Source organism: Nisaea sp. (genome assembly GCF_040217065.1).
GTDB lineage: Bacteria > Pseudomonadota > Alphaproteobacteria > Thalassobaculales > Thalassobaculaceae > Nisaea.
On the sequence record NZ_JAVJNX010000004.1, the window covers coordinates 284,336 to 341,048 of the forward strand.

The 56,713-nt window shown below is 63.4% G+C and carries 57 protein-coding genes (2 of these 57 cut by a window edge); 21 read left to right on the forward strand and 36 right to left on the reverse strand.

What is annotated here, in order from left to right; translation table 11 throughout:
* Together RH950_RS02820 and RH950_RS02825 are read left to right on the forward strand one after the other, a co-directional pair.
* Positions 1-327: the final stretch of a sensor histidine kinase gene (locus tag RH950_RS02820; RefSeq protein WP_350053490.1), read on the forward strand. Its footprint begins 684 nt before the window's first position; only the last 327 of its 1,011 coding nucleotides appear in the window; its start codon lies beyond the left edge, outside the window; it ends in the stop codon at positions 325-327.
* A 485-nt stretch (positions 328-812) separates the two neighbouring features.
* Positions 813-2,510 (forward strand): CHASE domain-containing protein, encoded by a 1,698-nt coding sequence (locus tag RH950_RS02825; RefSeq protein ID WP_350053492.1) that lies wholly within the window; start codon positions 813-815, stop codon positions 2,508-2,510.
* Here RH950_RS02825 and RH950_RS02830 read toward each other — a convergent pair.
* The 7 genes from RH950_RS02830 to RH950_RS02860 all read right to left on the reverse strand — a co-directional run bounded on the left by RH950_RS02830 (position 2,507) and on the right by RH950_RS02860 (position 8,864).
* A complete protein-coding gene (locus RH950_RS02830) occupies positions 2,507-2,875 on the reverse strand; it encodes a cupin domain-containing protein (RefSeq protein ID WP_350053494.1) in 369 nt (122 codons plus the stop codon). The genes RH950_RS02825 and RH950_RS02830 overlap by 4 nt on opposite strands.
* Before the next feature lie 95 nt (positions 2,876-2,970).
* Positions 2,971-3,558 carry a histidine phosphatase family protein gene (locus tag RH950_RS02835; RefSeq protein ID WP_350053496.1) on the reverse strand — a complete coding sequence of 196 codons (588 nt, stop codon included), beginning with the start codon at positions 3,556-3,558 and terminating at the stop codon, positions 2,971-2,973.
* Positions 3,559-3,703: 145 nt separating this feature from the next.
* Positions 3,704-4,492: an ABC transporter ATP-binding protein gene (locus tag RH950_RS02840; RefSeq protein WP_350053498.1), complete on the reverse strand. Its 789-nt coding sequence runs from the start codon at positions 4,490-4,492 to the stop codon at positions 3,704-3,706.
* Entirely contained in the window at positions 4,489-5,247 is a 759-nt protein-coding gene (locus RH950_RS02845) for an ABC transporter ATP-binding protein (protein WP_350053500.1), read from the reverse strand. The genes RH950_RS02840 and RH950_RS02845 overlap by 4 nt, the downstream gene beginning before the upstream one ends.
* 10 nt (positions 5,248-5,257) lie before the next feature.
* Positions 5,258-6,400 carry a branched-chain amino acid ABC transporter permease gene (locus RH950_RS02850; protein WP_350053502.1) on the reverse strand — a complete coding sequence of 381 codons (1,143 nt, stop codon included), beginning with the start codon at positions 6,398-6,400 and terminating at the stop codon, positions 5,258-5,260.
* Between the two features lies 1 nt (position 6,401).
* On the reverse strand, positions 6,402-7,418 hold the full coding sequence (locus RH950_RS02855) for a branched-chain amino acid ABC transporter permease (protein ID WP_350053503.1): 1,017 nt from the start codon (positions 7,416-7,418) through the stop codon (positions 6,402-6,404).
* Positions 7,419-7,508: 90 nt separating this feature from the next.
* A complete protein-coding gene (locus tag RH950_RS02860) occupies positions 7,509-8,864 on the reverse strand; it encodes a substrate-binding protein (RefSeq protein ID WP_350053505.1) in 1,356 nt (451 codons plus the stop codon).
* 240 nt (positions 8,865-9,104) lie between these two features.
* On the opposite strand from RH950_RS02860, the gene RH950_RS02865 reads away from it, so the two are divergent.
* The 4 genes from RH950_RS02865 to RH950_RS02880 all read left to right on the forward strand — a co-directional run bounded on the left by RH950_RS02865 (position 9,105) and on the right by RH950_RS02880 (position 14,085).
* Positions 9,105-10,610 carry a helix-turn-helix domain-containing protein gene (locus RH950_RS02865; RefSeq protein WP_350054240.1) on the forward strand — a complete coding sequence of 502 codons (1,506 nt, stop codon included), beginning with the start codon at positions 9,105-9,107 and terminating at the stop codon, positions 10,608-10,610.
* Between the two features lie 110 nt (positions 10,611-10,720).
* The gene (locus RH950_RS02870; RefSeq protein WP_350053507.1) at positions 10,721-11,092 is read left to right on the forward strand and encodes a response regulator transcription factor; all 372 of its coding nucleotides are present in this window, start codon (positions 10,721-10,723) and stop codon (positions 11,090-11,092) included.
* Positions 11,093-11,095: 3 nt separating this feature from the next.
* Positions 11,096-11,359, forward strand: coding sequence for a hypothetical protein (locus tag RH950_RS02875; protein ID WP_350053509.1), 264 nt, complete (start codon positions 11,096-11,098; stop codon positions 11,357-11,359).
* Positions 11,359-14,085, forward strand: coding sequence for an ATP-binding protein (locus tag RH950_RS02880; RefSeq protein ID WP_350053511.1), 2,727 nt, complete (start codon positions 11,359-11,361; stop codon positions 14,083-14,085). Before RH950_RS02875 ends, RH950_RS02880 begins: the two co-directional genes overlap by 1 nt.
* On the opposite strand, the gene RH950_RS02885 is transcribed toward RH950_RS02880, so the two are convergent.
* Positions 14,082-14,546, reverse strand: coding sequence for a MarR family winged helix-turn-helix transcriptional regulator (locus RH950_RS02885; RefSeq protein ID WP_350053513.1), 465 nt, complete (start codon positions 14,544-14,546; stop codon positions 14,082-14,084). The two genes, RH950_RS02880 and RH950_RS02885, sit on opposite strands and share 4 nt — an antisense overlap.
* A gap of 65 nt (positions 14,547-14,611) precedes the next feature.
* Here RH950_RS02885 and RH950_RS02890 point away from each other — a divergent pair, with 65 nt between their 5' ends.
* Positions 14,612-15,289 carry a glutathione S-transferase family protein gene (locus RH950_RS02890; protein WP_350053515.1) on the forward strand — a complete coding sequence of 226 codons (678 nt, stop codon included), beginning with the start codon at positions 14,612-14,614 and terminating at the stop codon, positions 15,287-15,289.
* Here the strand turns inward: RH950_RS02890 and RH950_RS02895 are convergent.
* From RH950_RS02895 to RH950_RS02935, 9 genes are all read right to left on the reverse strand, one after another.
* Positions 15,286-16,404, reverse strand: a complete 1,119-nt coding sequence (locus RH950_RS02895; protein ID WP_350053517.1) for a GGDEF domain-containing protein — start codon at positions 16,402-16,404, stop codon at positions 15,286-15,288. The genes RH950_RS02890 and RH950_RS02895 overlap by 4 nt on opposite strands.
* Before the next feature lie 147 nt (positions 16,405-16,551).
* A complete protein-coding gene (locus RH950_RS02900; protein ID WP_502889699.1) occupies positions 16,552-17,079 on the reverse strand; it encodes a DUF2238 domain-containing protein in 528 nt (175 codons plus the stop codon).
* The gene (locus tag RH950_RS02905; protein WP_350053519.1) at positions 16,989-17,186 is read right to left on the reverse strand and encodes a DUF2238 domain-containing protein; all 198 of its coding nucleotides are present in this window, start codon (positions 17,184-17,186) and stop codon (positions 16,989-16,991) included. The genes RH950_RS02900 and RH950_RS02905 overlap by 91 nt, the downstream gene beginning before the upstream one ends.
* 20 nt (positions 17,187-17,206) lie before the next feature.
* The gene (glpK, locus tag RH950_RS02910; RefSeq protein WP_350053521.1) at positions 17,207-18,718 is read right to left on the reverse strand and encodes a glycerol kinase GlpK; all 1,512 of its coding nucleotides are present in this window, start codon (positions 18,716-18,718) and stop codon (positions 17,207-17,209) included.
* A gap of 154 nt (positions 18,719-18,872) precedes the next feature.
* A complete protein-coding gene (ppa, locus tag RH950_RS02915; protein WP_350053523.1) occupies positions 18,873-19,406 on the reverse strand; it encodes an inorganic diphosphatase in 534 nt (177 codons plus the stop codon).
* Positions 19,407-19,585: 179 nt separating this feature from the next.
* On the reverse strand, positions 19,586-19,813 hold the full coding sequence (locus RH950_RS02920) for a hypothetical protein (RefSeq protein ID WP_350053525.1): 228 nt from the start codon (positions 19,811-19,813) through the stop codon (positions 19,586-19,588).
* A 58-nt stretch (positions 19,814-19,871) separates the two neighbouring features.
* Positions 19,872-20,729: a metallophosphoesterase family protein gene (locus RH950_RS02925; RefSeq protein WP_350053527.1), complete on the reverse strand. Its 858-nt coding sequence runs from the start codon at positions 20,727-20,729 to the stop codon at positions 19,872-19,874.
* Complete coding sequence (locus tag RH950_RS02930) at positions 20,719-21,981, reverse strand: MFS transporter (RefSeq protein WP_350053529.1); 1,263 nt, start codon at positions 21,979-21,981, stop codon at positions 20,719-20,721. Before RH950_RS02930 ends, RH950_RS02925 begins: the two co-directional genes overlap by 11 nt.
* Positions 21,982-22,045: 64 nt before the next feature.
* Positions 22,046-22,528 carry a hypothetical protein gene (locus RH950_RS02935; RefSeq protein ID WP_350053531.1) on the reverse strand — a complete coding sequence of 161 codons (483 nt, stop codon included), beginning with the start codon at positions 22,526-22,528 and terminating at the stop codon, positions 22,046-22,048.
* Between the two features lie 213 nt (positions 22,529-22,741).
* Between RH950_RS02935 and RH950_RS02940 the strand changes: the two genes are divergently transcribed.
* A complete protein-coding gene (locus tag RH950_RS02940; RefSeq protein ID WP_350053533.1) occupies positions 22,742-23,944 on the forward strand; it encodes a pyridoxal phosphate-dependent aminotransferase in 1,203 nt (400 codons plus the stop codon).
* 67 nt (positions 23,945-24,011) lie between these two features.
* Here the strand turns inward: RH950_RS02940 and RH950_RS02945 are convergent, their stop codons facing one another.
* Both RH950_RS02945 and pcaD read right to left on the reverse strand, forming a co-directional pair.
* Positions 24,012-24,647 carry a LysE family translocator gene (locus RH950_RS02945; protein ID WP_350053535.1) on the reverse strand — a complete coding sequence of 212 codons (636 nt, stop codon included), beginning with the start codon at positions 24,645-24,647 and terminating at the stop codon, positions 24,012-24,014.
* A gap of 74 nt (positions 24,648-24,721) precedes the next feature.
* Entirely contained in the window at positions 24,722-25,507 is a 786-nt protein-coding gene (pcaD, locus tag RH950_RS02950; protein WP_350053537.1) for a 3-oxoadipate enol-lactonase, read from the reverse strand.
* A 163-nt stretch (positions 25,508-25,670) separates the two neighbouring features.
* Here pcaD and RH950_RS02955 point away from each other — a divergent pair, with 163 nt between their 5' ends.
* Positions 25,671-26,660 carry a lipid A deacylase LpxR family protein gene (locus RH950_RS02955; RefSeq protein ID WP_350053539.1) on the forward strand — a complete coding sequence of 330 codons (990 nt, stop codon included), beginning with the start codon at positions 25,671-25,673 and terminating at the stop codon, positions 26,658-26,660.
* An 89-nt stretch (positions 26,661-26,749) separates the two neighbouring features.
* The gene (gene lepA, locus RH950_RS02960) at positions 26,750-28,552 is read left to right on the forward strand and encodes a translation elongation factor 4 (protein WP_350053541.1); all 1,803 of its coding nucleotides are present in this window, start codon (positions 26,750-26,752) and stop codon (positions 28,550-28,552) included.
* 135 nt (positions 28,553-28,687) lie between these two features.
* On the opposite strand, the gene RH950_RS02965 is transcribed toward lepA, so the two are convergent.
* Positions 28,688-29,563, reverse strand: coding sequence for a beta-keto acid cleavage family enzyme (locus tag RH950_RS02965; RefSeq protein ID WP_350053543.1), 876 nt, complete (start codon positions 29,561-29,563; stop codon positions 28,688-28,690).
* Positions 29,560-30,045, reverse strand: coding sequence for a Crp/Fnr family transcriptional regulator (locus RH950_RS02970; RefSeq protein WP_350053545.1), 486 nt, complete (start codon positions 30,043-30,045; stop codon positions 29,560-29,562). Before RH950_RS02970 ends, RH950_RS02965 begins: the two co-directional genes overlap by 4 nt.
* Positions 30,046-30,140: 95 nt before the next feature.
* Between RH950_RS02970 and RH950_RS02975 the strand changes: the two genes are divergently transcribed.
* A complete protein-coding gene (locus RH950_RS02975; protein WP_350053547.1) occupies positions 30,141-32,438 on the forward strand; it encodes a heavy metal translocating P-type ATPase in 2,298 nt (765 codons plus the stop codon).
* A gap of 6 nt (positions 32,439-32,444) precedes the next feature.
* Here the strand turns inward: RH950_RS02975 and RH950_RS02980 are convergent, their stop codons facing one another.
* The gene (locus tag RH950_RS02980) at positions 32,445-33,521 is read right to left on the reverse strand and encodes an EAL domain-containing protein (RefSeq protein WP_350053549.1); all 1,077 of its coding nucleotides are present in this window, start codon (positions 33,519-33,521) and stop codon (positions 32,445-32,447) included.
* 343 nt (positions 33,522-33,864) lie between these two features.
* Between RH950_RS02980 and RH950_RS02985 the strand changes: the two genes are divergently transcribed.
* Positions 33,865-35,442 (forward strand): SulP family inorganic anion transporter, encoded by a 1,578-nt coding sequence (locus RH950_RS02985; RefSeq protein ID WP_350053551.1) that lies wholly within the window; start codon positions 33,865-33,867, stop codon positions 35,440-35,442.
* 25 nt (positions 35,443-35,467) lie between these two features.
* Here the strand turns inward: RH950_RS02985 and RH950_RS02990 are convergent, their stop codons facing one another.
* Entirely contained in the window at positions 35,468-36,862 is a 1,395-nt protein-coding gene (locus tag RH950_RS02990) for an amidase (protein WP_350053553.1), read from the reverse strand.
* A gap of 210 nt (positions 36,863-37,072) precedes the next feature.
* Here RH950_RS02990 and RH950_RS02995 point away from each other — a divergent pair, with 210 nt between their 5' ends.
* From RH950_RS02995 to RH950_RS03010, 4 genes are read left to right on the forward strand one after another with little or no spacing between them, the layout of a single operon-like run.
* Positions 37,073-37,477, forward strand: coding sequence for a tellurite resistance TerB family protein (locus RH950_RS02995; protein WP_350053555.1), 405 nt, complete (start codon positions 37,073-37,075; stop codon positions 37,475-37,477).
* A 16-nt stretch (positions 37,478-37,493) separates the two neighbouring features.
* Entirely contained in the window at positions 37,494-38,402 is a 909-nt protein-coding gene (locus tag RH950_RS03000; protein ID WP_350053557.1) for an NAD(P)-dependent oxidoreductase, read from the forward strand.
* Complete coding sequence (locus RH950_RS03005; protein WP_350053559.1) at positions 38,399-39,025, forward strand: HAD family hydrolase; 627 nt, start codon at positions 38,399-38,401, stop codon at positions 39,023-39,025. The genes RH950_RS03000 and RH950_RS03005 overlap by 4 nt, the downstream gene beginning before the upstream one ends.
* 44 nt (positions 39,026-39,069) lie before the next feature.
* The gene (locus RH950_RS03010; RefSeq protein ID WP_350053561.1) at positions 39,070-39,819 is read left to right on the forward strand and encodes a sulfite exporter TauE/SafE family protein; all 750 of its coding nucleotides are present in this window, start codon (positions 39,070-39,072) and stop codon (positions 39,817-39,819) included.
* A 23-nt stretch (positions 39,820-39,842) separates the two neighbouring features.
* Here the strand turns inward: RH950_RS03010 and RH950_RS03015 are convergent, their stop codons facing one another.
* From RH950_RS03015 to groES, 3 genes are all read right to left on the reverse strand, one after another.
* Positions 39,843-40,136, reverse strand: a complete 294-nt coding sequence (locus RH950_RS03015) for a PAS domain-containing protein (protein WP_350053563.1) — start codon at positions 40,134-40,136, stop codon at positions 39,843-39,845.
* Between the two features lie 114 nt (positions 40,137-40,250).
* Entirely contained in the window at positions 40,251-41,906 is a 1,656-nt protein-coding gene (gene groL / locus RH950_RS03020) for a chaperonin GroEL (RefSeq protein WP_350053565.1), read from the reverse strand.
* Positions 41,907-41,923: 17 nt separating this feature from the next.
* Positions 41,924-42,214: a co-chaperone GroES gene (gene groES / locus RH950_RS03025; protein WP_339853429.1), complete on the reverse strand. Its 291-nt coding sequence runs from the start codon at positions 42,212-42,214 to the stop codon at positions 41,924-41,926.
* Between the two features lie 381 nt (positions 42,215-42,595).
* Here groES and RH950_RS03030 point away from each other — a divergent pair, with 381 nt between their 5' ends.
* A complete protein-coding gene (locus tag RH950_RS03030) occupies positions 42,596-42,859 on the forward strand; it encodes a Usg family protein (protein WP_350053567.1) in 264 nt (87 codons plus the stop codon).
* A 92-nt stretch (positions 42,860-42,951) separates the two neighbouring features.
* Complete coding sequence (locus tag RH950_RS03035; RefSeq protein ID WP_350053569.1) at positions 42,952-44,025, forward strand: COX15/CtaA family protein; 1,074 nt, start codon at positions 42,952-42,954, stop codon at positions 44,023-44,025.
* Between the two features lie 345 nt (positions 44,026-44,370).
* Here RH950_RS03035 and RH950_RS03040 read toward each other — a convergent pair whose 3' ends face one another.
* Positions 44,371-46,743: a tetratricopeptide repeat protein gene (locus tag RH950_RS03040; protein ID WP_350053571.1), complete on the reverse strand. Its 2,373-nt coding sequence runs from the start codon at positions 46,741-46,743 to the stop codon at positions 44,371-44,373.
* Positions 46,744-46,912: 169 nt separating this feature from the next.
* On the opposite strand from RH950_RS03040, the gene RH950_RS03045 reads away from it, so the two are divergent.
* A complete protein-coding gene (locus tag RH950_RS03045) occupies positions 46,913-48,193 on the forward strand; it encodes an ArgE/DapE family deacylase (RefSeq protein ID WP_350053573.1) in 1,281 nt (426 codons plus the stop codon).
* 85 nt (positions 48,194-48,278) lie between these two features.
* Here the strand turns inward: RH950_RS03045 and rpmB are convergent, their stop codons facing one another.
* Both rpmB and RH950_RS03055 read right to left on the reverse strand, forming a co-directional pair.
* Positions 48,279-48,572 (reverse strand): 50S ribosomal protein L28, encoded by a 294-nt coding sequence (gene rpmB, locus RH950_RS03050; protein ID WP_350053575.1) that lies wholly within the window; start codon positions 48,570-48,572, stop codon positions 48,279-48,281.
* Positions 48,573-49,017: 445 nt separating this feature from the next.
* On the reverse strand, positions 49,018-49,530 hold the full coding sequence (locus RH950_RS03055; RefSeq protein ID WP_350053577.1) for an Lrp/AsnC family transcriptional regulator: 513 nt from the start codon (positions 49,528-49,530) through the stop codon (positions 49,018-49,020).
* Between the two features lie 211 nt (positions 49,531-49,741).
* On the opposite strand from RH950_RS03055, the gene RH950_RS03060 reads away from it, so the two are divergent.
* Positions 49,742-50,122 (forward strand): ribbon-helix-helix domain-containing protein, encoded by a 381-nt coding sequence (locus RH950_RS03060; protein WP_350053579.1) that lies wholly within the window; start codon positions 49,742-49,744, stop codon positions 50,120-50,122.
* Between the two features lie 26 nt (positions 50,123-50,148).
* On the opposite strand, the gene RH950_RS03065 is transcribed toward RH950_RS03060, so the two are convergent.
* From RH950_RS03065 to RH950_RS03080, 4 genes are read right to left on the reverse strand one after another with little or no spacing between them, the layout of a single operon-like run.
* Positions 50,149-51,006 (reverse strand): TIGR01459 family HAD-type hydrolase, encoded by an 858-nt coding sequence (locus RH950_RS03065; protein WP_350053581.1) that lies wholly within the window; start codon positions 51,004-51,006, stop codon positions 50,149-50,151.
* A gap of 59 nt (positions 51,007-51,065) precedes the next feature.
* A complete protein-coding gene (locus RH950_RS03070) occupies positions 51,066-52,274 on the reverse strand; it encodes an EAL domain-containing protein (protein ID WP_350053583.1) in 1,209 nt (402 codons plus the stop codon).
* 21 nt (positions 52,275-52,295) lie between these two features.
* Positions 52,296-53,363, reverse strand: a complete 1,068-nt coding sequence (locus RH950_RS03075; RefSeq protein ID WP_350053585.1) for a quinone-dependent dihydroorotate dehydrogenase — start codon at positions 53,361-53,363, stop codon at positions 52,296-52,298.
* Positions 53,364-53,370: 7 nt separating this feature from the next.
* Positions 53,371-53,736 carry a DUF952 domain-containing protein gene (locus RH950_RS03080; protein ID WP_350053587.1) on the reverse strand — a complete coding sequence of 122 codons (366 nt, stop codon included), beginning with the start codon at positions 53,734-53,736 and terminating at the stop codon, positions 53,371-53,373.
* A gap of 164 nt (positions 53,737-53,900) precedes the next feature.
* On the opposite strand from RH950_RS03080, the gene RH950_RS03085 reads away from it, so the two are divergent.
* Positions 53,901-54,746, forward strand: a complete 846-nt coding sequence (locus tag RH950_RS03085) for a branched-chain amino acid aminotransferase (protein ID WP_350053589.1) — start codon at positions 53,901-53,903, stop codon at positions 54,744-54,746.
* Between the two features lie 97 nt (positions 54,747-54,843).
* On the opposite strand, the gene RH950_RS03090 is transcribed toward RH950_RS03085, so the two are convergent.
* From RH950_RS03090 to RH950_RS03100, 3 genes are all read right to left on the reverse strand, one after another.
* Complete coding sequence (locus RH950_RS03090; protein WP_350053591.1) at positions 54,844-55,284, reverse strand: dihydroneopterin aldolase; 441 nt, start codon at positions 55,282-55,284, stop codon at positions 54,844-54,846.
* Positions 55,285-55,410: 126 nt separating this feature from the next.
* Complete coding sequence (locus tag RH950_RS03095; protein WP_350053593.1) at positions 55,411-55,734, reverse strand: NIPSNAP family protein; 324 nt, start codon at positions 55,732-55,734, stop codon at positions 55,411-55,413.
* A 109-nt stretch (positions 55,735-55,843) separates the two neighbouring features.
* On the reverse strand, positions 55,844-56,713 hold the 3' portion of the coding sequence (locus RH950_RS03100) for a bifunctional metallophosphatase/5'-nucleotidase (RefSeq protein ID WP_350053595.1). It continues 651 nt past the right edge of the window; the window shows 870 of its 1,521 coding nt (coding positions 652-1,521); the start codon falls outside the window, past its right edge — the gene reads right to left on this strand; it ends in the stop codon at positions 55,844-55,846.

Below are 56,713 nucleotides of genomic sequence, written 5' to 3' on the forward strand. Positions count from 1 at the left end.
ACCGAGGCCCTGCATGTCGGCCTTGCCCTGCATGAACTGGTCGTGAATGCCGCCAGCCACCGCGACGCATCGCAGACCGCCGGATCCGTCACACTGAGCTGCCACGGCAACCCGGTGGGAAGCCGGCGACAGATCGAGATCCGGTGGAGCGAAGCCCGGCCGGACAGCCCGGAGCCACGCGCGAATGTCGAGCCGCAGAACGGGCGGTTCGGCAGCATTGTCCTGGAACGTGTGGTGCCGAATGCCGTGGACGGCATCGCGCATTACCAGATTACCGCCGATCAGGTGACCTACGATCTCACCTTCATCCAGGACAACCCGACCTAAAAAAAACCGGCGCCGCCTGGGGAAAGGCGGCGCCGACAAACGACTCTCGGATCAGAAATCCGATGATGTTCTGCAGTCATTGGGGAATGCGTCATCTGACGCCTGCTGCAGATACAAGAAAAACGCCACGGCACGGGAAAAGTTCCGTTTGAATCCCTGCCGCTGCCGGCACGCGGGCGCTCCGACCAGAACCGGCACGCCATGAGAGTGGGCAGGTGCCGTGGCAAAGTTGTGGCCGATATTGGGCAAAGCGCACGAAATCCGGGCCATAAGCCCCGTATTTTGCACGTATTTCGCGGATAACCATTTTCCTCAGGGCATCGCGTACCTCGCCGGATGCACCGTGATAGTGGCCTTCCGGCTGGTCTGCTCACGGCCAAAGAAGAGCGCCACAAGCCTGTTATGCAGCGTGTTTATTTAGAATTGGAAATATTGCCCGGTGGGTCGATTCCGCCTATTAGAACATCCCATAGATCGGAAATTCATTGAACAGATTCCTGCCCGCATTCGCCTTCCTTACAGTTGCGGCCATCGGCACGGCAATGACATTTGTCGTATTTCGCGCCGAAGAGGCAGGCGAGCGCCTGCGCTTTGAACGCGTCGCGGACAAGGCGGTCGAGCGCATCGATGACCGGATCAGCCGCTATCTCACGCTGCTGCGGGCGACAAATGCGTTCTTCACCGCACGTCATGGCGTTGTCTCGAAAACCGAGATGAATGATTTCGTCACCGCACTGGATCTGAAGAACCGGTTCGGCGGCCTTCTGGGGCTCGGCCAGGCCAAGCTGATTCATGCCGGCCAGGAGGCGGAAATCGAGGATGAACTGATCGAACGGTATGGCCGCCTGCGACCGGTCTGGCCGCGCACCGAGGTTGCGAAAAGAACGCCCATCGTTCTCCTTGAGCCGCTCAATCACGCCAATGAAGCCGCGCTTGGCTACGATATGTTCAGCGAGCCGGTGCGACGGGCCGCGATGCAGCGCGCGATCGAAGCGGGCCGGGGCGCAGCGAGCGGTGCCGTTGATCTCGTGCAAGAAATTTCCGGCGAGAAACAGGGCGGATTTCTGTATTACCTGCCATTTCCGGACCCGCTGGTAACAGCACAACGCGCCGGCGCATTCACACCAGCCGCGGTTGAAGGTTTTACCTACGCGCCATTCGTTGCCGCAGACCTGCATCGCGAAGCATTTGTCGGCGCAACATACCTGCCGCTGGTTCTCGAGACCCGCGATGTGACGGAAGGCGACAATACGCTGCTGTTTCAGTCCGTCCGCTTTGCCGAAGTTGCCGCAACAAGCACCTTCACGGTGACTCGCGAACTGAATGTCGGTGGCCGTATCTGGTCCATCACAGCGCACGAAACCAGGGCGTTCGAGGATTCGTCAGTTTACTGGCGCACCGGCCTGCTGATGCTGTCGACGGTTCTGCTCGCCATCGCGGCCGCGATACTGATCCGCCTGCAACTCAAAGCCGTCCAGACGGCGACCGCAATCCAGGCAATGACGGAGAAAACCGTCGAGGAAAAGAATCTCCTGCTGCAGGAGACCAAGCACCGGATCAAGAATTCCATCGCCCGGATTCTTGCCATGGCCCGGCAAACCGCCCTTCATTCCAACAGCCTGGAACAATTCAGCACATCCTTCGAAGCCCGCATGCAGGCCATGGCCAACGCGCAGGACATGCTGACGGAATCCAGCTGGCGCCGGGCCGCTCTACGGGACCTCCTGCAGGCTGAACTGAAGCAGGTCTTTGGCGATCGGGTCCCGGACGAGGCGCTGGACGGACCAAACGTGGAGTTTGGCGAAACCGCTGCCCAGGCCCTCGGCCTGACATTCCATGAACTGGCCACGAACGCGATGAAATATGGCGGCGTGGCAGAAGAAGACGGCACCCTGTCCGTGGCCTGGCGGTACGAGGAAGACGGCGCCCGGATCGCCATTGAATGGGTTGAGCGGCGGCCGACCCGGTCACCGCCCGAGCAAACGGCAGGCGGCACAGGTACCGACGCCCAGCCTGGCGATGCAGCGGGCGCTTCCGCCTCGGGGTTTGGCACCCGACTGATTGATGCCAGCGTCCGCCTCGAACTCAACGGCACCATCGAACGAGCCTACGGCGCCAGCGAAACCCGGATCTCGATCAGCATTCCGCTGAATGACACGCAGGACGAGGCGGAACAGGACTAGCCGCCGCCGTAGCCGCTGCCGGCTTTCTTGTAGTCGCCGCGTGGCGGGCTGAAGACATCGATCACCATCGCCCCGTCGGGCCCGGCCTTGAGGCCATGCACGACATTGCCCGGCGTACACCAGAAATCGCCGGCCTTGACTGCGTGATCCACCCCGTCCTGGGTCCGCACGCCACTGCCTTCCAGCATGATGCCCCATTGCTCTTCCGGATGGCTGTGCATCGAGCCCTCCGCATGCGGGTCGATCCGCACGATCGAGAACATCAGGTTCTCCCCGGGGAAGATCCGCGCGGTCAGCCCCTCCGCGAGGGTTCGGGCGATGCCCTGGCTCTGGTCATTTATATTGAAGAAATTTTTTCCGGACATCTGTCTCTCCCCCGGCCCGCCGCGTTGATATCAAACAATCCGTCCTGTCCGGCTCTCCGGCAAGGGCACCTCTCGGCATCCGGAAGACAACAGCTTCACGGCCGGATCAGAAGACGGTCAACAACGTCAGGCTGCCCCTCCGGCTTCACCTCCAGCAGCAGCACTTCCCCGGAGGATGGCCAGACGCCGGTCAGCGCGGTGATGTTCACCTGGTGGGTGACAAGAAAGACCGTTTCGTCTTCCGGCACCGTGCTGAGAAATGCGCGCAGAGCCACCGTCTGACGGGATTCAGTCGACCGGTCGGAAAAGAACGAGTTCAGCACCGGTAATGTCTCGACCGCGGCGGGCTCGAGCAACCGTGCCGTCTCGAGACAGCGGCACCACTCGCTTGAATAGACCCGGTCTATCCGAATTCCCGCCGCGCGGACAGCGCGCCCGATCGCGCGGGCCTGCTCCCGTCCGCTTTCATCCAGGTTGCGCTGGGTGGAGCAATCGCCAATCCGGAAATTCTCCGGGTCACCGGTTCCGGGCGCGGTGGCGTGACGCATGATGGCCACCATTCGCGGCTTCTCGAGCAGCGCCCAGCCGTCTTCGGCCCTTTGCGCGCCGGCGCTGCCGGTCGGGGCGGCAAGGAGAACAGGAATGATCAGAAGCGTTTGCACAATACGCAGAAGGAGAGACATGGAAGGGCTCCAGGTTTGAAATCCACAGTCTGACCTAGAACGCTGTCCTGCCGAGGCAAGCTGCCCGTGCAGTAAAGAAAAAGCCCCGCGCGTTGCGGGGCCCTGAGGTGCCGATGACAGGAGTTGGCTGTGGCATCGGTAAGATTCAGATGGCGAGATATTCCTGGCGGAGCGCCTCGTCATCCAGCACATCCTGCGCAGTGCCGTCGAAAACGATCTGCCCCATATCGAGGATCAGGGCCCGGTCCGCGAGATGCAGGGCCGCGATGGCGTTCTGCTCAACGATGATCGTGGTCATGCCGAGGGTCTTGATCTCCTCGAGGATCCGTTCGATCTCCTGGACGATGACCGGCGCCAGCCCTTCATAGGGCTCGTCCAGAAGCAGTAACTTGAGATCCCGGGCAAGGGCGCGGGCGACGGCCAGCATCTGCTGTTCGCCGCCGGACAAGGTGATGCCCTCCTGCTTGCGCCGTTCGGCCAGGCGCGGGAAATGCTCGTAAAGACGCTCTATCTCCCAGCCGCGCGGCCCGTTGATCTGCGCCAGCTCGAGATTTTCCTCCACCGTCAGGCCAGGAATGATGCGTCGGTCTTCCTGCACCAGTCCGACACCGTTCTGCGCCGCCTGGAAATCCTTCATCTGGTGCAGCGGCTTGTGGTCGAGCCAGATCTCGCCGTGTTTCAGTTCCGGATTCGAGGCCCGGGCGATGGTCCGCAAAGTCGAGGTCTTGCCGGCTCCGTTGCGGCCCAGCAACGCCACGATTTCACCCTCGTGAATGTTGAAGCTGACATCCTGCACGATGTAGCTCTCGCCATAATAGGCCTGCATACCCCAGCAGGAGAAATAGGCTGGCGGCGTGCCGACATTCTTGACCGGGTTGTCCGGTTTCACCATGGCATCGCCTGCCGGCTGGGTGAGGAGAGTGTCGCTGCTCATAGATGGGCCCCCCCGAGATAGGCTTCCTGGACCCGCGGATCGCCCTTGATCTGGTCCGGAGCGCCTTCGGCGATCACGGTTCCCTGGGCCAGCACGGAAATCGTATGGGCAAGCGAGAACACGACATGCATGTCATGCTCAATCACGATCTTGGTGATGCCGCGCTCGCCGATCTGTTTCAGCAGGTCGATCGTCTTGTTGGTATCGGCCCTGGACATGCCGGCGGTCGGCTCGTCCAGCAGCAACAATTTCGGATCCTGCACAAGGCACATGGCCAGCTCCAGCCGACGCTTGTCGCCGCGCGACAGGGAGTTCGCGATCATGCCGCGCTTATCGAGCAGATTGACGTCGCCCAGCAGCTGCTCGGACCGGTCCCGGACTTCGGCCAGGGAATCGACCCGGCGCCAGGGGTTCAGCTTGAAGGCCCCGTCCCGCCGCGCCAGGGTCGGAATCATGACGTTCTCGAGCAGGCTGAGATCGCCGAAGATTTCAGGAGTCTGGAAGACCCGGACGACGCCCGCCTGATTGATTTCGTAGGGCGCCTTGCCAAGCAGCGACGTGCCGTTGAAATCGACCGTCCCGGTATCCGGCGTCAGCCGCCCGACGAAACAGTTGAGCAAGGTCGACTTGCCCGCCCCGTTCGGGCCGATGATCGCATGCACCGCGCCTTCCTCGACCGAAAGCTCAACATTGTTGAGAGCCTTGAGACCGGCGAAGCTTTTATTGACGTTTCTGACTTGAAGAATACTGCTCATCTTGCCCTCCTCATTCGCCGGGAGCGGTGGAAACGGAGGGATGCGGAGGAGTCTGATCCTTGCGCATCATTTTGGCGATACGACCGGCCCCTTCCATCAGCCCACCGGGCAGGAAGATGACGATGATCATGAACAGCGCGCCGAGCGTGAGGTGCCAGCCCTCACCGACGAACAGGCCGGAAACGGACACCACGATGCCCTGCAGCCAGGCCGGCAGAAAATCGAAAATCCCCATCAGCGTATCGTGGTTGAAGGCACTGAAGATATTTTCGAAATACTTGATCACGCCTGCCCCCAGGACCGGGCCCAGGAGTGTGCCGGCTCCGCCGAGAATGGTCATCAACACGACCTCGCCCGACGCGGTCCACTGCATGCGCTCCGCCCCGGCAAGCGGGTCGGTGACGGCGAGCAGGGAGCCGGCCAGTCCGGCATACATGCCGGAAATGACGAAGGCTGCCAGCGCGTAGGGCCGGGTGTTGATGCCCGTATAGTTGAGCCGGTTCTGGTTCGACTTGATGGCCCGCAGCATGGCACCGAAAGGCGAGCGGGCGATCCGCAGGGCAATGATGAATCCGATGATCATCATGACGGCGCAGAAATAGAAGCCCGGATATCCCGTCATCTCGGTACCGAACAGGTCGGTGGTCGGCAGGGCTGCGCCGTAATCGATTCCGGCGGCCTTATCGATCACACGCGGATCGTGCGGGCTCAGCTGCAGGCCGGTCTCGCCGTTGGTGATCGGAGTCAGCACCGAATAGGCCATATTGTAGGACATCTGGGCGAACGCCAGGGTCAGGATCGAAAAGTAGATCCCGGTCCGGCGCAGGCTGATGAAGCCGATGGCCAGGGCAAACAGGCCCGATACGCCGACCGCGAGAATGACGGCAGGCAGAACGTTCATGGTCAGCAGCTTGAAGGACCAGACGGCGGTGTAGGAGCCGACGCCGAGAAAGGCCGCGTGACCGAAGGACAGATACCCGGTCAGGCCGAACAGGATGTTGAAGCCGATGGCGAACAGGCCGTAGATCGCGAATTTCTGCAGCAGATCCGGATAGCCGGCCCCGATCGGCGCGAGCCAGAGCGGCGCTGTCAGGACGGCAATGGTGAAGATTGCGATCAGGATGAGGTCGTTTCTTGGGGTTGGCGCGATCATATCAGTTCTCCATCACGCCCTTGCGGCCCAACAGCCCGCGCGGACGCACGAGGAGGATGACCACCGCAACAAGGTAGATAATGATCTGGTCGATGCCGGGGAAGATGCTCTTCACCTCGTTCATCGACGCAAAGGACTGCAGGATGCCGAGCAGGAAGCCGGCAGCGACGGCACCGCCAAGCGACCCCATGCCGCCAACCACGACCACGACAAAGGACAACACCAGGAAATCCATGCCGATGTGATAGTCCGGCGGCAGGATCGGCGTGTACATCACACCGGCCAGACCGGCGACCACGGCGGCTATACCGAAGACAATGGTGAACCGCTTCTGGATGTTGATGCCGAGCAGACCGACCGTATCCCGGTCTTCCATGCCGGCCCGGACCACCATGCCGAAGGTGGTGAATTGCAGAAAGGCGAAGACCGCGGCGATCACCAGCCCGGAAAAGGCGAGATAGATCAGCCGCCACCAGGGATAAACGACCGCATCGCCCAGCCCGAAGAGTGCCCCGATCGGGGCACTGCCCGAGACCAGCGCCGGCGCTGGCTGCGGAATCGGATTGGCCCCGAAATAGGCCTTCACGATTTCCTGCAGCACGATGGCGAGGCCGAAGGTGACGAGGATCTGTTCCGCGTGGGTGCGCTTGTAGAAATGCTTGATCAGGCCGCGTTCCATGATCAGGCCGATGATCAGCATGACCGGTATGGCGAACAGGATCGACAGCGGCACGGCCATGTCGATGATCATGGTGCCGGTCTCGCCGAACCAGGTCTCCAGATAGGGGACCTCTTTATAGGCATCGAAGAAGGTGATGCTCTCGTCCTTGACCTTCGCCGACAGCGTCAGCAGCTTACGCATGGTGACGGCGCAGAAGGCCCCGAGCATGAAAAGCGCTCCATGGGCGAAATTGACCACGCCCAGAGTGCCGAAAATAAGCGTCAGGCCGAGCGCAATCAACGCATAGGCACCGCCCTTATCCAGTCCATTCAGAATTTGCAGAAGTATGGCGTCCATGCCGCGTTTCCCGCTGGGAATCCCCTGTTAGTATAGTCCGGAAAATGCCGGCCGCCGGTAAAAGGGCGGCCGGCATCTGAGATCAGGTGATCAGGCGCCGTTGTTGCACGGGCCGAGATCGCCCGCGAACTGCGGGATATTCGGATCGTAGGTCACCTGTTCGGCCGGAACTTCCTGCACCACTTCGAGCAGGTCGAACTGGGAGCTCGGGTTCTCGTTACCCTTCACGACCAGCACTTTCTTGAAGCACTGGTGATCGTCGCCACGATAGAGGGTCGGGCCATTGCCCATACCGTCGAACTTGAAGTTCTCCAGTGCGCCGACAACTTCGCATGGTGCGAAAGTCCCCGCCCGCTCGCAGGCATCGGCATAGAGGATGGTCTGCACATAGCAGGTGTGAGCAGCCTGGCTCGGCGGGAAGCCGTACTCGGCACCGAAGGATTTCACGAACGCCTGGGAGCCTTCATCCGTCAGCGACCAGTGCCAGTTGGTGGACCCAAAGATCCCCTTCACGTTCGCGCCCGCGCCCTGAGCCATCAAACGGCTGTAGAGCGGAACGACGATGGTGAAGTCCTTGCCGTTCACCTGCTTGTCGCGCAGACCGAACTGAACCGCCTGGGTCAGCGAGTTCACCATGTCCTTGCCGTAGTGATTCAGGATCAGCACGTCGGCACCGGAGTTCAGAACCGGGGTGATGTACTGCGAGAAATCACCGGCACCGAGCGGGGTGCGCACGGCCGCGGCCGTCTTCCAGCCAACGGCTTCGGTCGCGTTCTTGATCGATTCTTCCTGGGTCCAGCCCCAGGTGTAGTCGGCGGTCAGGTGATAGGCGACGCGGTCGGTGCCGTAATTCGCCTTCAGCACCGGTGCCAGAGCGGCGCCGGACATGTAGGCGTTGAAGAAGTGCCGGAAACCGTTGCGGCGGCGATCCTTGCCGGTCGTATCGTTGGAGTGCGTCAGGCCGGCCATGAACATGATGCCGGCGTCCTGGCAGAGACCCTGGACGGCGATGGCCACACCGGAGGAAGACCCGCCGGAGATCATCAGGGCGCCGTCTTTTTCGATCATCCGCTTGGCGGATGCGCGCGCGGCATCGGACTTGGTCTGCGTGTCGCCCGTGACATACTCGACCTTCTTGCCGAGGATACCGTTACCCTTGAGGGCCAGCGGCTTCATGGTGTTCATCATGCCGCCGTCGCCTTCACCATTCAGGTGCTTGACGGCAAGCTGGTAGGCGCGCAGCTCGTCGGCGCCCTCGTCGGCATAGGCGCCGGTCTGCGGCACGTTGAAGCCGAGCTTCACGGACTTGGCGCTGCCCGGGTTGTTCAGGAATTCGGCGCCATAGGCATTGCGCGTGAAAAATGTCGGCGCGGCAAGGGCGCCGGACAGCGCGACGCCGCCCTTTAGAAGATTACGCCGGCTGAAGCCGGCATCAAACTTTGCCATTTGTTCCTCCCGTTATTTTTTTGGAATGCGTCAGAGACCCAATCCCCATTGAGCATCTTCAGTGCTCGGTCAACAAAACTACGCACATTTAGTCAATATGCGAATAAGTAATTGAAATCTGCGCATTTTTTTGTAAATATCTGAACAAAAAGAATTGCTTGTTTGTAAATAATTTACGCTGCATTGCAGCAAGCTGAACAAAATCAAGGCTCTGAGAACATGGCCCGCGCACCAATTGGCATGAGAATTCGGGAGCGGCGCAGAAGCACCGGACGCACGCAAGCAGAACTTGCGACGGCAGTTGGCATTTCCGCGTCTTATTTGAACCTGATCGAGCACAACAAGCGGCAGGTCGGGGGCGCACTGCTCCACCGCCTGGCTGACGCGCTCTCGGTCGGCATCGACTATCTCGACGGGGCGGCCGAACGGCGCCTGATCCAGGATCTGGAGGAGATCGCGGCCGGCCCCGACCATGCGGATGGCGAAACCGATGCTGACAGTGCCGCCGATCTTGTCGCCCGACACCGGCCATGGGCGGGCCTGATCGTAAACATGCACCGGGCCAATCTGGACCAGACCGCAGCCCTGCACGCCTTGTCCGACCGCCTGCGTCAGGATCCCTTTCTGTCGGACGCCGTGCACGGGATGCTGTCGAACATCGCGGCCATCCGGTCGACCTCGGAAATTCTCGCCAGCGTCGATGACATTCCGGAAGACCAGCAGGCGCGGTTTCACCGCAACCTCGCCGAGGAAAGCGCGAAGCTGTCCGACGTGGCCCAGGCCATGGCCGGATATTTCGACCGCGCCCCGTCCCGTCAGGGCTCGGTCACACCGGCAGAGGAAGTCGACGACTTCATCCTGGAAAACCAGAATTACTTCACGCCACTCGAGCAGGCAGCAGACCGGCTCGGCGCCCGCCTGGGATGCGACGCGGTGGCACCGGAATTCGAAACCGCAGCCGACACATTGCTGCAGCAGATCGGCAGAACACCGCCGCCCTTCTCCCCCGCGTCCGGGCCGCCTGCATCCGGGCCGGCCCTACCGGCGGCGACCCGACGGTTCCGGGCAGCCCGGGCACTGGTGGCAGCGGCCTTGGCCGATGTGATCGAGGATATCCTGCTGCACTCTCCCCTGATGACCAGCGATGCGGCGCTGGTCCGAGGCCGCCGGTCCCTGCAATCCTATGCCGCCGCCGCGCTGCTGATGCCCTATGACCGGTTCCGTGAGGTTGCGATCGCCTGCCGGTACGATATCGACAAGCTGCAGGACCGGTTCAGTGCCAGCGCCGAGCAGATCTGCCACCGGCTGGCCTCTCTGCGGAAACCGGGCGCAGAGGGCGTGCCCTTCGCCTTCATGCGCTCCGACCCGGCGGGTTTCATCACCAAGCGCCTGCCACTCCGCGACCTGCCCTTGCCGCGCTATGGCGGCGCCTGTCCGCTTTGGGCGATTTACCGTGCCTTCCAGACCCCCGACCGGGTGTTCCGGCAACTGGCCGAGTTTCCGGATCGCAGCCGCTTCCTGTTTTTCGCAAAAACCGTCGCCAAACAGTCTTCCGGCTTCGATGCCCCGCGGCATCTGGTTTCGATCATGCTGGGATGCGACGCACTCTATGCCCGGGACGTGGTCTATGGCGACGGACTGGACCTGACGGCCCGGTCTGTTTCCGAGCCCGTCGGCTCGGCCTGCCGGGTCTGCACGCGGGAAGAATGCCGGCATCGTCAGGAGCATCCGATCACCGGCGCCTGACGGCGGGGCGCGGCGCCCTTGCGTCACCGCCCGCCTGAGTTACACTCGCAGCCAACCGGCATTGCAAAAAAACAGCTGGACTATCTAAACGGCGATTGGGGGAAAACGGCGTGACGATACGCGTCTTTATTGCGGAGGACGAACCGAACATCCTCGAATCCCTGAGCTTCCTGCTGGGACGCGAAGGGTGGGAGGTGACCAGCGCGCTTGACGGAAACTCTGCGCTGGAACAGCTCAACGGCGGAATATTACCCAACGTCGTCATTCTCGATATCATGCTGCCGCACCGCAACGGGTTCGATATCCTGCGGCAATTGCGCGCCGCGCCGCGCACGCGCGGTCTGCCGGTAATCATCCTGACGGCGAAAGGCCAGGAAAAGGACCGGAAGACGGCGGAGGAAATCGGCGCGGATGCCTTCGTCACCAAACCTTTTTCGAACCAGGATGTGATCGACCAGGTTCGCCGACTGGCCGGGCTCTAGCCGATGCCCTCGACCTCGCCGAGTCGGGCCGCCAAGTTCCGGGACGCCGCCTTCCTGCTGCCGCTGGCCGGATGTTTTCTCCTGATGCCCCCGGTCATTGACCTGTTCTCGGTCAAGGCCAGCCTGTTCGGCATTCCCGTTATCGTCGCCTATATTTTCGGGCTCTGGTCGGCCCTGATCCTGGTCGCCTTCTGGTTCTCCCGCAGGCTCAGAGATCCGGAACCGCGCGCGTCCGTGCCACCGGACACGGTCTCGACGGAGCGCTGATGCTCTCCGCCAACCTGATTTTCGTCACGTCGCTGGCCTATGTGGCCCTGCTCTTCATGGTCGCCTTCCTCGGCGACCGCCAGGCACGATCGGGAAAGGCGTCCTGGATCCAGTCGCCGATTGTCTACACCCTCTCGATCTCGGTCTACTGCACCTCCTGGACATTTTATGGCGCGGTCGGCTCGGCGGTGCGCAACGGCCTCGAATTCGCCACCATCTATCTCGGTCCGACATTGGTCTTCGTCGGCTGGTGGTTCCTGCTGCGCAAGCTGGTCCGGATCGGCCACATGCACCGGATCACCTCCATCGCCGACCTGATCTCCTCGCGCTACGGCAAAAGCACCAGCCTCGCCGTTCTCGTCACCCTGATCGCCGTGGTCGGAACCACGCCCTATATCGCCCTGCAGCTCAAGGCCGTGACCACCAGCATCGAGGTCATCGTCGCCTCGGATCCCGGCAACATGTCGAACCCGGTAAATGGCGGGCCGACATCCGAAATCGCGTTCTGGATCGCCGCCGGTATGGCACTCTTCACCATCATCTTCGGCACCAGGACCATCGACGCGAACGAGCGCCATCACGGTGTGGTCGCCGCCATCGCGCTGGAGGCTCTGGTAAAGCTCTTCGCGCTGATCGCCGTCGGCCTGTTCGTTGTCTTTTCCCTGGCAGACGGGCCGGCCGACATATTCAGCCGGGATGCCGCGCGCATTCTGCAGACCGAAGACATGTTCGATGCGCGCTGGGTCGCACTGACGTTCCTGTCCGGCATGGCCATCATCTGCCTGCCGCGCCAGTTCCAGGTCACCGTGGTGGAGAATACCGGCGAGGATCAGTTGCGCATGGCCTCCTGGCTGTTCCCGCTCTACCTGCTGCTGATGAGCCTGTTCGTGCTGCCGATCGCCATCGGCGGCCTGACCGTGCTGCCCGAGGGCTCCAACCCGGACATGTTCGTGCTCACCCTGCCCATGTCGGTCGACCAGGATTTCCTGGTGCTGCTCGCCTTCCTCGGCGGCTTCTCCTCGGCCACCTCCATGGTCATCGTCGCCTCGATCGCGCTCTCGACCATGATCTCGAACCATATCGTCATGCCGATCGCGCTGCGCACGCCCTGGACCTCGATTGAGCGCAGCGGCGATGTCCGCCGCCTGCTGCTGATCAGCCGACGGATCAGCATCGGGTTCATCCTGCTGCTCGGCTATCTCTATTTCCGCCTCAGCGGAAAGTCCGACGCGCTGGCGGCCATCGGTCTCATTGCCTTCGCCGGCGTCGCACAGTTCCTGCCCTCCCTGCTCGGCGGGATCTACTGGAAACGGGCGACCGCGAGCGGTGCCAAGCTCGGCCTGCTGACCGGCTTCCTGCTTTGGGGCTACACCCTGTTCCTGCCGAGCTTCGAAGGTGACCTGCTGCTCTCGGCCGGTACTATCGAGCATGGTCCCTGGGGTATTGCACTACTGCGTCCTCAGGCGCTGTTCGGTTTCACCGGCGAGGACCCGCTGGTCCATGCCCTGTTCTGGAGCCTTTCGGTCAACACCGTTCTATTCATCCTTTGCTCCCTGGTGTTCGAACCGAAGCCCCTGGAGCGGCTTCAGGGCACCCTTTTCGTCGACGTATTCCGCACACCGGCCGGGGACGAGCATCGCTTCATCCAGCGTTCCGCCTCGACCGAGGATCTGTTCATTCTCGCCCAGCGCATCCTCGGCTCCGACGAAGCCCAGCGCGTGTTCCGCGAATTTGCCGAGGGTCAGGGGCTGGAAGGCGACTTCCCGCATCCGACCGACGCCTTCATCGCCCATCTCGAGCGCCGCCTTACCGGCTCCATCGGCGCGGCCTCGGCCCGGGCGATGATCTCGCGCATCGTCAGCGGCGAGACCATCAGTCTCGACGAGCTGATGCGGATCGCAGACGAAACCGCACAGCTGATGGAATACAGCCAGGAAGTCGAGAAGAAGTCGCTCGAGCTCGAGGCAACGGCGCGCGAACTGCGCCGCGCCAACCAGCGCCTCACCCTGCTGGACACCCAGAAGGACGATTTCCTCAGCCAGGTGAGCCATGAGGTCCGCACGCCGATGACCTCGATCCGTTCCTTTTCGGAGATCCTGCTGGAGACCCGAGACCTGTCGAGTCCGCAAAGCCAGCGTTTTCTCTCCATCATCCACGATGAAAGCCTGCGCCTGACCCGGTTGCTGGACGAAATCCTGGATATGAGCCTGATGGACCGGGGCGAGACGTCCTGGCACCTGCGGGAGATCGACGTGGCCGACCCCCTCATGCGGGCGATCGAATCCTGCCGCGGGCTGGCGCGGTCCACCGGCAGCGAGATCCAGGTCGACGAGCCGCTCCCCTCGGCGCGGGTCGAAGCGGATCCCGACCGGTTGCAGCAGGTGGTGATCAACATCCTGACCAACGCGATCAAGCACAATACCTCGCCCGAGCCGGAAGTGCGGATCTCCTGCAGTCTCGCAGCCGGCAACTACACCATCGAGATCTCCGACAACGGTCCCGGAATTCCGAGCCAGTTGCGTCCCTTCATCTTCGAGAAATTCCAGCGTGGCGCGGCGCAATCCTCAACCGGCGGCATCGGTCTCGGTCTGGCGATCAGTCAGGAAATCATGAAACGCCTCGGCGGCACGCTGGCGCTGCTTAATGACAGGCGGCCCGGGACGTGCTTCCGCATCACGCTGCCGGTGAAGTCCCTGCCGGAGACCAAGCATCACGACGCCAGCTAGTCATTGCCGATCTTGTCGAGATAGGTCGCAAGCGCCTTCATCTCCTTCTTTTTCAGACGACCCGAGATGCAGGCATCAATGACCGGCGCATAAACGGCCCACATCCGCTGCCGCATCTCCAGACCATCCGCAGTCACTGCCAGGATATGGCCGCGACCGTCTTCCGGACAGGGTATCTTTTCCAACAGCCCCGCTTTGACCAGCCGGTCCGTCAGGCGAGACAGGCCGTATTGCGGCAGCAACAGCTGCCGCTCCAGTTCGTACGGCCGGAGGCCGGCAGCGCCAGCCTTCTCCAGCTCCAGCAACACATCATACCAGGCCAGCGGCGGCAGGCCCGCACGCTTCATCGCCCGTTCCGCACTGTCCATTGCACGCTTCTGAGCACGGAACAGGGAGATCCAGGCGGCGGTGGAATTCTCCGGTTTTGTCATCACCAGCCCAGTATATGCAAACGCATACATATTGACATGGAATTTCCTCACCCTATTTACATGCAAATGCATATATATCCACGAGGAGCGACAACATGACCGCCCAACTCACCTTGATCAGCCACACACTCTGCCCCTATGTGCAACGCGCGGTAATTTCCCTGGCAGAGAAAAACGTTCCTTTTGAGCGCATCGATATCGATCTCGCCGACAAGCCGGACTGGTTTCTGCGTCTCTCCCCGCTCGGCAAGACGCCAGTGCTCAAGGTAGGCGACAAGGCACTCTTCGACTCCTCAGTGATCCTCGAATATCTGGAAGACACGGCGCCACCGGCGCTGCACCCGGCAGATCCACTGGAACGCGCCGACCACCGTGCCTGGATCGAGTTCGGCTCGGCAGTCCTGAACGGCATCGCCCGGCTTTACAATGCGGCGGACGCCGGCATCTTCGAAAACGAGGCACATGCATTGCGAAACCGGTTTGCACAGCTGGAGCACAGAATCGTCGCCGCGCCCTATTTCGATGGGTCCGCCTTCAGCTTGGTCGACTCGGTCTACGGGCCCGTCTTCCGCTATTTCGACATTTTCGACCAGCTCGGCATCACCGGCATCATCGATCGCAGTTCAAAAGTCTCGGCCTGGCGGGGAAACCTGGCGCGCCGTCCCTCGGTCGCCGGAGCCGTGGCTCCGACCTATGCGTCCGACCTGCGCAGGTTTCTGAACGCCCGGGGGAGCTATATCTCGGAATTGCTGGCGGCCAACGCCAATACCTAACCGGCAATGGCCAAATTCGATCCGTCACCATTCCGGGGCTGCTGATCGGCCCGCTCGACACGGTTCCGACCGAGATCCTTCGCCCGGTAGAGGGCCTGGTCGGCAGCGCTGTACACCTCGCTCCAGCCCGATCCCGGTTCCGCGCCGGCAACACCGATGGAAATCGTCACGCCGCCGCCCGGGATGGGGCTCTCCAGCGGGTCGGCCTGAAACTGCTTCGCATGAATGCGCCGGCGCAGCCGTTCAGCCGCGACACTGGCACCCTCCAGATCCGTGTTCGGCAGGATCACCGCGAATTCCTCGCCGCCAAAGCGGTACACAGTGCCGGCGCCGGCATAGACCGGATCCATGGCTCTGACATCATGGCGGATCTCGCTCGCCAGTAACTTCAGGATCGCGTCTCCGGCACCATGCCCATAGCGGTCGTTCACCTTCTTGAAATGATCGACATCGATCAGGAGAAGGCTGAAACCCGTGCCGTCACTCTCGAGCAGCCGGAAACCGCTCTCGATATCGTCCTGCAATGCCCGGCGATTCTTCAGGCCGGTCAGCTGGTCGGTCCTGGTCTGATCTTTCAGCAGTGCCAGGAGCTCAAAAAGCCGTGCCCGGAACCGCAGAAACGACAGGCCGAAATAGCCGGCGAAGCCCGACACCAGGGAGAGTCCCAGATATGCCCGGACCGGCAGGTCTCCGGCCCTCGCGATCAGGAACGAAACCACGCAGATCGCCAAAGCCGCCCAAACCTCGCGCCGGGTCGTGGCAATCGTCATCAAGGCGATCAGTGCGACGGGGAAATAGAATGCCACATTCATCGGCTCCGCCGCATGGGACAGTGTCAGGATCCGCAGGAAAAGAAACAGCAGGCCAACCTTGAAAGCGTGGCGCAGCACTGGATCGTAACGCGGCGCGCCCAGCCAGTAGCCGATCGCAATCACCGTCAGTGAAACCCTGACGACCTTGAGCCAGAGAGGCACGCCCAGGAACCAGTCGAAATTCAGGCAGAGTTCCGCAACGCCGAGAACGGATGCTGCCGCGAACAGGCCGCGCACATAGGCGAAATACTCACCGCTATATATCGTGCCCTCTTGATCATCGGTCTTGGCGCTCTTGTTCATGGGTACTTTCCGCGTATCGAACGCAACACCGGGTATCCTTGCGGACGGCCGCTCTTCGGGCCCCGCATATGGACTGCCTGTGGTTTATGAAGTCGGCTTGGACACTCGGCCGGGACAACCTGTCTGATACCCTAAAAGCACGATGAATCAGATAACAATCTGATCCTCTTTCCTGAGCTGCGTTTCATGCGTCCGGCCCAGAACCATCTGCGCCAGGATGGCTCCGAGTCCGGCCAGCGCCATGTCCGTCTGGGTATCCCAGGGATCTCCCTGGGTGCCGAGAAATGCCTCCGCCCCCTGCCCGACCAGAATGGCGGCAAGCCATTCGATCAGCTCGTAGGTCGCGCTGATACCGAGCGCGCAAAACAGAACGATCGAGAACAGCCAGCGGCCCGGCCGGAGCGGTGATGTTCGCAGCAGCAATTCCCGGATGGCGATGGCCGGAACGAAGCCCTGGGCCAGATGCCCGACCCGGTCGTAGTGATTGCGCTCGAATCCGAAGGTGTCGCGCACCCAGTCGAAGAGCGGAACCTCGGCATAGGTGTAGTGCGCGCCGACCAGCAGGACCATCGCATGCACGGCAATCAGAACATTGAGCAGCCCCGTGTCCGGAAACGCCGCCTGACGCCCCAGAGCAGTGGATAGACAATCAGCACGGGGGCCGCCTCCATCCACCAGGTCAGCGGATCGCGGGCATCCAGGTAGGACCAGAGACAGACCACGGCAACCAGCAGAGTTGCCGCCAGCAGCGGCCTGTCCGCGTCATTGCTTCTCTGGCTCATGCGTATCCCGGGCTCCCCCGTCAGCTCGAGAGCGTCCGGCGCACGGCATCGCGCCAGCCGGCATAAAGATCGTCGCGGACCTCCATGCTCATGCCCGGCTCGAAGCGGCGTTCGCGGGCCCAATGCTCGGCCATGGCGGCGGGTGCCGGAAAATAGGCGTGACGCAATCCGGCGAGATAGGCGGCACCAAGCGCCGTGGTTTCGGTCACCACCGGCCGGTCGACCGGCGAGCCAAGTATGTCGGCGAGGAACTGCATGGTCCAGTCCGACCCCACCATGCCGCCATCGACCCGGAGCACGGTGTCGCCGTCTGCCGACCGCCAGTCGCTGCGCATCGCCTCCAGCAGGTCGCGGGTCTGGTAGCCGACACTTTCCAGCGCCGCGCGGGCGAAATCGGCCGGCCCGGACGCCCGGGTCAGGCCGTAGAGCGCACCACGGGCTTCCGCGTCCCAGTACGGCGCGCCGAGGCCGGTGAAGGCCGGCACCAGATAGACCCGGTGCGCCGCGTCCGCCTGCTCGGCCAGCGTCGCGCTTTCGGAGGCATCGCCGATCAGGCCGAGCCCGTCGCGCAGCCATTGTACGGCGGCGCCCGCCACGAAGATCGAGCCTTCCAGGGCATAGGTCGGCGTCCCGCCAAGCTGGTAGGCAATCGTTGTCAGCAGCCGGTTGGAGGATGACACCGGAACCGTGCCCGTGTTCAGCAGCGCGAAGCAGCCGGTCCCGTAGGTCGATTTCATCATGCCGGTCTCGAAGCAGGCCTGACCGACCGTTGCCGCCTGCTGGTCGCCGGCAACACCGGAGATCGGAATCGGCGCGCCGAAGAGATCCGTGTCCGTTTGCCCGAAATCTGCCGAGGAATCTTTCACCTCCGGCAGCATGGAGGCGGGAACGCCGAGTAGACCGAGAAGCTCTTCGTCCCAGGTGCCCTTGTTGATGTCGTAGAGCAGCGTGCGCGAGGCGTTGGTCGCGTCGGTCGCATGCACCGTGCCGCCGGTCAGCCGCCAGATCAGCCAGCTGTCCACCGTGCCGAAAGCCAGATGCCCGGCCTCGGCCAGCGCCCGCACGCCCTCCACATTGTCGAGAATCCAGGCGATCTTGGTGCCGCTGAAATAGGGATCGAGCAAGAGGCCCGTCCGGGCCGTGAAGAGCGCTTCGTGACCGGCCTCCTTCAGGCGCGCGCAAAACGGTGCCGTGCGCCGGTCCTGCCAGACGATGGCGTTGGCGACGGCCTTGCCGGTGCGCCGGTCCCAGACCACAGTCGTCTCGCGCTGGTTGGTGATGCCGATGGCGGCGATCCGCTCCGCCCCGCCGACCTTCGCGATCGCGTCGCGGGCGGTTTCAACCGTGGTGCGCCAGAGGTCCTCCGGATCGTGCTCGACCCAGCCGGAGCGCGGAAAATGCTGCCGGAACTCCTGCTGCGAAACCACGGCCACACGGGTATTCGCATCGAAAATGATGGCCCGGCTCGAGGTGGTTCCCTGATCGAGCGCGAGAATGAGCCGGTCATTGCCAGCCTTGGCGGCTGTGTTCATCTGATCCTCCCTAGGGCAAACTTGCCCCGGCGCACCAGGCGCCGGTGGATTCAATAGCCTGTCCCGGCGGCGGCTTTCCAGCACAAACAAAACCGCGCCGCCCCTCTCGGGACGACGCGGCTGCATTTAAACCGGATTTTCGGAGAGAAGCGCGTTACTTCGCGGCTTTCGCCCGCTCGATGGCTTCCAGGATCGTGGTCCGGGCCGCCTCGGCATCACCCATCTCGATGAACTTCACCCACTTGTCCTGTTCCAGATCCTTGTAGTGCTCGAAGAAATGGACGATCTGCTGGATCAGGATTTCCGGCATGTCCCGGTAGCTCTTCACCCCGGCATAATAGGGATGCAGCTTCTCGACCGGCACAGCGATGATCTTCTCATCCATGCCGGCTTCGTCTTCCAGATGCACAACCCCGATCGGGCGGCACGGGATGACAGCCCCCGGAATAACGCCGGAGCCGGTGATGACGAGGATATCCGCAGGGTCGCCGTCATCGGAAAGCGTGTTCGGAATGAAACCGTAATTCGCCGGATAGAACATGGCGGTGTGCAGGAACCGGTCGACCATCATCGCGCCGGAATCCTTGTCCAGCTCGTACTTCACCGGAACGCCGCCCTGCGGAATTTCAATAACGGCGTGAACTTCATATGGCGGATTCGGGCCGGTCGAGATCTTACTTACGTCCAAGGGTCTTGCTCCATTCGCCCGGGATGCCTTTGGGGCACATCCCGGAAATCGGTATTCCCGCCGCATATCGGATTGGCGATTGAAAACTGTTGCGGCGCAGCATTTGCGGCAATGCGGCACGAAGGTCAAGTGTCGAATGGACGCAGCTATGGAGAAATCCCGGAAATCAGGCCACCCGGCTACCTGCTGCCGTCAGGCTTTCCAAGGGTCTTCGGGTTGGGCTCCCCGTGTTCGCCAACATAGCGTGGTGCCGGGTCCTTGCCGGCCGGTGCAGCGGCTTCAGCGATGGCATTCTCAACCAGTCTGCCAAGATGTGCGCGCATGTCCTCGGAGATCTTGCTCCCGTTCAAGAGCATCTGGAGGCTTTCGGCCGCTTCGAATTCGAGACTCAGTTCAACGGTGCGCATAGGTCATTTCCCCCGAGACGGTTGATTTCCTGCCATCCTCGCACGCAGGGAGATCATTTCAACCTTTTGCGTTTTCGGGGGTCACATCCCGGAGATAAGCCCCTATCCCGCGCAGCTGGTCCCATTGCCGGGGATAGCCGAGTGAGACCTCGTGGAAGCGGGTACCGTCGATGACGTCCGTCCGGCGGGTATGCAGGTGACCGGTCACCACTTCCGACGCCCGGAAACGGCGGTGCCAGTCCCGGGTGGTCCGGGTGCCGCACCAGGGCAGAAACCGCGGCACCCGCGGGATCCGGATCAGGTCTTCCCGCAAGGGCCAGTGATTGATCAGCACGGTCCGGGCGCCGTCAGGCAACGCCGCCAGCCGGGCCTCGGTCTCGGCACAGCGGGCCGCGCACCAGGCCGGCCGGTCCTCGAAGGGATCGGGATCGAGCAGCAGTTCATCCACCGGCACGGCGTGCCTCTGCCGCACCCAGCTTTTCAGTTCCGAAAGCGGTACGTCGTCCGGACGGAAGCTGTAATCGTAGAGCAGGAACAGCGGCGCGATGAAGACCGGGGCGGCGTCGGGATCGCCGGGCCACCGGAGATAGGGATCTTCCGGCGTCACCGCACCGGCCTGCCGGGCCAGACCAACCAGATGGCGGTAACGCGCATCCCCGCGCAAGGCCGCCGATCCTGGCCGCCGGTCGGTCCAGAGATCGTGGTTTCCCGGCACCCAGATCAGCTTTCCGAACCGGGTCCCGAGCAGCGCCAGCGCATCGACGAAAAGTTCCTCGCGCTCGGCAATATCGCCGGCCAGGATCAGCCAGTCGGCGCCATGGTCGGGAATTCCGGCCAGCGCAGCCCTGTTTTCCTCTGCCGCGAGATGCAGGTCGGCGATGGCCCAGAGCCGGATAGCGCCGGGCTCATCCGTCACAACCGGCCTCCCCGCGACGGGCTTCCATCGCCTCGCGCATGGTCGTCCGGCGCCCGATGATCCAGAACAGGGCAATGCTCGCCGCCGCACAGCCCACCACCAGCGGCCATTGCAACCCGGCCCAGTCGGACACCCAGCCCATGAGCAGGGCGCCGATGGCCGGGCCGCCGCGGAACAGCATGCCGTAGAGCGCGACCACCCGGCCGCGCATGCCTTCCTCGACGGCGGACTGGATCAGGGTCTGCGATCCCGCGCCATGGGTGACCATGGCGGCGCCGGCGACAGCCAGGGCGACAAGCGCGACCCAGAAATTAGAGGTCTGGCTGAACACCAGCAACGCGCCGATCATCGCCGCCACACTCACCAGGGAAAGCTGTACCAGGCCTTCCAGACCGTTGCGCTGTCCGAGATAGATCCCGCCGATCACAGCGCCGATGCCGGTCGCGGTCGCCATCATGGAAAGCCCCTCGGCACCGCGGCCGAAGATCTCCGCGGCGAAGCCCGGCAACAGTTCGAAAACCGGGCGCATGGCAATGCAGGTCACCAGCATCAGGACCAGCATCGGACCGATGCCGGGATGGGTCAATGCGTACCGGTATCCCTCGAACATCTGCGCGAACAGGCCCGCCCGGGACTTCTTCACATTCACATCCATGCGCGGGCGGATCATGAACAGGGCCACGATGAACGGGATGTAGCTGATGGCATTGCCGAGAAAGGCATAGCCGGCGCCATAGCCGACGATGAGGATGCCGGCGATCGGCGGTCCGATAAAACGGGCGGCGTTGAAGATCACCGAATTGATCGCCACCGCCGAGGCCATGTCCTCGCGCCGCACCAGGTTCGGGATCATCGCCATCCGGGCCGGCTGCCAGAAGGACACCACGATGCCGGCAAACAGGGCGAGGGAGAACAGCCACCAGATGGTCAGCGCCCCGGTCAGGGTCAGCACGGTCAGCACCGTGGCCTGGAGCATGTTGAGACATTGCGCCACCCGGGCAATGGTGAGCCGGTTCATCCGGTCGGCCATGGTCCCGGCGAACGGGCTGAGAATGACGACCGGAAAGAGCTCGGCGAAGGCGACGATGCCGAGCCAGGTCGCACTCTCCGTCAGCTCCCAGGTGACCCAGCCGACCGCGATCCGCTGCATCCACAGGCCGATGACCGTGAGGCTGCTGCCGACACAATAGATCGTATAGTCACGGTTCCGGAACGCCTGGCAGAAGCGTGCCGCTGAGGTCGCGAAAGACATCTCTTGGTTCCCAGGCGAAAGCCGCCGGCTAGAAAACAGCGCACCCCTCGGCCGCCCGGAGCCCCTAGTCGTCCAGGGTGGCTTTCTGCCCGAGTGCGAGAAGCACCACGCAGGACGCGTTGTGCAGCATATTCTCGAGATCGTCATGCTCGACTCGGGCCAGGAGGCGGAACGCCTTGACGCAGACCGGATTGTATTTCGAGTTCGTGGCCTCGTCGAACATATCGTTCAGCCATTGCCGCACCGGCTCTGTTCCCGGCTTGCGGGGCATGTTCCGGTACCGGTCCATCATGCCGCCCATCAGCGGCAGCATGCCGTGCTTGCCGCGCCAGATCGCGTCCTCGCGGCGGAATTCCGGCCGGTCATGCACCTTGCCGAGCAGATAATGCATCAGGCCGCAGAGAAACTGCTCCAGCCGGCGCATCTCAAGCTCGTCGACATCGATCACCGCGTCGCACATCGAGCGCACGAGTTCGCGCACCCAGACATCGCGGTCAAGCGTGCCAACGCGGGGGATCTTGTGTTCTGAGCGACGCATCGGGTCCATGGCGTTGTTCTTACACCTTAAACTCTTTAAGTTGTGGTGAATCTCTGAGCGGTCTTAACGGATTTCGAGAGAATCCCGTGCTCGCGCGCCGCTGTCCAGCCGAAATCCACTTTAATCCCAGCCGAAAATCGGGACATTCGCGCCCTTGAATGCACGGAAGGCCGGGCGTAGGCTCTCAGTTCCGTCTTACCCGCCAGCCTTTCCGAGGAAATAATGAGCTTCATCGCTGACCGTCTCGGCCGAATCAAGCCGTCCCCCACCATCGCCATCAGCGCCAAGGCGCGCGAGCTGAAAGCCGCGGGCGGCGACGTCATCGGCCTCTCCGCCGGCGAGCCGGATTTCGACACTCCGGCGCATATCATCGAGGCCGCCATCGACGCCATGAAGCGCGGCGACACCCGCTACACCGATCCGGACGGCACGCCCGAGCTGAAGGACGCGATCTGCCGCAAGTTCAAGCGCGACAACAATCTCGACTATGCGCGCAACCAGATCACCGTCGGCACCGGCGGCAAGCAGGTGCTCTACAACGCGCTGATGGCCACGCTCAACCCGGGCGACGAGGTCATCATCCCGGCGCCCTACTGGGTCTCCTATCCGGACATGGTCCTGCTCGCCGAGGGCGAGCCGGTCATCGTCCCCTGCCCGCAGGAGATGGACTTCAAGCTGCAGCCGGAAGATCTGGAAAAGGCGATCACGCCGAAGACCAAATGGATCATCCTGAACAGCCCGTCGAACCCGTCCGGCGCCGGCTATACCCGCGAAGACATGAAGAAGGTAACGGACGTGCTGATGAAGCACCCGCACGTCTATGTCATGACCGACGACATGTATGAGCGCCTGGTCTATGACGATTTCGAATTCTGTACCCCGGCGGAAGTCGAGCCCGGCCTGTATGACCGGACGCTGACCGTGAACGGCATGTCCAAGGCCTTCTGCATGACCGGCTGGCGCATCGGCTTCGCCGCCGGCCCGGTCGAGCTGATCACCGCGATCCGCAAGATCCAGTCCCAGTCGACCTCGAACCCGTCCTCCATCAGCCAAGCCGCCTCTATCGCCGCGCTGGACGGCCCGCAGGACTTCATCGCCGAGAACAACAAGGCCTTCCAGGCCCGCCGCGATCTCGTGGTCTCCATGCTGAACCAGGCCAGTGGCCTGAACTGCCCGACCCCGGACGGCGCCTTCTACGTCTATCCGTCCTGTGCCGGCGTCATCGGCAAGACGACGCCCGACGGCAAGGTGATCGGGAATGACGAGGATTTCTGCACTTATCTGCTCGAAGCCGAAGGCGTCGCGGCCGTGCATGGCGAGGCCTTCGGGCTCAGCCCGCATTTCCGGATTTCCTACGCGACCTCCGATTCCATTCTGGAGGATGCCTGCGAACGCATCCAGCGGGCCTGCGCCGCACTGCGCTGAGCGTCTTGGACACAGGAAAACGAAGACGCCGCCCGATTTGTCCCGGGCGGCGTTTTCTTATAGCGGATCAGCGATCTGTCAGTGCCAGTTTGACCGCGAAACCGGCAAAGGCCGCCGCGAAGGTTCTTTGCAGCCAGCGCATCGCCCTTGCCGAGGCAAGAACGCGCTGGCTGACCTGCTCCGCCGCAAGACCGTAGATCACGAACACCGCGAACGTCATGACCATGAAAGTGATCGCAAGCAGGAAGAAGCGCGCCATCGCATCCGGTGCGGCTTCGGGGACAAATTGCGGCAGGAAAGCGAGAAAAAAGATCGAGAGCTTTGGGTTGAGGATATTGATCAGCGCGCCCCGCGCCATGATCCGGAGATGCCCTTTGGTGGAGCCGTGCTCCTCATCCGGACGGGCGACCGCAAGCGCACCGCTTTCCCGCCAGAGCCCCCAGGCAAGGTAGAGTAGATAGGCAACGCCCAGCAGCTTGACGGCCTGGAACGCCAGTGCACTCGTATGCAGCAACGCCGCCAGTCCGAGCACACTCGCCAGCAAATGCGGAACGATGCCGAACGTGCATCCGAGGGCTGCGGTCATGCTCTGCCCCCGACGACCGAACAGGCCGTAGGAAAGAGTGTAGATCACGCCCGTTCCGGGAGCGAGCACGACGAGCAGGGCGGTTAACAGAAATTCCGGTGAGAGCGAATCCAGCATCGTACTCGGTTCCCATCAAACTGAATCTCGAAGACAGTACAGAAAAGCAGTCACGCCGCAAGAACGGTCGAAGGTCAGGCTTTGAGAAACCCCAGCATTGCCTTGGTAAAGGCCGCCGGCTGCTCGAAATTCGAGAAATGCGCCGCTTCCGGGATCTCGACATATCCGGAGCCCGTGATCAGCCCGTGGATTTCCCGGGCCTGTTCCGGCGTGGTCGCCGGGTCCTCGGCGCCGACAATGACCAGTGTCGGCGTGTCGATGCCGCCGATGGTGCCGCGCTGGTCCATCGCCTGGATGGCCCGGCAGCAGCCGATGAAACCCTGCGGCGGGGTACCGAGGATCATCTCCCGGACCTTGCCGATATCCGCCTTCATCGCCTGCCGGCTCGCCGGGGTGAACCAGCGTTCGATGGTTCCGTCCACAACGGCTGCCATGCCGCCCTTCTGCACCGTCAGAACCCGGCCATCCCACATTTCCCGGGTCGGCATATACGCACCGGTATCGGCCAGGATCAGCTTGCTCACCCGGTCCCGGTGCTTCACCCCGAGCATCTGGCCGACCATGCCGCCCTTGGAAAGTCCGCAATAATCCACCCGTGCAATGCCGAGTCCGTCGAGCAGCGCCACCGCATCCTCGGCCAGCATCTCGATGGAATAGGCCCCGTCCGGCGCGTCGGACTGGCCGTGCCCCCGGCTGTCATAGCGGATCACCCGGAACCCGGCCGCCGTCAGGTCGGCGATCTGCGGGTCCCACATATTCAGGTTGGAGGCGAGCGAATTGGACAGCAGCAGCGGCCGCCCGTCCTCGGCCCCGTCGATCCGGTAATGCAGTCTGATTCCGTTGGCATCTATATGCGGCATGGCGTCCTCTCGGGTTTCTTGCGCCGGCGCCGGCGCTCCGGGCCGGCCGACGGAATGCGCAGTCTGCGCGGTGATGGCGTGACGTGGCAATCACGTCCGGTATATTGTTGCGGAAGCGGTCTCTATCCGCTTTGGAACTAAGTCATTTGGTGCCGGAAAATCGATGAAAATGAACCGCCTGGCGGCCGCGACCGCTGTGACATTCATGCTGTGCACCGCACCGGTCCAGGCGGAGCAGGAACCCGCCGGCAGCGCCGTGACCCTGACGGTCGAGAACGATCTGGTCAACGGCGCCGACCGCGATTACACCAATGGTGTCGCCCTGCAATGGACCGACACCTTGAACCGGGTGCCCCATGGCGTCCGCTACGCGGTGGCGCCTTTCATCGATCCGGGCGCGGATATCCGGGTGACCTACCAGCTCGGCCAGAATCTTTACACGCCGCAGGATATCGAGCGGAAGAACCCCGACCCGGCGGACCGGCCCTACGGGGCCTGGCTCTATGGCGCCGTGGGCGTGCTCGCCGATACCGGCAAGAGCGTGACCTCGCTGCAGCTCAGCCTCGGCGTGGTCGGCCCGGCCGCCATGGGCGAGCCGGTACAGAGCTTCGTGCACAGCCTGATCGATACCCGCGAGCCGCGGGGCTGGGACTCCCAGCTGAAGAACGAGCCGGCCCTGCTGCTGACGGCGGAACATAAATGGGCGGAACGTCTGCTCGGCGCCCCCTACGGCTACCAGATCGATGCCTCGCCCTATATCGGCGGCGCGCTCGGCAATGTCTTCACCCATGCGAACGCGGGCATGATGGTGCGCTTCGGCAAGGATCTGCCGGCAGGCGATTACGGGCCGCCGCGCATCCAGCCGAGCACGCCGGGCTCGGGGTATTTCGCGCCCAGCGAGGATTTCGGCTGGTACCTTTTTGCCGGGATCGAGGGCCGGATGGTCGGCCGCAACATCTTCCTCGACGGCAATACTTTCCAGGACAGCCCTTCGGTCGACAGGAAGCTGATGGTGGGCGATTTCACCTACGGAATCGTCTTCAATGTCGGCCGGGCCCGGGTCTCCCTGACCCAGGTCATCCGCACGCCGGAATTCGCCAACGACCAGGACTTTTCCAGTTTCGGCTCCCTCGGCGTGGCCTACAGTTTCTGAAGCAGGGCAGCCTCCATCGTTTCCGCATTGCCACAATGCCCGGTCGGCCCTATTTTCCCGGCCAGCAACTTTGACGGTATTTGCCCTACATGACCGACCTCAGCCATATCCGCAACTTCGCGATCATCGCCCATATCGACCACGGCAAGTCCACGCTGGCCGACCGGCTCATCCAGCTCTGCGGCGGCCTCGCCGACCGGGAGATGAAGGAGCAGGTGCTCGACAGCATGGATATCGAGCGCGAGCGCGGTATCACCATCAAGGCGCAGACCGTCCGGCTGTACTACACCGCCGACAATGGCGAGACCTATCAGATCAACCTGATGGACACGCCGGGCCATGTCGACTTCGCCTACGAGGTCAGCCGCTCGCTGGCCGCCTGCGAGGGCTCGATCCTGGTGGTCGATGCCAGCCAGGGCGTCGAGGCCCAGACTTTGGCCAATGTCTATCAGGCCATCGAGCAGGACCACGAGATCATCCCGGTGCTGAACAAGGTCGACCTGCCCGCCGCCGACGTGCCCCGGGTGAAGGAGCAGATCGAGGATGTGATCGGCATCGACACCTCCGACGCCATCGAGATCTCGGCCAAGACCGGCCTGAACATCAAGGCCGTGCTGGAAGCGCTGGTGCAGCGCCTGCCGGCGCCGACAGGCGACCGCGAGAAACCGCTGCAGGCCATGCTGGTCGACAGCTGGTACGACAGCTATCTCGGCGTCATGGCGCTGGTCCGGGTGCGCCAGGGCGTGCTGAAGAAGGGCCAGAAGATCAAGCTGATGCAGACCGGTGCCACGCATCTGGTCGAGAAGGTCGGCGCCTTCACGCCGAAGCTGACAGAATTCAAGGAACTCGGCCCGGGCGAGCTCGGCTTCATGAGCGCCTCGATCAAGACCGTGGCGGATTGCCAGGTCGGTGACACCATCACCGAGGAAAAGCGCCCCTGCGACACCCCGCTGCCCGGCTTCAAGCCGAGCATCCCGGTGGTGTTCTGCGGCCTGTTCCCGGTCGACGCCAACGATTATCCGGATCTGCGCGACAGCCTGGAGAAGCTCCGCCTGAACGATGCCAGCTTCAGCTTCGAGGCGGAAAGCTCCGCCGCGCTCGGCTTCGGCTTCCGCTGCGGCTTCCTCGGCCTGCTGCATCTGGAGATCATCCAGGAGCGGCTGGAGCGCGAGTTCAATCTCGACCTGATCACCACCGCGCCGAGCGTGGTTTACCGCATCAACCTGACCAAGGGCGAGCAGATCGAGCTGCACAATCCGGCGGACATGCCGGACGTGATGCGGATCGAAAGCATCGAGGAGCCCTGGATCAAGGCGACGATCATGGTGCCGGACGAGTATCTCGGCCCCGTCCTCTCGCTCTGCACCGAGCGGCGCGGCGAGCAGATCGAGCTGACCTATGTCGGCAGCCGGGCCATGGCGGTCTACAAGCTGCCGCTGAACGAGGTGGTGTTCGATTTCTACGACCGGCTGAAAAGCATCTCGCGCGGCTATGCCAGCTTCGACTATGCGCTGGAGAGCTACGAGGAAGGCGATCTGGTGAAGCTCAGCGTGCTGGTGAACCAGGAGCCGATGGACGCCCTCTCCATGATCGTCCACCGCAACCAGGCCGAGTTCCGGGGCCGGGCCATGTGCGCCCGGCTGAAGGACCTGATCCCCCGGCAGCTCTTCAAGATCGCCATTCAGGCGGCGATCGGCGGCAAGGTCATCGCCCGCGAGACCGTCAGCGCCATGCGCAAGGACGTCACCGCGAAATGCTATGGCGGCGACATCAGCCGGAAGAAGAAGCTGCTGGAGAAGCAGAAGGAAGGCAAAAAGAAGATGCGGCAGTTCGGCAATGTCGACATCCCGCAGAGCGCCTTCATCGAAGCCCTGAAGATGGGCGATAGCTAGGGCGAGGCTCTGCCTTTATCCCCCAGCCATAACAGTCATCCCGGACCCCGATCCGGGATCTTTCGACGCCTGCTCCCTGCGATCCCGAAGATCCCGGCTCCGAGGCCGGGATGACGGCTGTGGTTGACCGACCGACTACCGCAACCCCGCCCGCACCTCGTCCGGCGTTGCCAGCGTGCCGCCCGCCGCCGCGATCAGCGTCGCCGCTTCCTCCACCAGTGCGACATTCGTCGCCTCCACCCCGAACGGCTGGTCTTCCAGACCGACGCGAACATGGCCGCCGCGCTCCACCGCGGGCGCAATCAGCGGGCGGATGTCGACAGCGAGGCCGGCCACCATCCAGGGGGTGCCGGGCGCCTCTTCCTCACGTAGCGTATTGTAGGCCTCCAGCGCGTAGATTTCCGGCGGGAAGCTGAAGGTCAGGCGGTCGGAGAACATGTAGCGGTAGAGCGGGGTCGGGCAGCCGGGAAAGGCCCGGTGCAGGGCCGCGCCCTGGCGGATGAAGCCGGGCTCGTAGATGGCGTAGCTCGGGTGCAGGCCCTTCTCGCGGCAGAGTTCCAGCCCGTAGCGGACATGGCTTTCCGGGTTGAGATAGGTGAAGCCCTCCCGGCCCTCGGCGATCCAGGCATCGTGGGTGATGTTGGTGCTGCCGGGATCGACCACGCTCCACTCGATCAGGCCGCGTTCGGCCAGGCCCTTCACATGGGCGAAGCGCGCGGCCGGGCTCATCGTGTCGGAGACGTTCGGCAGGCCGGCCATCGGCAGGGTGCCGTAAATGATCACCCTCTCGTCGACCTGGCGGACCCGTTCGATCACTTCGGCATAGGCCTCGGTCGTGTCGACCTGCAGGCCGGTTTCAATGTCATAGGGGTGGAAATGCACGATCGCCGCGCCCGCCTTCGCGCAGGCGATGCAGTCGGCGGCGATCTCTTCCGGCGAAACCGGGATGGCGGGCTGGTTTTTCCGGGTCCACGGACCGTTGACGGCCGCCTCCAGCCAGACCCTGCTCACGACGCGTCCGTCTTCGGCGGCCCGCCGGCCCCGGTTTTCGCCGTATCGTCCGGCTTGCCCTCTTTCGGCCGGCGGGCGGGCTGCTTCTGCACACGGGGCAGCATATCCAGAGGCTGCCGGTGCGAATGCGTGACCTTCCTGGAGGTCCGGTTCAGCCGGTCGATCAGGGATTGCATGAGATACCGGATATAGGGATCCATCTCGCGGATCTTGACCTCGATCATCTCCCGCTCGACCACGGTCACCTCGGTCTCTTCCAGGCACCGGATCGTGGCCGTGCGCGGCGTATTGCCGATCAGCCCCATCTCGCCGAACATCTGGTTGGCGGTGATGACGTCGAGCACCTTGCGCTCATTGCCCGTGCCGATCGAGACCTCGACCGATCCGCGGCGCAGGATGAAGGCTTCCCGCGACTCATCGCCCTCGACAAAGATCTTCTGGCCTTTGCTGTAGCGCCGTGTCGGCGGTTCTTTATATTGCATCGGTAAACCCCCGTTAATACGCAATGCCTTTTAATGCGTCGCATCGACCGTCAGGCGAACGCAATGACCCGCCCCACAGGGTGACAGAGAGTAGCATGATTTCAACACGTATTCTGGGCCGCTTGCTGATCGGCATCGCCTGCGCCGGCCTCGCCGCCGGGCTGGTGACCTGGCAGCTCGGCGAAGACCGCGCGGCGACCTGGATCTGGGGGCTCGCCACCCTGCCCGTCGTCGTCAGCCTGGCGGTCAGCATGGTGCGGGATCTGCTGGCCGGACGGATGGGCGTGGATGCGGTCGCGCTGCTGTCCATGTCGGCCGCCCTGGCGCTCGGCGAGACCCTGGCGGGTATTGTCGTTGCCTGCATGTATGCCGGCGGCAACGTCCTGGAGGATTTCGCCGTCTCCCGGGCGGAGCGCAACCTGAAGAGCCTGACCGACCGGGCGCCCCGCATCGCGCATCGCCATATCGACGGCACGCTCGAGGATATTCCGGTCGAGCAGGTGGCGGAGCGCGACCGGCTGCTGGTTCGTACCGGCGAGATCGTTCCGGTCGACGGCGTCATCCTGCAGAACGGCACCGAGTCGAACATCGTGATCGACGAGTCCGCCCTCACGGGCGAGCCGATCCCGGTGCAGCGCCATGCCGGCGAGCCGGTGCGCAGCGGCGCCATCAATGCGGGCGTGCCCTTCACCCTGCAGGCCACCGCCACGGCCAGCGAAAGCACCTATGCCGGGATCGTTGCCATGGTCACGGCGGCGCAGACCACGCGGGCGCCTTTCATCCGGCTGGCCGACCGTTTCGCCCTGCTGCTGCTGCCGCTGGCAATCGTGGTTGCAGGCGGCGCCTGGATCCTGTCCGGCGACCCGGTGCGCGGTCTTGCCGTGCTGGTCGTCGCCACACCCTGCCCGCTGATCCTGGCCGCCCCGGTCGCCTTCATCTCCGGGGTCTCCCAGGCCGCCCGGCGCGGCGTGCTGGTGAAGGGCGGCGCCGCTCTGGAAGCCCTGGCCCGGGTCCATACCATCCTGTTCGACAAGACCGGCACCCTGACCGTCGGCGGGGCCCGGCTGGTCGCGGTGGAAACCGCGCCCGGCATCGATCCCAACGAGGTGCTGCGTCTCGCCGCCTGCCTGGAGCAGGCCTCGCACCATGTCATCGCCCAGGCCATCGTCAACGCCGCCGAGGCCCGGGGCCTGAGCCTGGTGCCGCCGACCGATGTGCGCGAGGATCTCGGCGCCGGCCTTGCCGGCATGGTCGAGGGCAGACGGATCGCCGCCGGCAGCCTGACCATGACCACCGGCGGCAATCAGCGTGCGATATGGGTGGACCGGGCCCAGCGCCGGGCCTCCTGGCGCTCGGCCCTGTCCGTGTTCGTCACCATCGACGGCGAGCTGGTCGGCGCCCTGCTGCTCGGCGACAGCCTGCGCCGGGAAGCCCCGCGCGCCATCCGCGCCCTGCGCGAGGCCGGGATCGGCCGCATCGTCATGGTCACCGGCGACCATGCGGATTCGGCCGAGACCATCGGCGCCGCGCTCGATCTGGATGCGGTGCTGGCCAACCGGGTGCCCGCCGACAAGGTCGATGCGGTCGAGTTCGAGAAAAAGCGCCATCCCACCCTGATGGTCGGGGACGGCATCAATGACGCGCCGGCCCTGGCCGCCGCCGATATCGGCATCGCCATGGGCGCGCGCGGGGCCAGCGCCAGCTCGGAAGCCGCCGATGCCGTGGTCCTGGTCGACCGGCTCGACCGGGTGGCGGACGCCATCGCCATCGCCAAACGCTCCCGGCGCATCGCCATCGAGAGCATCGTCGCCGGCATGGCCCTGTCCCTCGTCGCCATGGGCTTTGCCGCCGCCGGCCACCTGACCCCGGTCGCCGGCGCCATCCTGCAGGAAGCCATCGACGTCGCGGTCATCCTGAACGCGCTGAGGGCGCTGGTGCCGCCGGGTCTCGGCCGGCGCCGGAATCTGCCCGAGGAAGCCGCCCGGCGGCTGCTTGAGGAACATCAGGATGTGGAAACCTGGCTCGACCAGCTGCGGGCCCATGCCGACGCCCTCGACGATGCCGTCGGCGCCGAGGCGCTGGCCCATATCGCCGATGCCAACCGGATCATCAATGACGAGATCGTGCCGCACGAGCGGGAGGACGAGGTCACGGTCTATCCGCAACTCGTGCCCCATCTCGGCAATGCGCATGGGCTGGCCGCGATGAGCCGGGCGCATCGGGAAATCCAACATCTCGGCCGGCTGCTCGACCGGCTGGTGACCGGCGTCAACGAGGACGAAGCCGACCGCTACCTGATCCGGGACGCCCAGCGCATCATCGAATCCGTCGACGCCCTCGTGCGCATCCATAATGCCCAGGAAGAGGACATCTTCGATTATGCGGCAGGCTGAGCCGCGTCAGCCGGAGAGCGACAATCCGGACAGCTCCTCGATCGGCGCCGGACGGGCGAACAGGTAGCCCTGCAGGTAATCCGCCCCGGCCTGGCGCAGGATCTCGGCCTCGCGCTCGGTCTCGACACCTTCCGCGATCACCGCGATATTATGCTCGCGGGAGATCGAGATCAGATGCTCGACGATCGACTGTTTCAGCGGGTCGCGGTCGATGTTGCGGACCAGATCCATGTCGATCTTGACGAAATCCGGCCGCACCTCGTGCAGCAGGTTGAGCCCGGACCAGCCGGACCCGATATCGTCCAGCGCCACCTTGAAGCCGGCCTGCCGATAGAAGGCGAGGATGCCCTTCAGGTGATCCTTGTCCTGGATCCGGTGCGTCTCGGTCAGCTCGAAGGTGATGTCCCCGGGGGTCAGGCCGAGCGCGGAGATCGTCGATGCCGTGGTCCTCAGGCAATAGGCCGGATCATAGATGCTGGAGGGATTGAAATTCACGAAAAGCCGCCCCTTGTAGCCGCTCTTGGCGGCCCGGGAGACGGCGCTGGCGCGGGCTGCTATATCGAGAGAGAACAGCAGCCCGGCATGCTCGGCGAGCTGGAAGACATAGCCCGGCGGAATGTTGCTGCCGCTGGCATCGCGCATCCGGAACAGCCCTTCGATGGCGAAGGGCGCCGTGCCGGCCGCCGGATCGGCATGCACGATCGGCTGGTACCAGGTGTCATAGGTCTGCGCTTCGAGCGCTTCCACAAGCCAGGCGCCCTTGACCCGGTTGGCGAAGACATCCGCCGGCATCACCCGGCCCATGGCCTGCGGGGTCGGGTCCTCCCCCGCCGTGGTCAGAACCCGCGTCTCCTGCAGTTCCTTCTTGTTCAACTCGCCGAACAGCGCCGTCACAACGCCGTCCATCGCCGTCCCGCGGACCGTGATCTCGATGCAGTTGCCCTCGACGCCCGCCGGTTCCAGGTCCTTGCGGCGGAGCATCGCGAGCAGGCGCTCGCAAGCGTCGGACGTCGGCAGGAAAAACCAGCACCTGGTCCGCTCGAAGATGATTTCGTCGACATGTTCGCATTCGACACAACGCATGAACCGGCTCCTGACAGTTTCAACGCTTACGCGGGCGCCCGGTCCCCCGGATCAAAAGAATTCGCCTGCGCCACCTTTCAGCTATCCGGCAACCGGGCGGAAGCGGTCCGGATTCGTCCGGCCGGCGGCCAAGCATCCCGGCTCCTGCACATCACGCATGCAATGTTGCGTTGCACAATTATATTGAGACAAAATGGTTTTCCGGTATCATGCCGCCGCAAGAAAGTGCCGTCTTGTGCGCATCCGGGCGATCTGCTCCGGGAATGGACAAATGGGCACTGGCCTCCCAGGAACACCGCACCGAAAGAGACGCGCTCCCATGTTGCAAGCGGCGAAAACGCTTATGTCTTCCGTGACTGGAACCACCGGCGGGGACCAGAAGCTGACCCCGTCCCAGATCAAGACGGATATCCTGGCCGGCCTGACCGTCGCCCTGGCCCTCGTGCCGGAAGCTGTCGCCTTTGCCTTTGTCGCGCAGGTGCATCCGCTGGTCGGCCTGTATGCGGCCTTCATCGTCGGCCTGATCACCGCCGTCATCGGCGGCCGCCCGGGCATGATTTCCGGGGCGACCGGCGCCCTCGCGGTGGTCATGGTCGATCTGGTCGTGCGGCACGGCGTCGACTACCTGTTTGCCGCCGTGGTGCTGATGGGACTGCTGCAGATGATTGCCGGCATCATGCGCTGGGGCAAGTTCATCCGCATGGTACCGCATCCGGTCATGCTCGGTTTCGTGAACGGGCTCGCCATCGTCATCTTCCTGGCCCAGCTCGGCCAGTTCAAGAACCATGCGTCCGACGGCACCGCTACATGGATGACCGGCGAGCCGCTCTATCTCATGCTCGGCTTCACAGCGCTCACCATGGCGCTGGTCTATGTCGTCCCGCGCATCACCAAATTCATTCCGGCGCCGCTCGCCGCCGTCGGTATCGTCTCGCTGATCGTCATCGGCTTCAATCTGGACCTGCCGCGGGTCGGCGACCTGGCCAGCATCAAGGGCGGCCTGCCGGCCTTCCACATTCCGATGGTGCCGCTGTCGCTCGAGATGCTGCAGATCATCCTGCCCTATTCCCTCATCCTCGCCGCCATCGGCCTGATCGAGAGCCTGCTGACCCTGAATGTCGTCGCCGACATGACCGAGACCAAGGGCGGCGCCTCGAAGGAATGCCTGGCACAGGGTATCGCCAATACCGTCACCGGCTTCTTCGGCGGCATGGGCGGCTGCGCCATGATCGGCCAGAGCGTGATCAACGTGAAATCCGGCGGCCGCACCCGGCTTTCCGGCATCTCTGCCGCCCTCTTCCTGCTCGTCTTCATCCTGTTCGCCTCCGGCCTGATCGAACAGATCCCGCTGGCCGCCCTGGTCGGCGTGATGTTCATGGTGGTGATCGGCACCTTCGCCTGGAAGAGCCTGATGATCATGCGCCGCATCCCGCGCAAGGACGCGCTGCTGATCGTTCTCGTCACCGCCGTCACGGTGATGACGGATCTGGCTGTTGCGGTGATCGTCGGTGTGATCCTGTCGGCCCTGTTCTATGCCTGGAACGCGGCCACCCGAATGCATGCCGTCTCCGGCATCGACGTTTCCGGCGCCAAGATCTACAGCCTGGAGGGCCCGCTTTTCTTCGGCTCTACGGCCAGTTTCCAGAACCAGTTCAACCCGAAGGACGATCCGGACCGGGTGGTCATCGACTTCATGAATTCACGGGTGGTCGACCATTCCGGCCTGCAGGCCATCGAAACCCTTGCCAAGCGCTATGACGAGCTCGGCAAGCGGCTGCAGCTCCGGCACTTGAGCCGGGACTGCAAGGCCCTGCTCGGCCGCGCCGGCCAGCTTGTGGAAGAACGGGACGGCGAGGATCCGGAATACGGGATCGCAACCGACTACGACCTGCGTATCGGACGGGTCGGCACCGGGCACTAGCTCCGGTCTGTCGGTCGGCCGTCCGTCAGGCATCCAGTGTGAGAACCGGACGCCCCGCCCGGCCGACGATCGCCTCGATGGCAAGACCGATCGACAGGGCATGCGCGTCCATGCCGTGACGGCACAGGACCTGCAGGCCCACCGGCAGGTCCGAGCCGTACTGATGCACCGGCAGAGAAACGCCGCAAAGGCTCCAGAGATTGCCCGGCTGCGTGTTGCGTGAGGCTGCAAGCGCTCGCGTCGCACCGGTCTTTGTCTCAAGTTCCGAGAGCGGCATGGCGACCATCGGCGTGGCCGGCATGACAATGCCGTCAAGCTGGCGCAATGCCGCGTCGGCGAGCGATTTCAGGGCGGCATGCCGGCGCCGCGCCAGGGTATAATCCACCGCCGACACCTCAAGCCCGATGGCGGCGCGCGCCGCCGTCACACTGTCCATCCCGTCCCGCCCGGCGGTGAACCGGTCAATACCGAGGCTGGCGAGAACTTCCGGGCCGACGATGATCGGGAAGATTGTCTCCCGCTCGCGCGGGTCCGGCAGTTCCTCCGCTGTCAGCTCGACCAGCTCCACGCCGGCCCCACTGAGCGCCGCGAGAGCCTTGTCCATGCACGCCGCGACCGCATCGTCCAGATCCTCGAAAAAGAAATCCCGCGGCACGCCGAGGCGCAACGCACCCGGCGCCGCCGGCTCCGGCATCGGAGTCGCGGACGTGGCACCATGCACGAGCGCCGCATCCGCCGCCGTACGGCAGAGCGGCCCGAGGGAGTCGAGTGTCGGAGACAGCGGGAACACCCCGTCCGTCGGGATCAGTCCGACACTGGTTTTCAGGCCGAAGAGACCGCAGAGCGATGCCGGAATCCGGATCGACCCTCCGGTATCCGAACCAAGCGCGAAGGCGCACATGCCGGCCGCCGTCGCCGCGGCGGACCCGCTTGAGGAGCCTCCGGGGAACCGGTGTGTCTCAAGATCCCAGGGATTCCACGGGGTACCGCGCGCCTCGTTGACCCCGGTCGCGCCGAGGGCGAATTCGACGGTCCTGGTCTTGCCGAGGATCACCACGCCACCGCGCTTCAAAGCCTGTACATAGCTGCCTTCGGGGCCGGTGATATCGGCGGAGTCGATCAGCGAGCCGTTCGTGGTCGGCATGCCCTCGACCGCATAGATATCCTTGACCGCCATCGGCACGCCCATCAGCGGACCGAGATCGGTTCCGGCCCGCAGCAGGGCGTCCATCGCCTGTGCGGTGCGCAGGGCACTTTCGGCCGCCACATGCTGAAAGGCACCGATCTTGTCGTCCAGGGCATCGATCCGCTCGAGGCAGGCCAGCGTCACAGCTTCGCTGCTGGTCCGGCCGGCCCGGAGATCCTCCACAAATCCTGCTATGCCGCCCTTTTCGAACGGATCTTCCGGTATCCTTGCCATCACCTGTGCCCCCGTCTGCCTCGTTTGCGCCTTGTTCGCCGATCACACTAGCGTTATCGGCAAGGTCGCCGGTAGAGGCGTTGCGCCACGACACTGTTCCGGCGGCGCGCAGAATTGCTCCACCAGCTAATTCCGGGACTATCGTTTATGGGCGCGAGCCGCTATATCCTTCAGTGAAAACGCAATTTAATTTAGAGAGCCAGGCGAGCAATGATCACAACCCATTCCGCCCTGATTTACGCCATGGTCCTGAGCGCGGCTGCCGACGGCAATGTCGACGATGAGGAACTGGAAACGATCAGCGAAATCATCAACGTGCTGCCGATCTTCCACGAGTTCGAGATCGGGAATTTCGGCGAGATCGCCGGGTCCTGCATCGATATGCTGAGTGAAACGGACGGGCTTGATGCCGCCGTCGACCAGATCAAGCGCACCTTGCCGGCGAAGCTGGGCGCAACCGCCTACGCGCTGGCCTGCGACGTGGTCGCCGCCGACGGCACGGCAACCCAGGAAGAGCTGCGGTTCCTCGAAATCCTCCGCCACGAGCTCGATGTCGACCGGCTGACTGCCGCGGCGATCGAGCGCGGGTCCGCCGCACGCTACGCACGGCCCTGAGGAGACGAGCCGAGCCATGCCGGCTCAGAAACCACTCGACGGACGCAGGATAGGTCTGGTCGGCCTTGGCCGACGTGGGCTCGCTGTTGCCCGCCACCTGACGGAAGCTGGTGCGCGGCTGCATGTCTGGACCCAGAACACGGAGAAAGCCAGAACGCTCGGGAACGCCCATCCCCTGATCGAGGTTGAGCCGTGCCCCCGGGACGTTGCCCGCTACACGGAAGCGACACTGATCGCCGTCAATAACGACGCGGCGCTTGAACGGGTTATTTTCGATCCGGAAGAGGACCGCTTTGGCGTATTGCACGGGACGCAGTCCGATGGACTGATCGTGGATATCGGCGAAACCTCGCCGGGCACGACCCGGAAGTTTGCGGACCGCGTCAGGCAAAGCGGCCGGATCTGGCTCGATGCGCCGGTAACCGAATCCGCGCTGGGCGGCACGATCACCATCGGCGGCACGGATATCGCCCTGGCCCGCATCTGGCCTTTCCTCAATGCCCTCGGGAAAAAGGTCCTGCATGCCGGACCGGTCGGCTCCGGCCAGACGGTCCGGACCTGCGGAGCCTCTATCCACGGCCAGATGGTCCAGGCCCTTGCGGAGGGGCTGGCACTGGCCGCGGCCTCCGGCGTTGAAGCCGATGCCCTGCTGGCAGCATTGACCGACAGTGCGGTCGGCGGCGCCGTACTGTCTGAAAGCGGGCGACGCATGGCCGATCGGGAATTCCGGGCCGGACGAACGGTCCGGGAGCAGGCCGCACTGGCGCACCAGGCGCTGGAACTGGCCCGCACTGTCGGCATCGAGCTGACCGGCCTCGCGAACAATACCGCTCACTGGCAGACATTGCTTGATGACGGGCAGGGCGAGCTCAACATCTCCTCACTCATTCTCGAAATCGCCGAAACCAGGAAAGACTCGGAATGACGGGCATCGACGCCGTCCTGTTCGATGTGGGAAACGTCCTGATCGAATGGGATCCCCGCCATCTCTATCGCCGGGTCTTTGTCACGGAAGACGGCGCGCCGGACGATGAGCGGGTACACTGGTTCCTTTCCGAGGTCTGCACGACGGACTGGCACGTCCAGCATGATCTCGGCCGCAGCCCGGACGAGCAGATTGCCGCCCTGGTGCCGCACCATCCCGATCATGCCGATCTGATCCGGACTTTCTACGAGCGGTTCCAGGAAATGATCCCCGGGGCGATCGAGCCGATGGTCGTCGCCAAGCGGCAGATGAAGGCAGCCGGCATCGGCATCTACGGCCTGACCAATTTCGGTGTCGAGACATTCGAGGAAACCCGCCGGCGGTTCGATTTCCTGAACGGCTTCGAGGATGTCGTGGTCTCCGGTGTGGAAGGCATGAAGAAGCCGGACCCGGCGATTTTCCGGATCTGTATCGACCGGTTCGGGATCATTCCGGAGCGCACGCTGTTCATCGACGACAGTGCGGCGAATATCGAGTCCGCCCGCGCGCTCGGCTTCGCCACCCATCACTTCGACGGCCCCGACAACTGTCTCAAAAAATGCCGGGCACTCGGCCTGATCTGACAGCCCGGCATTGCCGGACCGGCGCGAACGGATAGACTGGCACCATGCTGCAAGATCCCGCCCTCCTCGCCGCCGCCGCTGCCACCTTTCTGCTCGCCGGCACGGTCAAGGGTGTCATCGGGCTTGGCCTTCCGACCATCACGCTGGGGCTCATGACCCTGCTGCTCGACCTGCCGAGCGCCATGGCCCTGCTCATCGTACCGTCACTCGCGACCAATCTCTGGCAGGCCGCCATCGGCGGACATGCGCTGGACATCCTCCGCCGGACCTGGCCGTTTCTGCTCATGGCGACGGTAACGATCTGGATCGGCGCCCTTGCCCTCAGCCGGGTCGACCTGTCCTATCTCTCCGCCCTGCTCGGACTGCTGCTGGTTGCCTATGCCGCCATCGGGCTGGCCGGATTCCGGTTGTCCTTGCCACCGCGCGCGGTCTTCTGGAGCGGTCCGCTTTTCGGGATTGCGAATGGCGTCCTGACCGGCATGACGGGCTCCTTCATGGTGCCGGGCGTGCTTTATTTGCAGGCGCTCGGGATGCCGCGGGACATGCTGGTGCAGGCCATGGGCATGCTGTTCATGGCCTCCACCGCCGGACTGGCTGTCGCCCTCGGCGGCAATGTCCATATCGATGCCGAACTCGGTCTCGCATCCGCGCTCGGGCTGGTTCCGGCCATTCTCGGAATGATCCTCGGGCGAAAAATCCGCAGCCTGCTTTCGGAAACACGGTTTCGGTTGATTTTCTTCATGGGCATATTGGCCCTCGGCCTCTATATCGCCGTCAGCACACTCATCGCCTAGTGAGCCCTACGCCCGGCAGCCAGCTAGATTTTCCGCCGGAACAGTTCACGACTGCCGACCAGATCACGCCGGTAGCGAAAATCAGTACCCTCGCCTATCACGTCGATCAACCCGATATGAGGCAGCAGGTCCGGGATATCGACAGGATCAATGTCGCGTCGTGCTGGAAGCCTGTCTCCAGACCTCTTGCCTCGCCAGTAGGCGATCAGGTCATTAAGCCGATCCTCCAGTTGCGGTCGTCCTCGGCCGCCATGATATCGATGCTCCCATCCGCGACCGTCTGCCCGTTGGCACCGTTCTCTACCTTGGCAGGGCACTACAATATCTCAAACACTAGTAGAATTTTGATCTGTCGCAAAATCTAAACCGGGCAACAAAAAACCCCCCAGGGATGCCCTGGGGGGTTTTCGTTAAAGTGTTCGGAGGTTGGCTTAGAAGCCCATGCCGCCCATGCCGCCCATGTCCGGCATGCCGCCACCCGGCATACCGCCACCGGCGCCTTTCGGCTCCGGCTTTTCGGCGACCATGGCTTCCGTGGTGATCAGCAGACCAGCAACGGAACCGGCATTCTGCAGAGCAGAGCGCACAACCTTGGCCGGATCGATGATGCCGGCTTTCACGAGGTTCGTGAACTCGCCCTTCTGGGCGTCGAAGCCCCAGTCGGTGTCTTTCGACTCCATCATCTTGCCGACGATGACCGCGCCGTCTTCACCGGCGTTATCAGCAATCTGGCGTGCCGGGACCTGGATGGCCTTGCGCACGATGTTGATGCCGATCTTCTGGTCTTCGTTGGCCGACTTCAGGGACTCAAGTGCGCGCACGGCATAGAGCAGAGCGGTACCGCCGCCCGGGACGATGCCTTCTTCAACCGCGGCGCGGGTTGCATGCATCGCGTCGTCGACACGATCCTTGCGCTCCTTCACCTCGATTTCAGTGGCGCCACCGACGCGGATGACGGCAACGCCGCCAGCCAGCTTCGCGAGACGCTCCTGCAGCTTCTCACGATCGTAGTCGGAGGAGGTTTCCTCGACCTGAGCGCGGATCTGGCTGCAGCGTGCTTCGATGTCGGCCTTTTCGCCGGCACCGTCGACAACGGTGGTCTCGTCCTTCGTGATCTGGACGCGCTTGGCGGTGCCGAGCATTTCCAGGGACACGTTCTCGAGCTGAATGCCGAGGTCTTCGCTGACCACGGTGCCACCGGTGAGGATGGCAATATCTTCCAGCATCGCTTTACGGCGATCGCCGAAGCCCGGAGCCTTGACGGCAGCGACCTTCAGGCCACCACGCAGCTTGTTCACGACCAGGGTCGCCAGGGCTTCGCCCTCGACGTCCTCGGCAATGATCAGCAGCGGACGGCTGGACTGAACGACCTGCTCGAGAACCGGCAGCATCGCCTGCAGGTTGGAGAGCTTTTTCTCGTGCAGCAGGATGTACGGGTTTTCCAGCTCACAGGTCATCTTGTCAGCGTTGGTGACGAAATACGGGGAGAGGTAGCCGCGGTCGAACTGCATGCCCTCGACAACGTCGAGTTCGGTGTGCAGGGACTTGGCTTCCTCAACCGTGATGACGCCCTCGTTGCCAACTTTCTCCATCGCCTTGGCGATCATCGCGCCAATTTCGACTTCGCCATTGGCGGAGATGGTGCCGACCTGCGCGACTTCGTCCGTCGTGGAGATCTTCTTGGCGCGCTTGGAGATGTCAGCAACAACGGCTTCGATCGCCAGATCGATGCCGCGCTTCAGGTCCATCGGGTTCATGCCGGCGGCGACGGCCTTGGAGCCTTCGCGCACGATGGCCTGAGCCAGAACCGTAGCAGTGGTGGTACCGTCGCCGGCGATGTCGTTCGCCTTGGAAGCGACTTCACGCACCATCTGTGCGCCCATGTTTTCGAACTTGTCAGTAAGTTCGATTTCTTTCGCAACGGTCACGCCGTCCTTGGAGATGCGCGGGGCACCGAAGGACTTGTCGAGAACAACGTTACGGCCTTTCGGGCCGAGCGTAACCTTGACGGCGTTTGCAAGCACGTCGACGCCAGCCAGCAGGCGGGCTCGTGCGTCGGTGCCGAATTTAACTTCTTTAGCAGCCATGATGGATCAGTCCTTCCTTAGGATTCCAGAACGCCCATGATGTCGGACTCTTTCATGATCAACAGCTCTTCGCCGTCGATCTTGACTTCTGTGCCCGACCATTTTCCGAACAGCACCGCATCGCCCGCCTTGACATCGAGCGGCTGTACCTTGCCGTTCTCGTCGCGCGCGCCAGCACCGGCAGCGACGACTTCGCCCTGCATCGGCTTTTCCTTGGCGGAATCGGGAATAATTATGCCCCCGGCCGTTTTTTCCTCGCCTTCAAGGCGACGGACTACGACCCGGTCATGCAATGGCCTGAATTTCATGCCAAAACCTCCGAATGACTCATCTCTGAGTGACGTTTCTATTTGAGTGCTCGCCGGAGCGAACCTAATTTATTAGCACTCACCACCGGCGAGTGCTGACGATGTAGGCAGTGGGAGTTCAGGAGTCAAGGAATTGACATGGGACATGGAGAAAAAAGCCGTGTTTCGAGGCTTTGGCCGAACCAGTTCATTCTCCCGCACCACAAATGGTGACCATACCGTACACGTCCAAACGGTTTTCCGGCTGCAGAAGGGATAAACGGAGCCTCACTGGCAGCAATCTCAGCGTATCGCTGCTAGTTCATTGAATTCATTTAATTATTGAAAAGAGGTGCGGTTCTACCTCAAGCTAATTCCATAAGCAATCTGTGGAGACGCTGAATGTCGATTGAGCCCGTCGTCCTGTTTGAGCGCCGCGTGACCACCGCCGAGATCCTCTATCGCATGCCGGACCACCCGGATCTCCTGCAAAGCTTTATCTGGCAAACCCACGATGTGATCCCGAAATTCCCCCGCCTGCGCCGTTTCCTCGACCATTGGCGGCTCAATATCGAAGCCCAGATCCATTCCGTCCAGATTTCGGCAGGAAACCTGACCGGAACCGCAAACTTTACCCATGCGGATGTGGAATTCCGCCTGCATTGAGCGTTTCAATAGGGTGCGGCATTGCATCCATTTGACCTGGGCCACGCCTGACGCCACATTCCGGCGGTCATGAACCGAGTACGGAGTGCGGCGTGAGCGCGTCCAGTCGACCCTATAGCCCGGCCCTGCCGGAACACGCGGCAACCGACCGGCCCGTTGCCTGGTGGCTGGCCGGCGTCGCCGTCATGGTATTCCTCATGATCGTCATCGGCGGCATCACGCGGCTGACCGAGTCCGGCCTCTCGATGGTCGAGTGGCGCCCGCTGATCGGCTGGCTGCCGCCGCTGAGCGAGCCGGAATGGTACCGGGTCTTCTCGCTCTATCAGGATTCACCGGAGTTCCAGAAGGTGAACAGCTGGATGACGATCGAGGACTTCAAGCAGATCTTCTTCTGGGAATACCTGCACCGGGTCTGGGGCCGGCTGATCGGCGTCGCCTTCGCCGTCCCGTTCCTGGTCCTGGCCCTGAGCGGCCGGATCCGCAGGGCGCTCTATCCCCGGCTCGGCCTCCTGTTCCTGCTCGGCGCGCTGCAGGGCGGCATCGGCTGGTGGATGGTGAAAAGCGGCCTGGTCGACAATCCGGCGGTCAGCCAGTACCGGCTGGCAATCCATCTCTCCGTCGCCCTGCTCATTCTCGCCGCCCTGATCTGGACAGCGCTCGGGCTGGTCCGGCAGCCAGACGGGACAGACGGACAGTTCCGGCGCCACGCCGTCGCCGTTCTGCACCTGATTGCCATCACGACCGTCGCCGGCGCCTTCGTCGCCGGTCTCGATGCCGGCCTGATCTACAACACCTTCCCGCTGATGAACGGCCATGTCGTGCCGCCCGACTATGCATTCGCCGAGCCGTTCTGGATCAATTTCTTCGAGAACCCGGCCGCGGTGCAGTTCAACCACCGTGTCATCGCCATCGTGACCTTCGCGGGCATCGTCTGGCTGCTGTTCAGGGCGATGCGCGCAACAGAGATTGCGCCGCGCACCCGGCTTGCCATCCATTGCCTGACCGGCATGGCCGCAATCCAGGTTGCGCTCGGTATCTCGACCCTGCTGGCGCAGGTCCCCGTCGCCCTTGGCGCCGCACACCAGGGAGGCGCCGCTCTGACGCTCTCCGCGGCGATCTGGGTGCTGTTCGAGACCTCGGGGCCGCGCGCCCGGCCACGCGCCTGATGCTCGCGCCGCGACGGCGTGAGATCCCGCTCGCCGAACTGCAGCTTGGCTCTGATGGAAAACGCAGGACTCGAACAATCCCCGAGCAGTAGGTTCCGCTGCGCGAAAAGCAGCGCCTGCGAAGGATCCCCGCGCGCCGCGAGGAAATCCAGCGCCCGCAGATGCGCTTCGCCGGAAAGAGGCAGGTGGCCCGAAGGGGGCTGGGCGCCTCCAGTCGTCAAATCAATGCTCTCTTTTCTGTCCTGGAACCCGTGTCCCGGCCGAATATGAAGCGGTAGCTCAGGATCAACCGGTGGGGGTTTGAATGCAACCCGCTCCTTGCCGGCCAGACCGCCTTGTGAACGCCTACCCGCCCGTCCGGGACGGGTTTCCGGCAAGAACGCGTGCAAGCGCCGGGCGCCCGATCTCGTACATGATGTCCTGCACCGCATCCGCCGGCGCGTAGGGCAAGGCAGCCGCGATCTCGTCGAGAAAGGCCGTCTTCGCCGTATCTGGTTCGGCGCCCGAACGCAGAATATTCACCGGACTGCGAAGCGCCCAGATCCGTCCACGGGTGAGGAAGCCGGCGCGCTGTATCATCTTCATCAGTTCGACCGGAAGAGCCTCTCGGATTTTCTGGCGCCGGGCGAAATGACCGGTGTCGCTGCGTGCCGTCTCGTCGACCTCGAGCACGGCGCAGCCGAAGCACTCGGCGTCGTTGAGCATCATCATGCGCGCTTCGTCTTCGAGATTTGAGAGCACGATGTCGGCGAAGCCATTGTCGGTGGCCCCCAGCCGCGCGGTCCAGAAGCCGGCGAGCGCCCGCTTCGTGACATAGACGAGTTGCGGCTGCATGGAACGGATCTGGATCCCGCCCTCGAAACGGACATTGAGGCGCGAGGGGTCGGTGGGAACTGTGTCGCCATGCTCGCTGACGTCATGATGGACGACCCGGGCGGAGACGTTGTCGAGAAAGAGGTCAGCCAGGTCCCGCTCCGGAACGGAGAGCGTTCCGTCCGTCGCCCTGTAGGTCTCGAGCAGCGGGGCAGCAGAGATCGAAATCGGAAAGTCGACCGTATAGAAGACCTCCGCTGCGCCCCGGTTGAGAAGATCGGCAAGATGGGAAAACGCCGACCCCGAGAACACATAGTCGGCTACCAGCGAGAAACAGTCCGCCTGCTCTCGGGCGGCGACACAGAGCGATGTCCATTGCGCAACCAGCATGGCGATGTAGTTCGTCGCCTCGTAGCCTGCGCCCAGTACCGGCTCTATATCGATGAAACAGACATGGTGGCGCTGCGCCAGGTCCCTGAAGACTGCCTTGGATAGCAGATGGGTCCACGTCTCGCGGGTCGTGACGATGTGAAACGCGGTCTCCTGCCGGTCCCACAATCGGCGATTCTCCGGAGCCAGCATCGAGGCCAGGCCGTTCTCGATCCAGAGATCGGCAAACCGTTCGCCCCAGACCGGCACGCTGACAATGAGGCGGTCGGCCCCCGACCAGGCAGCAGGTGCGCGGAAGTATTCGGCCGCGCAGGTCGCCACCGACGCGCACTTGAAGCGCTCGACTTCGATTCGCGAGCTCGCAGGGGGAAGCGCTTGCGCGGCTCTGCAATAATCCCGAACCGCCTCGAAACGACCGGCGAAAAGGTGGGACGTCAGGAAGGAGATGAACCCGGTATCCTGAACAAGGTCCGGCATCGGCGACATCAGCTGCCGATGCGTTTCCGCGAAAAAGCTTTCGAGATATCGGCCGGCCTCCGTGGCCATCCCGCGGTCGCGGCTATCCAGGGCAAGCGCCTGCCAGACGGCGGGGTTACGTGGTGCGAGCGGTTCGACGGCCGCCAGCGCCCTCCGGTACCGCTGCTCATTGCCAAGCGCGTGCTCGGCCGTTGCCAGATGCAGCAGGGCGTCCGCGTCGTTCGGATTGCAGACCGCGTATCTGCGCGAGACCGTCACCGTGGAGGCGAGATCCTGCAGGTTGCGCGCGATCTCGTTCAGCGCTTTCCAGTCCAAGTGGGACCCCGGATCGAGCGCCAGAGCGCGCTTCAGGGGTACAATGGCCTCGTTCTGAAGCCGCCGGGCAGTCAGATGCGCCGCCAGACGGCGCCAGATCTCGATATCGCCGGGCGTCAGTCGCGACAGACGCCGAAATACAAGCTCCGCCCGGTTGGGGTCGCCCTTCCAGGCCGCGAAGTTCGCCAGGTAATTCAGGATTGTGGGATCGCCCGGCAACAGTAGTGCGGCACGGCGCATCTCCAGATCGACGGATCGTCCGTCGTTCAACGCGCCGCGGCATCGCCCATGCAGGAATCGGTGCGAGGGATTTGCCGGATCGAGAACGGTCGCTTTCCGCGCCAGGAGTCCAGCCGTCGCCCACTCTCCACGCAGCCCGTGAGATTCAGCCAGCTGGGCGACCGGTGCTCCTCGCTCCGGCCCTAGCAAAGCAGCCCTCCGCATGCAACCGGCCGCTGCGGACGGCTGCCCTGACGCCGCCGCAGCCTGTGCGGCGTGAAGCCAGAGCTCCAGCTCCAGCGGCTCGCCGCCGGCAGCGACCCGTAGAGGCGCATATGCCGCCGGAGCCTGACCGGCCTCGAGCAGGATCAATCCGAGCAGATGCGCGGTCTTCGCATCGTTTGGTACGCGCTGCAGGAGTTGCTGACAGATGTGAACGGCATCGGCTCGCTGGCCGGTATTGTAGGCGGCGAGCGCCTTCTCGAAACTCGGATCACCGTTCATCGCGTTACATAAGCAAAGGATCCCGGCCAAAACAACTGTAGAGGGACGGAGCTTACGGCAATCCTTTCGGATTCAGGTATATTGAAACGCCAAAGCGTTATGCCCCTTGGTGTTGCCGCCGCGCCGGACCGGCGCCGATAATTCCCAGGCAAAAGCAAAGGAGACCGGGATGCCGGATCAGACTGTCGCCGCCGAGATCATGCGCGCCGTCGATGAGGGTTTCGAGGAACAGCTTCTCCTCAGCCAGGAACTGGTGCGCTGCCCCTCCATCCGCGGTCAGGAGGCCGCGGCGCAGGACCTTATGGCCCGAGCCGCCCGGGATTTCGGTTATGCCGTGGACATGTGGCATATCGATCCCGATGAGATCGCCAAGCATCCGGGCTTCTCCCCCGTCGATGTCTCCTACGAGAACGCCCTGACCGTCGTTGCCTCCTGGCGCCCGGAGAACCCGAAGGGCCGCTCCCTGATCCTGAACGGCCATGTGGATGTGGTCCCGACGGGCCCGGAGAAGATGTGGACGCGCGCGCCCTTCGGGGCGGAGATCGACGGCGACTGGATGTATGGCCGCGGTGCCGGGGACATGAAGACCGGCACTGTCAGCGCCCTCTTCGCCCTCGAGGCACTGAAGCGCGCCGGATATCGCCCGGGCGGCACGGTGCATTTCGAATCCGTGATCGAGGAGGAATGCACCGGCAATGGCGCGCTCTCCACGCTGGTGCGCGGCTACAGGGCCGATGCGGTGCTGATCCCGGAGCCGACCGGCGAGACCTTCACACAGGCACAGGTCGGGGTGGTCTGGATGCGGGTCAAGGTCGCCGGCGTCCCGGTTCATGTCGCCCGTGCCGGCAGCGGCCAGAACGCCATCGAGGCCTGCATCCCGCTCTGGAGTGCCCTGCATGCGCTCGAGGAGGAATGGAACCTGCCGGAAAACAGGCACCCGGCCTTCAAGGACAACCCGCATCCGGTCAATCTTGTGATCTCCCAGATCGCCGGCGGCGACTGGACCTCCAGCGTGCCGGCCTGGTGCACCTTCGAGGTGCGCATCGGGCTCTATCCGGGGGTTGATCCGGCCACCATCCAGGCGCGCCTGACGGAAACCATCGCCAACGCCGCCAAGTCCCATACCTTCCTGGCGAACAATCCGCCGGAGATCGAATGGCAGGGCTTCCTGTCACCGGGATACGAAGTGCCGGCAGGCACTCCGGGCGAGCCGCTGCTGGACCAGTGCCACGAGACCGTCTTCGGCACCCCGCTTCAGCGCCGGCACTCGACAGCCCTGACGGATTCGCGCTTCCACGGGCTCTACAATCACACGCCGAGTTATGTCTACGGCGCAGTTGCGGAGAATGTGCATGGTTTCGACGAGCGGGTGAACCTGCCCTCGGTCCGGCGCGTAACGGCGGCGATCGCGCTCTTTATCGCGGACTGGTGCGGCCTGGAAAAGATCTGACCCGCCGGCCAGCCCGGCGCTGCACAAAAGAAAGACGCCCGCTTGCGCGGGCGTTCTCAAAAACCGGACCTGGCGGAAGACCGTATCAGTCGGCCTTCGCTGCAGCAGCCTTTTCGATGCGCCGCTTCAATGCGCGGGCTTCGAGGCCAAGCTGCGAATTTTTGGCTTTCTGCATATAGGCATCCAGGCCGCCATTATGCTCGATGGACCGGATCGCATGCGTGGTCAGACGCAGGCGGACCATCTTGCCGAGCGCATCGCTCATCAGCGAGGTCTGCTGCAGGTTCGGCAGAAACCGGCGGCGCGACCTGTTGTTCGCGTGGCTCACATTGTTGCCGGTCTGGACACCCTTACCGGTGATTTCGCAACGACGCGCCATTTTTCTAATCCTCGGTCAACACGATAGAATTGGGATTCGCAAAGCCGGGGCTCCACGAGGAAGCAGGGCATATACGCGAGCCCCATTTTTCAGTCAAGCGCTTTCCGGGACGAGGCGAGCGGCCAAACCCGCCTTTTAAACCCTTTTACAGCGCGGCTGAAGATCTCCGCCATCGCCGCGGTTTCCTCGGCGGCGTGTGATTTCCGGCTTCCCAGCCGCAGCATACCGAGCCTGGCCGGTCTGTTGGGCCGAAGCGAGCGTCGGGCGCGGTCAAGTTCCACGATCGACCTCCGGGTATTCGTCGTTTGCATCTGCATCACGAGTCCTCCTCCGGTGTTTGTTCAGCTCTAAACACCAATATTGGACGTCCGACTCAAACGTCAACGCCGGGACGGGGGCAACAGCTGCGACAGAACAGCTCAGGCGATCAATATATACCGAGAGCCTATTCGTTTTCGACGAGGAACATCGGCGGCATCGCCGGGCCGACCCGGACGCTCGGTCCGGCGGCGATCATCTTGCCCTTCACCGGTGAAGACAAGACGATGGACGTCGTCGTCTCGCCGTATTTTCGGAGCTGGGAGATCACATGTTCCAGATGCACCATGGAGGAGACGATGACCTTGATCATGTAACTGTCCTGCCCGGTGACGTGGTGGCATTCGAGAACTTCGCTCAAGGTATGGGCGACGGTGGCGATCTTGTTGTAATACTCGCCCGAGGTCTTCAGATGAATGAACGCAGTCGTCGGATAGCCGAGCTTGTCCGGATTCACCGTGGTGCGGTAACCGGTGATGATCCCGAGATCCTCCATCCGGCGCACCCGCTCGGCAACAGCCGGAGACGAAAGACTGACCCTGCGGCCGAGTTCGCTGAAGGAAAGCCGGGCATCTTCCTGCAACACACGCAGCAATTGCCAGCCAACCTTGTCCAGTTGTCCTTCGCCATTCGCACTCATGAGCAGATTCCTTCTGCTGGTCAGCCTGAAGCAGATCATAGAGCGCAGATATCGCTCTGCAAAGTAACTCCGGCAATCGACGGCAAAAGCGTGATGAACCTAGCGTTCAAACGTCTCACGCGAGAAGTTTGCCTTGGTTATTGCACTAGCGGTAGAAATGCGGCACGTTAACCATACAGTTGTGTGCTTGAGTCAATTGGGAGCATCGTGAGTGGCACGCGTAATAGGGAGCGACCGGATCAGGAAGAACGTCACGATCGGTCATAGACGCACAAGCGTCAGTTTGGAAGCTCAAGTCTGGAATGGCCTCTCGGATATCTGCAAGAGGGAATCAATTGGCATCGACGCACTCTGCACCATGGTCGCCGATCGGCGCCAGGAATCGAGCATGTCGTCGGCGCTGCGGGTCTTCTTGCTGACATATTTCCGTCTGGTGGTGGACAATATCGAAGACACTCTGAGTTCCACCCCAGCGACCGGACTGGGCGAAAGCCGGCAGGAGCCGGTCCCGGGATATCTCGATATCGCCCTGCATCGCTTCGCTATCGAACAGAAACAATTCGCCCTCAGCGATTCGGGCAGCGCCCACTAGGGCGCCTTCCCGCCACAGGATGCCGTTCACCAGGCCAGCGTGCCCGCGTAATAGCGCGGGCGTGCGCCATGGTCCTTGATCAGCGTGTCAAGCGGGTCACCTGCGCCCGCTTTCTCCGCCAGAGCGGCCGCATGGATTCCGCAGCCCAGCAGCAGGCTGTCGATGCCCGTCCGGTTGGCACCGAGAATATCCGTCTCCAGATTGTCGCCGACGACCAGAACCCGCCCCGCCGGAAGCTCGATGCGGTCAAGGCAGCGGGCGAATATCTCGGGATAGGGCTTGCCGAAATAGCGCACCGCACCGCCCATCTCTTCATACCGCTCGGCCAAGGCGCCGGCACAGAGATGGCGCGCGCCGCCATGCAATACGGACTTGTCGGGATTGGCACAGACCATCGGCAGCCCCCGCGCCATGGCGGCCGCGAGCCGGTCCTCATACTCATCCAGCTGCGCTTCGGGGCGTTCCGGGCCGGCATTCAGCACCCAGTCCGCATCCTCGACGCGCTCCACGATGGTGAAGGCATCCGCCGGCACCGTGTCGGGGAACCGGTCGCGCCCCAGCCACAGCACCCGGTCACCCAGCGCCGACGCCGCCCCGTCACGCCGTCCCCCGACGACATCCGCCACCATGCCGCCAGAGGTAACGATCTCGGTGAACCAGGCCGGATCGAAACCGATCCCCGTCAGACGCTCCGCGACGATGCCGGGGACGCGCGGCGAGTTGGACAGCACGAGCATCTTCTTGTCCCGGCCGGCCAGCGCCCTGACGGTTTCCAGAGCCTCGGGAAAGGCCGTCCCGCCGTCATAGAGCGTGCCCCAGACATCGAAGATGAAACCGTCATAGCGATCGGCGATATCGGCAAAGGCGGACAAGGGCGTGGTCATTGCCAGACTCCAGGCAAACGAAGGATGTCAGAGGGAACGCGCGGCGCCGGGCCGCACACTCATTTGGTGGGTGCGGAGGTCGGCCGGGGTTCCCCGAACAGGTAGCCCTGGCCGAAGTCGATTTTCAGGTCGAGCAGGTCGAGCAGCATGTCCTCGGTCTCGATCTTCTCGACGATCAGATCCATGGCGCAGCGGTCGAGGGCGCCCTTGAAACGGCCCATATCAAGCTGCGGGTCGTCGCCCCGCGCCAGTTCGTGCAGCATATGGGCGCCAACCTTGATGTACTTGAATCCGAGACTGGCCAGATGCGGCAGGTCGAGATCCAGCGTCCGTACCTGGTCCAGCGAGAAGTGGAAGCCGAGATCCTGCAGGCGCTGCAAGTTCACCTGGGTCTCGTAGGTCGGGTTGGTGATGGCTTCCTGCTCGAACTCGAACAGCAGGTTCGGTGTCAGCTTCCGGTTCTCGGCCAGGAACTCGATGAAATCGGTGAAGAAATCCACATCCGTCAGCGAGCTGTCGGAGATGTTGCAGAAGAAGGCCAGCCCCGGTTGCCCGCGCACCGCACGGCGAACCAGCTGGATACAGCGGAACAGCAGCATATTGTCGATCACGGCGATCAGGCCGGCGGATTCCGCGAGCGGAATATACTGCTCCGGCATGATGACCCGGCCGCGATCGTCAACGATCCGCGAGAAGCATTCATAGAACTGGCGCTTGCGCTGCGGCAGGCTGACGATCGGCTGCAGATAGAGATCGACCCGGTCCTCGCGGAGGGCCTGCTCGACGATGGTCAGCACCTCGGCATCGCCGATCAGCAGCAGCGGTTCAGCAGCCCCCGGTGACTCGGCCACGGCCGGCAGCCCGACATCATCCGCGGTCTGTGCCGGCGTCGCGGGCTTGCCCCGCGCCTTGTCCGGCGTCTTCGCCGAAAGCTGCCCGAGCAACCCCTGCAGGATCTTCAGCTCCGAGACCACATGGCCGCTGTCCGGCATGGCGTCGATGGCCTCACGAATGGCGGAGACTTCCTCGCGGGCGGCGTCCAGATCCTGGCGGGTCACCGCCAGCTCGTGCGCCAGAACCTCCATCTGGCGCTCGGAGGAGTTCCGCGCCGCCCGGACCGACAATCCCATGTGAATGAGGCTGGCGATGGTCATCAGCAACAGGCCTGCGCCCCATCCCGGCAGACCGACGACAGGGATGGTTGGCGCCAGCACCGCAATCGCGATGGCGGGAAACAGATAGAAGCTAACGATCAGGACATGACGCAATTGCGCGGTCCCCTTTCCGATTCAGGGCGTGGCCCCAGCCTCCACGCCGACAGCCTCCGCAACGGAGGAATATCCGTCCCGTTCAAGCAGCGTGCCAAGCTCTTCGGCAATCCGCCGGACGAGACCGGGTCCTTTATATATCAAAGCGGTGTAGAGCTGAACGAGAGAGGCACCTGCCTTGATCTTGGTATAGGCCGCCGCCCCCGAATCGATCCCTCCGGCGCCGATCAGCGGGATCTTCCCGCCGGTCAGCCGGTACGCCCTGGCCAGAACCGCGGTAGACGGCTCGAACAGCGGCACACCGCTCAGCCCCCCCGTCTCCGCCTTGCGGGCGCCTTTCAGGCTGCCGGGACGTGCGATTGTGGTGTTGGAGACGATCAATCCGTCGATCTTCTCCTCCAGCACGACACCGACGATCCCTTCCAGCTGGGCATCCTCCAGATCGGGGGCGATCTTCAGCAGCAGCGCCGGCCCGCCCTCGCTTGCGACCTCCGTGCGCGCGGCCTTCGCCGCCCGCAGCAGCTCGCGCAAGGGTCCCGGCGCCTGCAGGTCGCGCAGACCGGGCGTGTTCGGCGAGGAGACGTTGATCGTGATGTAGTCGGCGAGCGGGGCCATGGTCCTGACGCCCGCCGCGTAATCGCTCTCCGGCGTCTCCACCCCCTTGTTGGCACCGACATTGGCACCGACGATCCCGGCGGACCGGTCGCGCTGTCCCAGCCGGGCAGCGCCCGCTTCGAGGCCGCTGTTATTGAAGCCGTTGCGGTTGATCACCGCGCCGTCCTCCGGCAGCCGAAACAGCCGCGGACGCGGATTGCCGGGCTGCGGACGCGGCGTCATGGTGCCGACCTCGACGAAGGCCGCACCGAGCTTCAGCGCGCCGGCAAAAGCCTCCGCATCCTTGTCAAACCCGGCAGCGATGCCGACCGGATGGGGGAAGCGGAGCCCGAACAGGGACTGCCCGAGACGGGCGTCCGGCGCCCATCCGGCGGCAGACGGACCGAGCCCGGCGGACAGCGCGCGGATGGTCAGGCGGTGCGCGGTCTCGGGGTCGAGGCAGCGCAACAGGGGAAGAGCAAGGTCGGCCAGCATACCGGGTCTATTCCGCCTTCATCGTCGGGAAAACATGCAATCCGTCGTCCCCCAGCGGCAGGTCAAATTCTTTGGTAACGGCACTGACCGGCAGCGGGCCGTAAAGATGCGGAAACAACTCCCCGCCGCGGGCCGGCTCCCACTTCAGGGACTCGCCGAGGGCGGCACTGTCCACTTCCAGCAACACCAGGCCGTGCTCGCCGCGGCGATGCTTGGCCGCACTCCCGGCAACCTGGCTTGCCATCGAGAAATGCAGAAAGCCGTCGGCCGTATCCTCGCGGGATCCCGCATAGGCCCCGGCAGCCTTGGCCCGGTCCCAGTCGGCCCGTCGCGAAAGATGGTAGATCCACCTGAATGTCTCTTGCTGTGTCATGGCCGGGAGAGTAGCCGCGCCCTCTGCCAATCTCAAATTGTTCCGCAGCCTTTCGGGACAATTGCATCATTGGCAGAGCCCGGAGGGCCGGGCTAAGGTGCCTGAAAACCGGGGCGCGTCCGTTGACCCCCGCCAGACCTGCAAAATCAAATCTGGAGCATCCAATGAAGTCGCTGACCTATCTCGATGGCGAATGGCAAGAAGGCAATCCGCCGGTACTCGGCCCGGCGACCCTGGCGACCTGGCTCGGCTCGGTGATTTTCGACGGCGCGCGGTCCTTCGAGGGAACCGCCCCCGATCTCGACCGGCACTGTCAGCGGGCCTGCGCCTCGGCAGAGAAAATGGGCATGAAGTCGCCGGTCAGCGCCGAGGAGATCGAGCGCCTGGCCCGCGAAGGCATTGCCAAGTTCCCGGCGGACACCGCGCTCTACATCAAGCCGCTGATGTGGGCCGAGGACGGCTGGATCTATCCGGACCCGGCAACCACGCGATTCATGCTGCATATATTCGAATCGCCGCTGCCGGAGCCGAAAGGCTTTTCCGCCCATATCTCCAGCCGGCGCCGTGCGGCCCCGGATCAGGCGCCGACAGACGCCAAGGCCGCCTGCCTTTACCCCAATGCCGGCCGCGCCCTGCGCGAAGCGAACGAAGCCGGTTTCGACAACGCCATCATGCTCGATCCGGTCGGCAACGTGGCCGAGTTCGCCACATCCAACGTCTTCCTGGCGAAGGACGGCCTGGTGAAAACACCAATCCCGAACGGCACCTTCCTGAACGGCATCACCCGCCAGCGCATCATCAAGCTGCTGCGCGAAGATGGCGTCAGTGTCGAGGAATCCACCGTGACCTCGACGGACCTGCGGGGAGCGGACGAGATCTGGTCCACCGGCAACCATGCGAAGGTGACGCCGGTATCGCGGTTTGAGGACCGGGAACTGCAGCCGGGACCGATGGCTGCCCGCTGTCGTGAACTCTATTGGGGGTTCGCGAAAAAGAACGCCGCGCTCTGACGCTTCGGAAACAGCCAGTGCCAACCTGCGATGGCAAGACATCCGCGGGTTGGCAGTGGCTCAATCGGCCCTGTGAATCCGGGTCAGCGAGCTTGAGTCAGCCCTCGGGGCGGAATTTCTCGATCAGGGTGCCGACACCGCCGACATCCTCGAAAATATCGAGCTTCTCGACCTCGACCTTTACCGCCAGCACGCGGCGATCGTCGAAGGCGAGATCGCAGATCCGTTCCGCGAACCCCTCGACCAGCAACATGTGGCCCGCTTCGGCGATCATCCGGATCCGGCCGATGAAGGTTTCATAGCAGAACACCCGGCTGTAATGGCTGCCGATGCCGTCTTCGGGATAGTCCAGGGTTAGCTCGACCGAGACCTGCACCCGCTGCGGTTCCGCCTTTTCGAACTCGTGCACGCCGATGAACATGTTGAGCACGAGATCACGGATACGAACGGTGTAGCCCGGTCGGGACTTGGCATGGGGAGCGGCGTCGCGCACCACGTCCAGCGGCGTCACATTGTCGCCAATCAGGTCTCTCGCCACGGTCCGTTCCCTTCATGTCATCCCGATCCAGCCGCCATGCCTATCGCATCATGTGCTCCGGGAACATCCGAAATCCGTCATGAAACCGCGATTTCCGACAGGACGGCTGGATCAGGTCGTGTGATGTCAGGTCTTTATCTTGTAGAAATCGACCGGCTTCATCAGAACGTTCTGCTGTTCCACAAGCCCGCCGAATTCCGCGCTGTGCTTGGTGTAGGCGAGCCAGTCCGGATCCGCCCACATGGCAGCCCGCTTGGCTTCGCGGTCGCCCGCGCTCTCATAGACCCAGATATGGATGTACTGGTTCGGGTTACCGGTCTCGGTCACCATGAAGGCGAGCGGCTGGCCCAGATGTTTGGACTGCGGCGCCTTGCCATACTTCTCGTAGATCTCGAGATGTTTTTTGATGGTCCCGGGGCGGCAGGTGTAGGTACGCACGTCGAGCAGCATGGAATCCTCCCAAAAATTCGATGTGAGACCCTAGCATAAGCGCAGCGCCGTGCGCCCTCCAGCGCCGAACCGGAACGAGAGGCGCGACCTGGGGGAGACAGTCCGCGCCCTAGTCAAGCCGGCGTATCCGTCCCTCGATCCTGGTTTTCACCCCGTCACTCTTCTGGATATGGTCGATCACCTGGCTTGCCATCAGGCGCGCCGAACTCGCATCGACGATGATCTCGCCCTTCTTGAAGGCATCATACCCGTCCCCGCCCCTGGCGATGAAGTCATTGATCGCGACGACATAGACCTTGCCGAGATCGAGCGGCGTATCCGCGACCTTGATGTCGGACACCCGGGAGCCCGCGGGCTTGCGCCCGTCAAAGGCGAAGCTGATCCCGGAGACATGGGGAAAGCGGCCGGCCCCTTCCGCAACCTGCGAGACTCCGTTCTCCAGGGCCGCGCGCAGGTCCTTGCCCTTGATCCGCATGGTCACCGTGCGGTTTCCGAAGGGCAGTTCCGTCAGCACATCCTTGCGGGTCAGTTTGCGTCCGGCCTGGTAGCTGGTATCCCCGCGAATGCCGCCACCGTTGGTGAGCGCCGCATCGGCGCCGGTCGCCGTTCTCATGGCATCCGCAATCAGGTTGCCGAAAACATTCTCCGCCGAGCGCACGGCGGCGCGGCTTGTATCGAGCGCAACCTCGGTCACCCCGATTTCAACCACAAGCTCCCGGTCCAGTTTGGATGTATAGGCGGCGACCTTCTTGGCAATCTGCGGATCCGGCTCGACGTCGATTGTGTTGATCAGCGAGAAGCTCGGTTGCCAGACCAGCTCTTGGCCATTCCGGCCCGCGACCCGGTCAATGGCGATATCCATGATGCCGACGAAATTCCCCTGGCTGCCGGCTTTCAGGACCGCCTGTTTACCGTCATAGAGCACCAGCACCAGATGGTCGTGACCGCCGAGGACAATGTCGATATCGCCAACCTGCCG

Coding starts and splice junctions, on each gene's coding strand:
- RH950_RS02830 (WP_350053494.1), bottom strand. CDS start 2,875: ATGTCCGGAAAAAATTTCTTCAATATAAATGACCAGAGCCAGGGCATC.
- RH950_RS02835 (WP_350053496.1), bottom strand. CDS start 3,558: ATGTCTCTCCTTCTGCGTATTGTGCAAACGCTTCTGATCATTCCTGTT.
- RH950_RS02840 (WP_350053498.1), bottom strand. CDS start 4,492: ATGAGCAGCGACACTCTCCTCACCCAGCCGGCAGGCGATGCCATGGTG.
- RH950_RS02845 (WP_350053500.1), bottom strand. CDS start 5,247: ATGAGCAGTATTCTTCAAGTCAGAAACGTCAATAAAAGCTTCGCCGGT.
- RH950_RS02850 (WP_350053502.1), bottom strand. CDS start 6,400: ATGATCGCGCCAACCCCAAGAAACGACCTCATCCTGATCGCAATCTTC.
- RH950_RS02855 (WP_350053503.1), bottom strand. CDS start 7,418: ATGGACGCCATACTTCTGCAAATTCTGAATGGACTGGATAAGGGCGGT.
- RH950_RS02860 (WP_350053505.1), bottom strand. CDS start 8,864: ATGGCAAAGTTTGATGCCGGCTTCAGCCGGCGTAATCTTCTAAAGGGC.
- RH950_RS02865 (WP_350054240.1), top strand. CDS start 9,105: ATGAGAATTCGGGAGCGGCGCAGAAGCACCGGACGCACGCAAGCAGAA.
- RH950_RS02875 (WP_350053509.1), top strand. CDS start 11,096: ATGCCCTCGACCTCGCCGAGTCGGGCCGCCAAGTTCCGGGACGCCGCC.
- RH950_RS02880 (WP_350053511.1), top strand. CDS start 11,359: ATGCTCTCCGCCAACCTGATTTTCGTCACGTCGCTGGCCTATGTGGCC.
- RH950_RS02885 (WP_350053513.1), bottom strand. CDS start 14,546: ATGTATGCGTTTGCATATACTGGGCTGGTGATGACAAAACCGGAGAAT.
- RH950_RS02890 (WP_350053515.1), top strand. CDS start 14,612: ATGACCGCCCAACTCACCTTGATCAGCCACACACTCTGCCCCTATGTG.
- RH950_RS02895 (WP_350053517.1), bottom strand. CDS start 16,404: ATGAACAAGAGCGCCAAGACCGATGATCAAGAGGGCACGATATATAGC.
- RH950_RS02905 (WP_350053519.1), bottom strand. CDS start 17,186: ATGAGCCAGAGAAGCAATGACGCGGACAGGCCGCTGCTGGCGGCAACT.
- glpK (WP_350053521.1), bottom strand. CDS start 18,718: ATGAACACAGCCGCCAAGGCTGGCAATGACCGGCTCATTCTCGCGCTC.
- RH950_RS02920 (WP_350053525.1), bottom strand. CDS start 19,813: ATGCGCACCGTTGAACTGAGTCTCGAATTCGAAGCGGCCGAAAGCCTC.
- RH950_RS02930 (WP_350053529.1), bottom strand. CDS start 21,981: ATGTCTTTCGCGACCTCAGCGGCACGCTTCTGCCAGGCGTTCCGGAAC.
- RH950_RS02935 (WP_350053531.1), bottom strand. CDS start 22,528: ATGGACCCGATGCGTCGCTCAGAACACAAGATCCCCCGCGTTGGCACG.
- RH950_RS02940 (WP_350053533.1), top strand. CDS start 22,742: ATGAGCTTCATCGCTGACCGTCTCGGCCGAATCAAGCCGTCCCCCACC.
- RH950_RS02945 (WP_350053535.1), bottom strand. CDS start 24,647: ATGCTGGATTCGCTCTCACCGGAATTTCTGTTAACCGCCCTGCTCGTC.
- pcaD (WP_350053537.1), bottom strand. CDS start 25,507: ATGCCGCATATAGATGCCAACGGAATCAGACTGCATTACCGGATCGAC.
- RH950_RS02955 (WP_350053539.1), top strand. CDS start 25,671: ATGAAAATGAACCGCCTGGCGGCCGCGACCGCTGTGACATTCATGCTG.
- lepA (WP_350053541.1), top strand. CDS start 26,750: ATGACCGACCTCAGCCATATCCGCAACTTCGCGATCATCGCCCATATC.
- RH950_RS02970 (WP_350053545.1), bottom strand. CDS start 30,045: ATGCAATATAAAGAACCGCCGACACGGCGCTACAGCAAAGGCCAGAAG.
- RH950_RS02975 (WP_350053547.1), top strand. CDS start 30,141: ATGATTTCAACACGTATTCTGGGCCGCTTGCTGATCGGCATCGCCTGC.
- RH950_RS02980 (WP_350053549.1), bottom strand. CDS start 33,521: ATGCGTTGTGTCGAATGCGAACATGTCGACGAAATCATCTTCGAGCGG.
- RH950_RS02985 (WP_350053551.1), top strand. CDS start 33,865: ATGTCTTCCGTGACTGGAACCACCGGCGGGGACCAGAAGCTGACCCCG.
- RH950_RS02990 (WP_350053553.1), bottom strand. CDS start 36,862: ATGGCAAGGATACCGGAAGATCCGTTCGAAAAGGGCGGCATAGCAGGA.
- RH950_RS02995 (WP_350053555.1), top strand. CDS start 37,073: ATGATCACAACCCATTCCGCCCTGATTTACGCCATGGTCCTGAGCGCG.
- RH950_RS03000 (WP_350053557.1), top strand. CDS start 37,494: ATGCCGGCTCAGAAACCACTCGACGGACGCAGGATAGGTCTGGTCGGC.
- RH950_RS03005 (WP_350053559.1), top strand. CDS start 38,399: ATGACGGGCATCGACGCCGTCCTGTTCGATGTGGGAAACGTCCTGATC.
- RH950_RS03010 (WP_350053561.1), top strand. CDS start 39,070: ATGCTGCAAGATCCCGCCCTCCTCGCCGCCGCCGCTGCCACCTTTCTG.
- groL (WP_350053565.1), bottom strand. CDS start 41,906: ATGGCTGCTAAAGAAGTTAAATTCGGCACCGACGCACGAGCCCGCCTG.
- groES (WP_339853429.1), bottom strand. CDS start 42,214: ATGAAATTCAGGCCATTGCATGACCGGGTCGTAGTCCGTCGCCTTGAA.
- RH950_RS03030 (WP_350053567.1), top strand. CDS start 42,596: ATGTCGATTGAGCCCGTCGTCCTGTTTGAGCGCCGCGTGACCACCGCC.
- RH950_RS03040 (WP_350053571.1), bottom strand. CDS start 46,743: ATGAACGGTGATCCGAGTTTCGAGAAGGCGCTCGCCGCCTACAATACC.
- RH950_RS03045 (WP_350053573.1), top strand. CDS start 46,913: ATGCCGGATCAGACTGTCGCCGCCGAGATCATGCGCGCCGTCGATGAG.
- rpmB (WP_350053575.1), bottom strand. CDS start 48,572: ATGGCGCGTCGTTGCGAAATCACCGGTAAGGGTGTCCAGACCGGCAAC.
- RH950_RS03055 (WP_350053577.1), bottom strand. CDS start 49,530: ATGAGTGCGAATGGCGAAGGACAACTGGACAAGGTTGGCTGGCAATTG.
- RH950_RS03065 (WP_350053581.1), bottom strand. CDS start 51,006: ATGACCACGCCCTTGTCCGCCTTTGCCGATATCGCCGATCGCTATGAC.
- RH950_RS03075 (WP_350053585.1), bottom strand. CDS start 53,363: ATGCTGGCCGACCTTGCTCTTCCCCTGTTGCGCTGCCTCGACCCCGAG.
- RH950_RS03080 (WP_350053587.1), bottom strand. CDS start 53,736: ATGACACAGCAAGAGACATTCAGGTGGATCTACCATCTTTCGCGACGG.
- RH950_RS03085 (WP_350053589.1), top strand. CDS start 53,901: ATGAAGTCGCTGACCTATCTCGATGGCGAATGGCAAGAAGGCAATCCG.
- RH950_RS03095 (WP_350053593.1), bottom strand. CDS start 55,734: ATGCTGCTCGACGTGCGTACCTACACCTGCCGCCCCGGGACCATCAAA.